This is a genomic window from Microbacterium sp. Y356 (genome assembly GCF_059445355.1).
Map to the genome: position 1 here is coordinate 167,897 of NZ_JCAIUE010000004.1, position 51,990 is coordinate 219,886.

A 51,990-nucleotide genomic window follows, 5' to 3' on the forward strand; every position below is an offset into this window, starting at 1 on the left:
CGATGCCCCGGATCGGCGGGGTGTGGAACGTGCCCTTGAAGACGCGCTCTGATGCTCCTTCACGATCGAGGTACGCCGAGGCGCCGCCATCGATGAACGGCCATCCTGCCCCGAGGATCAGGCAGAGGTCGATGTCCTCGACCTCAGGTACCACGTCCTCGTCGAGCATGAGCTTGATCTCCTGTGTGAGGCCGTCCTGCACTCGACGCAGAATCGTGTCGGCGGATGCTGGTGAGGATCCGACAGCGCCCTTGAGAGCCTTCTCAGCGGCCTTCGTCCATCCGGTTACCCGACCGCCCTTGTCCTTCTCGACGACGCGGTCAAGCTCAGCCAGGACATGGAAGTTCTCATTCGCGTAAAAGCGCTCAGGGAAGTGCCGAACCATGGTGTCCTGTACGTGCGCGGCAACCTTCCAGCCCACGAGATCGATGAGCTGGAACGGCCCCATCGGCAGCCCCAGCGGACCGAAAGCCTTCTCGACGTCGGCGATGGGTGTGCCTTCGTAGACGGCGCGTGCGGCCTCACCCATGACCTTCGCGAGGAGTCGGTTGACGACGAAGCCCGGTGCGTCGGCCGTCAGAACACCGTTCTTCCCGAGTCCACGTGCCACAACGAAGGCAGTAGACAGAGTCTGTTCGTTCGTGCCCGGTGTCTTCACAATCTCGATCAGCGGCATGACCGCGACCGGGTTGAAGAAGTGGAATCCGACAAGACGCTCGGGGTGAGCGAGCTTCGCTCCGATCTCCTCGACTGACAGCGAGGAGGTGTTGGTCGCGAGGATGGCGTCGTCAGCGATGAACTGCTCGATCTCGCCGAACACCTGCTGCTTGACGCCGATCTCCTCGAACACCGCCTCGATGACGAAGTCGCAGTCCGCGTACTCACTCTTGTCGACGGTGCCGTGGATAAGACCGCGCAGCTTGTTGGCGCTGTCGGCGTCAAGACGGCCCTTGGCCTCGAGCTTGCCGATCTCCTCGTTGATGTAGGCAACACCCTTGTCGACGCGCGCCTGGTCGATGTCGGTGATGAGAACCGGCACCTGGAGCCTGCGCACGAACAGCAGCGCGAACTGGCTGGCCATGAGGCCGGCGCCGATGATGCCGACCTTTGTGACCTTCTTCGCCAGCGCCTTGTCGGGCGCACCGACGGGACGCTTGGCGCGCTTCTGCACGAGATCGAACGCATACATGGATGCTGCGAACTGATCGCCAGTGACGAGCTCGGCCAGCGCCGCGTCTTCACGCGCGAACCCCTCGGCCTTCGTGCCACTCTTTGCCTTGTCGAGCAGGTCGAGCGCGGCATACGGCGACTTGGGGACGGTGCCGATCTTCGATTCCAGCATCCCTCGTGCCATCTTGATGGCGATGGGCCACTTGGTGAGGCGTTCGAGCTTGCCCGGCTCGTTCTTACGCTCGACCTTCTTGCCTCCGAGCACACCATCGGCCCAAGCCAGCGACTTCTCGAGGTAGGTCGATGCCGGGAAGATCGCGTCGAAGATCCCGAAGTCGAACGCCTGCTGCGGCCTTAGCACCCGGTTCTGCTTCAGCGGGTTCGAAATTACGACCTCGAGGGCATTCTCGATGCCGATAAGGTTCGGCAGCAGATACGCGCCACCCCAGCCGGGGATGAGGCCCAAGAACACCTCTGGCAGCGCGATGGCGGCCGCCGAGGCATCCACGGTGCGGTAGGTCGAGTTCAGTGCGATCTCGAGCCCACCGCCGAGCGCGAGGCCGTTGACGAATGCGAACGAGGGAACACCGAGCTCGCTGAGCGAACCGATGACCTTGTGCCCGAGCTGCGCGATGAGCAGGGACTGTTCCTTCGAACCAACCTTGGAGATGTCGGAGAGATCGGCGCCGGCGGCGAGGATGTACTGCTTGCCGGTGATGCCGACGGCCTGGATCTCGCCAGCTGCTGCGCGAGCCTTGAGCGTCGTTAGAGTCTCGCCGAGTTCAGTGAGGGTGGCAGGTCCCAGCGTGTTGGGCCTGTTGTGATCACGGCCGTTGTCGAGCGTGATCAGCGCCAGCACCTTGCCGGATGCGAGGCGGACATCGCGCACGACCGAGTGCGTGATGACCTCATCATCGGCGAGCGCGAAGATGGGGGAGAAGTCGATCGCTTCGTAGTCGGTCACGTGTGTCACTTCCGCTTCTTGCCGTCGTAGTGGGGGTTCTCCCAGATGACGGAGCCGCCCTGGCCAAGACCCACGCACATGGCGGTGAGGCCGTAGCGCACGTCAGGTCGCTCAGCGAACTGCGCCGCGAGCTGGATCATCAGACGCACCCCGGAGGCTGCGAGCGGATGCCCGAGCGCAATCGCGCCGCCCCACTGGTTGACCCGAGGATCGTCATCGGCGATGCCAAAGTGGTCGAGCAATGAGATGACCTGAATGGCGAACGCCTCGTTGAGCTCGAACAGCCCGATGTCGGCGATCGAGAGACCGGCCTTCTTCAAAGCCTTCTCTGTCGAGGGGATCGGACCGATACCCATGATCTCCGGCTGAACGCCGGCGAAGGCGAACGACACCATCTTCATCTTGGGTGCGAGTCCGAACTCCTTGACGGCGCCGCCACCGGCCAGCAGCGACATGGTCGCACCGTCAGTCAGAGGTGACGAGGTGCCAGCGGTCACGCGACCGTGTGGGCGGAACGGCGTCTTGAGAGATGCCAGATCTTCCATCGTGGTCTGCGGGCGGCGGCCCTCGTCCTCGGTGGCGAGCCCCCAGGCGCCGTCGGCGCCCTTGGTGGCCACTGTCACGAGGTCGGGCTGGATCTTGCCCGCGTCGTATGCAGCCTGCACTTTCTGCTGGCTCCGCATCCCGAAGCGGTCGGAGCGTTCCTTCGTGAGATGCGGGAAACGGTCGAAGATGCGCTCGGCGGTGACGCCCATATTCAGCGCACCGGGGTCGACCATCTTCTCCGACACGAATCGCGGGTTCGGATCGGCGTTGGCACCAATCGGGTGATGCCCCATGTGCTCGACGCCGCCGGCGAGGGCGAAGTCGTACATGCCGATTCCGATGGATGCGCCCATCGTGGTGACGCTGGTCATCGCCCCGGCGCACATGCGCTCGACGGCGAGGCCGGGCACAGTGTTGGGAAGTCCGGCGAGGATGGCCACAGAACGACCAAGGGTCAGCCCCTGGTCACCGGTTTGGGATGTTGCCGCGATCGCGACGTCATCGATGCGGTCAGCGGGAACGCTTGTGTTGCGTTCCATCAGAGCGATCGTCGCCTTCACAGCGAGATCGTCTGCGCGGGTGTTCCAGTACATGCCTTTTTCGCCGGCGCGCCCGAACGGGGTGCGCACTCCATCGACGAAGAAGACGTCCGAGATCTCGGCCACTCTGCCTCCAAGGTTGGGTATGACCTCAGCCTAGGAGGCTGGACGAGACGGCGGGCATCGGTTGGTTCGAACCTACGACTCGGAGGCGACAGCCTCATCAGGCGATTGCGCTGCTTCTACAAAGGCATCCACGATCTTCTGTGCAGTCTGCTCAATCTGCCACGGTCGAGCGCCGAGTTCCGTCAGAGTACTGGCCATGGCATCCGTCGTCAGTTCCGGGGGAGTCCAGGCCAGGCGGCGCAGTATGTCCGGCTTGAGCAGATTCTCCGTTGGCATCGCCAACTCTTCCGCCTGAGCCTCGACGGCAGGCCGCGCAAGCTTGAGCCTGGCATCAGCTTCTGGGTTACGGTCTGCCCATGCGCGAGCCGGCGGCAGCGCATCGCTGGAGACGCGCACGCGGGGGAGAATTTCAGCTTCGCGACCACGCACGATCGCCTGCCACCACAGATCCAGCTGCGAACGGCTGGCCCGGCCGGTGAATGCCTGCACACTGGCGAGTGCCTGCTTGCTCTGGGGATTCGCCAGCACGGCGCCGACCAGCGAGCGATCGGGGACGAGGCGCCCTGGAGAGGTGTCCTGCTGCTGGGCGTACTCTTCGCGTGCTTCCCACAGCGAGCGAGCGATGGCGAGGCCCCGTGCGCCCTTGACCTGGTGTAGTCCGCTGAGGCGACGCCAGGGGTCTTCGCGCGGCGGCCGCGGGGGCTGAGCCAGCGTCGCTGCGAACTCCTGTCGCGCGAACTCGGTCTTGTTCTGCTCCTCGAGCTCAGCGGCGATGGCATCGCGGACGTCGATCAGGTGAAGTACGTCGAGGGCCGCATAGTCCAGCCAGGTCTTCGGCAGTGGCCTTGTTGACCAGTCAGCGGCGGAGTGTTCCTTCTTGAGCGTGATGCCGAGGGTCTCCTCGACGACGGCCGCGAGACCGACGTGATCGTGGCCGAGCAGACGGGAAGCGAGTTCGGTGTCGAAGATGCTCGCCGGTTCCAGATCGAGCTCACGCAGAGAGGGGAGATCCTGACTGGCGGCATGGAAAACCCATTCGACGTCGCCGATGGCAGCCTGTAGTGGCGAGAAATCACCGATCGCTGGGGGATCGAACAGGAATACGCCCGCGTCACGACGGAACACCTGCACGAGGTATGCGCGTTGCGAATAGCGGAACCCGGATGCCCGTTCGACGTCGACAGCAACCGGTCCGGTTCCTGCCGCGAGCAGCTCACACGCTGCTCTGAACTCGGTCGGATCCTCGATGACGGTGTACTCAGCCACGACCTGCCTTTCGCGCGCCGAACACGGCGATGTTCTCTGACCCGGGCGGAAGCCCGGCGAGCATGCCGACGAGTTCGGCCCATGCTTCTACGTGTGGCCGGAATGGTCCTTCCGGCGTCCAAGACGAGCGTAGTTCTATCTGCGCGCCGTCGCCTTCATCGGACAATCCGCCGAATCCCTTTGACAGGGTCTTCGTTGAGGTTCCGGATGCTGCGTGATAGACGGCATCCCGAGATTCCAGAGCATCGACGAGCCATGACCAGGTCACGTCTGCCAGCAGCGGGTCGGTGCCGATCTCAGGCTCCAGCGGTGCTTGCGCGAAAGTGATAACACGCCACGCACCGCCCCATGCATTGGGCTCGTCTGGATCGTGCAGAAGCACGAAGCGTCCGGTGCCATAGATCGAATCGCCATGGTCGTCTGGGCGCACGTCAGCGGCGAGCGCGAAGGCGAAGGGTGCGAGCCCCTGCGGCGCCGGAATCTCACGCACCACGATGTCATCACGGAACACCGTGTCGCGCAGTTCTGCTGCGGCACGTTCGAAGTGCGCTCCGGCATCGGGGTGTGCGGTCACGGCAACAGGCTAGAGTCAGGAAGCGATGAAAAGTCTCAGGCACGCCGTTGCACTCTTGGTACCCGCGCTGCTCGCTCTGGGCGCCGCAGTGATGTTCCTCGTGTTTTCGATCGCCCGAAAGGTGGTCAGACCGGGTGTTCGTGTCGCTGACACCGAGATTCTGGCGGTCGACACCGGCGCGCAGACGATCGAGCTCACGCGCACGCCCGATACCGAGCTACCGGGGCGATACGGACTGTTCACTACCGGCACGATGGGCTATGTGAAGCTCGGTGCGGTGCTGAGTGCGGATTCGAAGCGGGTGCGACGAAAGCTGCTGACACACGTCGAGACGGGGGCGAAGCTCGATCGTGCCGCGTCGTTCAGCGGCTGGTACTACTCGACGCCGAGCGAGTTGCATCTGCCGTGGGAGTCCGTGCTGATCGGATCGCCCGCCGGTCCGTGCCCTGCGTGGCTGTTTCCGGCCGAGTCATCGACCTGGGTCATCCAGGTGCACGGTCGTGGTGTGACGCGCGCCGAGTGCCTGCGCGCAGTGCCGGTGTTCCACGCTATGGGGCTGCCGAATCTTGTCGTCTCGTACCGCAACGACGGCGAGGCCCCGCGCAGTCGTGGTGGGTCGTACGCACTGGGCGCGTCGGAATGGCGCGATGTGGATGCCGCGATCGGGTACGCGCTTCGCCACGGCGCCGAGCGTGTGCTGCTGATGGGCTGGTCGATGGGTGGTGCAATAGCGCTGCAGACGGCTGTATCGTCCGCGCACCGCGAGAAGATCGCTGGCCTCGTGCTTGACTCGCCCGTCGTCGAATGGCGCACCGTGCTGCGATTCCAGGCGCGAGAATCCGGCATCCGAGATCCGTTCCCCGTACTGGCGATGAACGCACTGTCGTCGCCGCTGACGGCGCGTCTCAGCGGCTCAGCGGAGGCGATCCCGTTCGACAAGCTCGACATGGTCGCGCGAGCTGATGAGCTCACTGTGCCGATTCTGGTGCTGCACAGTGACGATGACGGCTTCGTGCCGGCAGATGCCTCGCATGCTCTTGCGGAAGCTCGACCCGACCTCGTGACGATGCCACGATTCACCGTGGCACGGCACACGAAGCTCTGGAACTATGACCAGATGGGCTGGACCGCGGCGATCACCGACTGGGTCAGTGCCAACGGTTTCAGCGCTTCTGAGTGACCTGTCGCTTCACGCGCATCAACATCCCGGTCATCCCACCGATCCGTAGCGGTGACACAGCGCGGGTGAGCCCGATCGACTGCGGATAGTCGTCCGGGATCGCGAGCACCTCGTCGACGCTGAGGCCAGAGATTCCTTGCACGAGGATGCTGGCGAATCCGCGCGTTGTCGGCGCCTCGGGCGGCGCGGTCGCATGCATGGTGACGACGCCGTCTGTGACCTCGACATAGATGTAGACGGGGGACTGACACTCTGCGACCCGTTCGCCCATCTCGGGGTGGTTCGCGACCTCCTCCGAGACCGCCGGAAGCTCGTAGGAGAACTCCAGCAACAGCTGAAGACGATCGGACTCGGGGAGTTCGAGGAAGTCGTCGCGGATCTCCGCGAGGGTGTCGGGAACGTGCGTGGTGCTCATCCCAGCAATTGTCACACGCTCAGAGCGTGCCAGGCTCGGAGCCGATGACGATCGGCACCCGTACGGCGCTGCCCCACTCGGTCCAAGAACCGTCATAGTTGCGCACCTTTTCGAAGCCGAGGAGGTGCTTGAGGACGAACCAGGTGTGGCTGGAGCGCTCTCCGATACGGCAGTAGGCGACTACATCGTCGCCGTCGCTGAGGCCGGCACCGTCGCGGTAGATGGCATCCAGCTCAGCACGGGTGCGGAATCCGCCGTCCTCTGCGACAGCTTTGCCCCACGGCACGCTCTGTGCGGTGGGGATGTGGCCGGCGCGCAGCGCACCCTCGTCGGGATACGCAGGCGCGGTCGTGCGCTCACCGTTGTACTCCTCGGGGGAGCGGACATCGATCAGCGGGTTGCCGAGGTGAGCGAGCACATCATCCTTGTAGGCACGCAGCAGTGAGTCATCACGCTCGACGACGGGGTAATCCGTCGTGGTCACAGCGGGGGCGTCCGTAGTGACTTCGCGGCCCTCGGCGATCCATCGGTCACGACCACCGTCGAGTAGGCGCACGTCTTCATGGCCGAACAGCGAGAACACCCAGAGCGCGTAGGCAGCCCACCAGTTGTTCTTGTCGCCGTAGATGACGACGGTGTCGTCACGAGAGATGCCCTTGCGGCTCATCAGCCGGGCGAAGCCCTCGCCATCGACGTAGTCGCGAACCACAGGGTCGTTCAGCTCGGTGTGCCAGTCGACTTTGACTGCGCTTGGAATGTGTCCGGTTTCATACAGCAACACGTCTTCATCGGATTCGACGACGACGAGCCCAGGATCACCCAGATGGGCTGCCAGCCACTCGGTAGTGACAAGACGGCCAGGTTCGGAGTACTCGGCGAACTTTGCAGAAGAAGAATCGAACTCGATCGTCACGTGGCGCTCCTCGATGGGTATGCGAGCGAAGGCTCTGGCTGCGACGGCGTAGTGTTGAGCCGTCCCCTCGACGATAGATCGGTTTGGTCTGTTCCGGACCCGTTCTGTAAGACTTCGACACAGGAAACGCATGCCCGATAACCTCAGCCCGACCGCCGTGCACCTCACTGACCGACAGCCAGTGGTCACCGGCGCCGAGATGCTCGCGAGCATGGTGCCACCACCGCAGTTCGACTCCGCGACGTTCGAGAGCTATCGATCAGATGATGCGTACCCGTCGCAGGCGGATGCCAAGGGCCTTCTGGAGCGGTTCGCCGGTCGTGGCGCGCCGGCCAAACGGGGCGGATTCTTCAGTCGAGCAAAGAAAGAGCCAGCGCTGAAGCCCGGTGTCTACCTCGATGGCGGTTTCGGCGTGGGCAAGACCCACCTCCTCGCATCGATCTACCACGCGATGCCCGCACGGCGGAAGTACTTCGGCTCGTTCATTGAGTACACCGCGCTGGTCGGGGCACTGGGATACAAGAACACCGTCGACCTTCTGCGTGGCGCTGATCTGATCTGCATCGATGAGTTCGAGCTGGATGATCCGGGCGACACCATGGTGATGACCCGGTTGCTGGGCGAGCTGGTTCCGACCGGCACACGGTTGGCCGCGACATCGAACACCCCACCGAACGCACTCGGCGAAGGACGTTTCGCCGCACAAGACTTCCTGCGCGAGATCCACGCGATGTCGGACAGCTTCGAAACCATCCGTATCGACGGCGTCGACTTCCGCCAGCGTGCACTGGACGGTCACGCGGTCGTCTTCGAGGATGTCGAGTACCAGTCACGGATCGCATCCGCTCTGGCAGCGGGCGCAGCATCCGACGATCTGTTCGACGATGTCATCCGTCATCTCGCCAAGGTTCACCCCTCGCGATACATCCGATTGATTGATGACCTGTCGCTGGTCGGTCTTCGTGATGTGCGTGTACTGACTGACCAGTCCGAGGCGCTACGGTTCGTGGCATTCGTTGACCGGGTCTATGACGCGCAGCTTCCGATCATTGCCACCGGCGTCAGTCTGGATCAGGTTTTCTCGGAAGAGATGCTGGGCGGTGGATACCGCAAGAAGTACCTGCGCGCTATCTCCCGGCTGAACGCACTCACACATTCTGCGAAAGCACCGAGCAGCGCGTAACGCGATGGTTACACACCGGCCCCGCGTGTAACACCGAGGAAACACGCAACGCGCGTCCTGGTAATCGGAACTCGGCACACTGAAGCTCTCAATTACTTCGGATGTGAGGATTTCCTATGGATGCTCCCGGCAACATCTCGTGGGGTATTACCGCCACGGCACTTGTCTTACTGATGACGCCTGGCGTCGCTTTCTTCTACGGCGGACTCGTCAAGGCGAAGAGCGTCGTCAGCATGATGATGATGAGCTTCGGCTCCATCGGACTGGTGGCGGTGCTCTGGATCCTGTTCGGCTTCTCGATGAGCGCGGTCGACAGCCCGACGGCGTTCGCGGGCAATCCGTTCGCTGACTTCGGGCTGAGCGGTCTTGCCGAAGGGGAAGGCTCGAACGTCGCTCTTCTCGGCGTCGCGTACGGCGCGACGTTCGCGATCATCACGATCGCGCTGATCTCCGGCGCGATCGCTGACCGCGCGAAGTTCGGCAGCTGGCTGATCTTCGCCGGTATCTTCGCCACGGTCGGCTACTTCCCGATCGCCGCGTGGGTCTGGGGTGGTGGCTGGATCATGAACCTGGGCACGACGCTCTTCGGCGAAGATAGTGGCATCTCCGTCATCGACTACGCCGGTGGTACCGCCGTGCACATCAACGCCGGCGCAGCGGCGCTGGCACTCGCACTGGTGCTCGGCAAGCGCATCGGCTTCCAGAAGGGCATCCTCAAGCCGCACAACGTGCCACTGACCCTGCTCGGTGCTGCACTGCTGTGGTTCGGATGGTTCGGCTTCAACGCCGGCGCCGAATGGTTGTCGGAGGACATGGGCGGTGTCGGCCTCATCGGTCTGAACACGCTCGGCGCCACGGCAGCCGCGATCCTCGGCTGGATTCTCGTTGAGCGCATCAAGGACGGCAAGCCCACCTCGGTCGGAGCCGCATCCGGTGCCGTTGCCGGTCTCGTCGCCATCACCCCCGCGTGCGCAAACCTCACGCCTGGTTGGTCGTTGCTGCTCGGCGCTCTCGCCGGTGTCGTCTGCGCTCTCGCGGTCGAGCTGAAGTTCCGTCTCGGTTTCGATGACTCGCTCGACGTCGTCGGCATCCACCTCGTCGGTGGTCTGCTCGGCACGATCTACCTGGGCTTCTTCGCCACGGAGACCGGCCTGTTCGTCGGCGGCGACGCGAGCCAGCTTGCCGTCCAGGTGATCGCCGCACTCGGTGTGCTGATTTACTCCTTCGTCGTCGCGTTCATCATCGGCTTCGCGATCGAGAAGACCATTGGCTTCCGGATCACCAACGAAGACGAGATCGCCGGTGTCGACTCGGTCGTGCACGGCGAGGAGGGCTACGCGCTCATCGACGCGTGAGAGCAGCCTGTCTCGATAGGGTGACGGGGTGAGTTCTTCCCAGAGCATCCTCTCCAAAATCGCGCAGATCGTCATCAATGCATTGACCAGCAGGACGTCCCGGTCTCCCCAGAAGGAGTCGGGACGTCCTGCTGCGTCCGAGGACGCAGGCGCATCGGCTGGCACGCTGACGATCCAGATCGATCCGGATCGCATCGGTAGCCTCACGGTCTCGTATGCGCCAGACCGCGACGGCGCACCGGATGCCGGCGAGGTGATCTGGACCTGGGTGCCCTACGAGGAGAACGACGGGCGGGGGAAAGATCGCCCCGTACTCGTCATCGGGCGGCAGTCGTCCGACCGCGCCTACGCCGTGCGTATGACCAGTAAGGCGCATGAGCGCGACCGGGACTACCTGTCGATCGGGTCCGGCTCATGGGACGCGCAAGGACGCGAGTCCTGGGTGGATGTGGACCAGCTGTACAGCGTGCACGTCGACGGAATGCGTCGCGAAGCTGCAGTGCTGGACCGCGCGCGCTTCGCGCAAGTGGCTGTGGCGCTGAAGCAGCGCTACGGCTGGAAGAGCACCGCGTAGAAACCCCGGCTCTCGGCATCCAATCCGTCAGACGCGTCGCACCGAACAACCGGTGCGGCCCGAATGACGTGGCCCAGAGCACCTGGAGGAATCATGCGCTTCATCCCTACTAAAGTCCACGGAGTCCTCGACTACCTGGTCGGCATCGCACTCATCGTCGCCCCCTGGCTGTTCGGCTTCTCCAGTGTCGGCGGCGCCGCCGTCGTGATTCCGATCGTCCTCGGCATTGGACTGATCGTCTACAGCCTGTTCACCAAGTACGAGTGGGGTCCCTTCGGGCTTATCCCGATGCCTGTTCACCTGGTGTTCGATATCGTCGCGAGCCTATTCCTCGCGCTGTCGCCATGGCTCTTTGGCTTCGCCGATGAGGCGCTGAACGTGTGGCTGCCGCACGTCGTGGTCGGCTTGACCGTCATCATCGTGGTGCTGTTCTCGAAGACGCAGCCGGCGAATTCCGGGAATCGCGCCTAAGAACGAAACGGCCACGCGCATCCTCCTCGTTATCGAGGAGTGATGCGCGTAGCCGTGTTGTGGCGCCGGTGTGAGACGTCAGGGTCTCTCGCGTCAGTGTCTGTCGCGTCAGAGTTTCTCGCGTCAGTGGGCGCCGGAAGCGAGTGTCGGGGTCAGCTCAGGGAACGCGCGAAGCACCATGTCGACCAGTGCGTCCAGCGGGCGGGTCAACGGATCTGTCGCTGGCACACCGAGCTCCAGTTCGATCTCGTCGATCGCTTCGCCGATCTGCGCGTCGGTGAGATTCTCGTGGTTCACGGTGACACCGATCACGCTGGTGTCCGCAAACGCCTCGATCAGAGCGACCTCACTCGCGACGGTCGGCATCGGCATCATCGGGAAATCCCCGAGCACACGTCGTGCAGGGGCGTGCTGCACGATGACGCCAGCCGGGCGGCTGCCGCGGAGGATGTGAGCGGAAGTCAGATACGCCGGATGGCTCAGCGCGCCCTGGCCCTCGACGATGATGATGTCCGGGTTCTCGCCCTCGAACGCGGCGACCACCTGGTTCTCGACTTCTCCAGAGCAGAACTGGGGGACAAGCGCGTCGAGAGCGACACCGTATCGGCCGCCCTGGATGATCGTGGTCTGTCCGGTACCGACCATGACGGCACGGATGCCGTGATCGTTGAGGGCCTGAACCAGGAGCGTCGCTGTCGTACGCTTGCCGATCGCGCCGTCTGTGCCGAGGATCGCGATCCGCGGGCAGGTCACGTCGAAGATGCGGCCGGAGAAGAGATGCAGGTCCTTCTTATCGCGGGGACGACGCACGTCGGTGATGGTGACTCCGGCGAGCAGGCTCGCGGCTGCGAACTCCGCGTCGTCGTTGAGGAACTCGTGAAGGCCGTTGATGATGTGCATGCCTCGCGCGATGCCGTCGAGCAGCACGATGCGCTGGGCCGCCGAGAGCAAGCCATCCGCCGGGGCAACGCCGCAGATTAAGTAGTCGGGCACGACGCCCGCGTGCGCGATGGCGAGAGCGAGGTTACCCAATACGGGGATGCCGTTGGGTGCGTTGTCAAGAAAAGCGCCGGCATCCATACCCTCATGGCGACTGTCGATGACGCTGAGGATTTCGTACTTCTCAGAGTGGCGCACGAGTCCGTTGGCGGTCTTGCCGTCTTGCTCGCCGAACTGGCCTTCGCAGTAGACAACGGCCGTTGTGCCTACCGGCAGGGGAATGGGCTCGGCCCAAATCTGCGCTGAGGGGTCGATGGAACGGGGAAGGGACGGGGTAGACATGGGTCTCCTCAAGCTCTCACAGAGGAGGCGACGGAGAACGAAATGGCCAAAGAGCACCCGTTGGTCGACAAGAAGTCTTCCCTGGTGCCGACAAGATGCCGGCGCGGTCACCGTATCAGCGGCGGCTGGGAGTACGTCGGTGATGCGTGCTCCATAGGGCCCAGGCGATCAGGACCGGTTGCATGAATAACCGAACGAACCGTTTCCTGTCTGTGTCCAGACCAGGCGTCGATCGCTGTGTTCGCCACTGGTGCACGTTGCCGGGAAAGACGGCGACAAAGAGTGCAGCTGTTGCCCAGCCGACGCGTCGATGCTCTCTCGGTAAGGCCACGAGCCCGATAGCGAGGGCAACTTCGGCGGCACCGGAGGCGATCACGATGGCATCCTCGTCGAGCCCTGTCGCCCGCGTTGCCCAATCCGGAATGAGAGGGCGGAATCCTCTCGACTGTACGAAGTGGGCGACGCCCATGATTCCAAGACCGAGGGCCAGTGCCCAGCGCGCGATTTCACGGATCATCCGTTCACGGTACAGCGCCAGCGAATATCTGGAAGTGGTGGGCGATGCGGGACTTGAACCCACGACCTCTTCCGTGTGAACGGACAAGTACTTTCGCGGAACTGCGCGCCACAACCGGGCTTCTGTCACCGACTATGCGCTCATTGGATGTCCCACGATATCACCGGCGAACAGAGGTCTTGGGCATATCGTGGGCAGTGATTGATGCGCGTTTACTGTTGTACTCGGCCTCGGCCTCGGCCTCGGCCTCGGCGTCAGCGCGGTTCGGTACTTTGAATGGGATGGCAGCATCTGCTGCGCAGCCGATCCTCATGCTCGAATAGGACCATGGACGGAGCCGAATATGACTAAGGACTATCCGCTCGAGGAACTTAGCCCACGCGCGTTCGAGCAAATGGCTGTCGCCCTTTGCCTGGAGTTGTTCGGGCCCGGTCTCGAGGCCTTTGGCTCGGGGCCGGACGGCGGCCGCGAGGCCACCTTCCACGGACGGTTTCGATGGTCGAACGAACCCGAAGATTCGAACCTGTGGGATGGCTATACCGTAATCCAAGCCAAACAACGAGAACATCATTCTTCCGACCCTGCGAATAATCTCGCTTGGCTGATCAAGCAGATCGATGCAGAAGTTGATGCGTGGCTGGACACGTCAAGTAAGCGAACACCGTTTCCCGAGTATCTCCTGTTCGTCACCAACGCGCGCATTTCCAGCGTCCCAGGCGCCGGCATCGACTACCTGAAAAAGTACCTCGCGAGATTGATGGACAAACCCGCGCCGGGCGCTCCCAAAGTCACCCTCCGTAAGCGCGGACTTCGCGAGATACGGGTGTGGCATCGCAACCAGGTCAACGGCCTCTTGACTACGCACGGATCGGTCCGCAACGCGTTCAAAGCGCTCCTCACGGTCGGTGACTTGCTCGAGCGGCTCAACCAGATGTCCGACACGTTGAAGCCAGACGAACTCCACCCAGTCCTCCACGCTCACGCGAGAGCCGCGCTCTCCGCAGAGCGATGGGTCAACTTCCAGGAAGCTGGTGGAAGCGATCGCGAGTCAGTCGAACAAATCGTTATCGACCTGAAGACCAGCGACGAGGATGGCAACGAATCGACCATTCTCGCGGAGATCTTTAAACGATCCGATGCAGTACTGAAGCCATCCATGGCCGATCGAGAGCACCGCCCACACGTGGTACTCACGGGTCGAGCAGGAAGCGGCAAAAGCACGATCACGAAGTTCATCACCCAGGTGTTTCGAGCGCAATTCTCCGCGGACGAGTTAATGTCTCCCACGCCACTGGAAGTTCGCGAGGCGACCACGGCAGCTCTCCATGGGCTACCTTCGGATGGGCCAATGGGGCGGCGCTGGCCGGTCCTCGTGCGACTCACCGATTTCGCGGCCGCGATAGGCCCGAGCGGCGACCTCACCTTGTTGCGATTCCTTGCTGACACGATCTCCCGCCGGGCTGAAATCGACATCAAACCGAACGTGCTCAAAAAGTGGTTCATCTTTTGGCCCTCGATCGTCATCCTGGACGGGCTGGATGAAGTCACCGCACTCGAGGTTCGCCCCCGCGTGCTAGATGCGATCACAGATTTTGTCGAGGAACTCGAAAGCAACAACGCCGACCTTCTCTGCATCGTGACCACCCGGCCGACTAGTGACGCGGAGCGCCTCATGCCGGAACGATTCCGTCAACTCAATCTCACCTCACTCGACCTTGAAACCGCCGAGCGCTATGGGCGCATCGTGACAAGTCGACGCCTGTCCGACGACCCCGATCGGCGAGACGCGCTCCTCGCGTCCCTGGAACGCCAACTGGCGCAAAGCACCATGCAGCGACTCATGAAGACCCCGCTCCAAGTGTTGATCATGACGATCATCCTGGAGCGAGTCGGCACTCTGCCCGCTGATCGCTACCAGCTCTACTCGCAGTACTTCAACACCATGTACACGCGCGAATCAGGAAAGCCCACCACCCTAGCCCCGTTGCTCGCGACCCAAAACCAGGCCATCATCTACTTGCACGAGACCGTGGGCCGAGTCCTCCATATGAAAGCGGAGACCTCGGAAGGGGCGAAGTCCGTCATGCCTCGTCTTCAATTACGCGAGCTACTGGACGCCCGTCTAGCCGAACTTGAACACGACGCTGACCATCTCCGAACCCGAATCGGCGATCGCATCATGCAGGCTGCGACCGAACGGCTCGTTCTCCTGGTCCCGGCTGAGGATGACGGGTTCGCTTTCGAGATCCGAAGTTTGCAAGAACTCATGGCCGCCCGGTCTCTGGTTAAAACGAGTGACGATTCCCTGCGCAGACGCCTCATTGCCCTCGCTCCCAGTCCGCACTGGAGAGCAACATGGGTATTCATGGCCGGGTACGTGTTCTCAAATGGGACTGATGAGCAACGAGAGATGGTCGTTCAGACCGTCGAAAACTTCGACACCGGTGAAACATGGCCGGGCTGGTTGAGTCCCATCGGCCCGGAGCTCGCCGCAGCCCTCCTCGACGATGGGCTCGCGGCCCAAACTCCTAAATGGCTCCGACGACTGGTTTACGTCGCCCTGCGTGCACTAACAGGGCCTGCCCCGCGCAACATGGGCGCGTTCGCCGATGGTCTCGCCGCAGCCGCCAGCGCAGATCCCACAACGAGCAGCCTTATCCGCAACACGCTGAAGCAGGCGCTTTCAGGGAACCCCCGGGCAAGCTCCATCGCCCGATTACTGCTCGCGATGACAAAGTTGGACTCCGGAATCAACCAGTCGGCGATGCAGGAGGCCACGGAACCGATCCTGTCGAGGTCCACAGAACTGTTCGATTGCGTCGGCACGGTCCTTGAAGCACACGTCTCGGCGCTACCCGACCCAGACGCCGCAATGATGACGCTTCGACCGCTGCTCGATGCCCTGGAGGTTCATCATGTCCCTCAATTCGGCAGCGGAGAAATCGGCAGCCTGACCGTCCAAAGCGACACATTCACAGACACTTCGACTGCCCGGCTGATCGACGAACCACAGACAGCCGCTCTCCTCGAAATACTCATCGCTTGTCTACCGCCGGAGTCATGGCGCGTTGCCCATGCTGTGTCGATTGTGTACGAGCGAGGCGCCGGACGCCGCCCCGTGTCGAACGAGCTCGATTGATCGCCGCCGTGCGCTCAAGATCAATAGGTGCACCCGGAGGCGTTCGTCCCCAGCTGAGACTTCGTTCTCCCGAGCACATACCTGGTTTGTCGGGGTCGCATGGGAGATATGGTCGCCCATCTACATCTTGTCCCACGCGCAAGGACCGGGCGCTCTCGCCTGTCCGGCATCTGCGGACGATCTCGAGTTCGGTCCGCCTCGACCGCGACTGAGTGCGATGCGATACCCCGTGCTGCAGGCTAAGGAGCCGAGAGCACGCAGACGTTCGCGCGTACATAGCGCCGCGAGAAGGCGGTTTGGCGGCTAATTTTAGTGTGCTCGCGCCCTACTCGCCCTCCGGCGTCTGTCGCTGCGCCGCTGCATGAAGTCTTTCTGCGACATCGTCCAAGTCGGAGTCAAAGAGGTCTGCATAGGTGTCGAGCGTCATTGAGGCGCTCTCATGCCCCAGCATGCGCTGGATGGCTTTGACATTCGCGCCGGCCTGGACGGCGAGAGATGCGGCCGTATGGCGAAGGTCTTGGGGAGTGATCGCAGGGAAGGGGTGAAGGCCCTTCTCGCGCCGCTTTGCGTTGATTTCCTTGATGGTGGCGTACAAGTAGCGGTTACGCCACGTGTTGAGCCTGAGTGGTCCGCCGGCGGGGGCGGTGAGGATGAGGACGTCGGGCCCGAGCCCGAGCGTCGCGTTCCTGAGTGGGGCGTCGAGGAACTCGGGGTACGCGACGGTGCGGTTCTTGCCATTCTTGGTGTTGCCCCAGACAAGTTCGCCTTGGACCTCGGCTACTGCGCGTGTGATATTTAGACGCTTGCGCGTGAGGTTGAGTGATGCTGTGGTGAGGGCAGCGGCTTCTCCGAACCGAATCCCGGTGTAGGCCAGGACTTGGATGAGGAGGCGGAACCGTGGCCCGATCGCGTCGACGAGTTCGGCAACCTCGGCATGCGTAAGATAGGCGCGCGGTTGGTTGTTCTGCTTGACCTGAGAAAGCGTTGGCGTGGGGTTGGTGTGCAGGTGTCGCTTGGCGACGGCGATGTCCAGGGCGCCTTTCAGGATGCGGTGGGATTTCGCGACTGTGTCCCGTCCGGCGCCGTGGGCACGCATGGCTTCGACCCATTCGTCGATCATGTCCGCGTTGATGTTGCCGATTCGCTTACCCTCCCAGTAGGGCGTAACCCAGTTCGCGGCTTGGCTTTCGCGCGCGACGAGGGTGTTGCGGGCGCGGGTTCCGTGACGGTTGATGAACTCGGTGATGAAATCATCAATTGGGGTCCGAGAACGTGCCGGGTCGATGAACGTGCCCATGTGGCGGTCGATGATGTGCTGGGACCTCCAGAGTTCCGCTTGCTTCCGGGTATGAAACCCGCGTCTGTCGGTTGGACGGCCGTTGTCTTGTATGTAGCGGACCCGGTAGCGTTTCCCGGCCTTGGTTTCGTACGAATTGATTGTTGCCATGATTAACGCTTCCTTCCGAATGTGTTCTTTGCCTTAGTGGGTCTGGTTGTGACGGTGCGAGAAGTGCTCGTTTCGTCGCTGGAGACGTGGGCGTTGAGCCATGCGTCGATGTCGGCGAGTCGATAGCGGATATATCGCCCGTGTTTGATATACGCGGGGCCCCAATACCTCGCTCGCTTAGCTACAAGCGCGGTCTTGGTGATGCCCAGGTAGTCAGCGGTCTGTTCTTGGGTAAGTAAGGCGGGGATGGACGTGGGCAGTGGCTGGCGTGTGACACGCGGTTCGTGGTTCATGAGTCCTCTATGCGCGGTCGTCGGAACTTCGTGAACCGCATGTTGTTACCGTCGGTCGGCTATTAGGTCGCGCCTAAGTCGAGTCGTGCGGTGCGCCCAACGGACATGTGTCGTGATGGACGGCTACCGTCGCTTTGCGGGAGGCTTGTTTGCGGGGAATCGCGGGGCGTGAGGTCGCGCAGCCACAACGTCGGTATCAGTTGGGTCGGGCGTTTCGCGGTTCTCGTCGAGCCAGCGGATGATGTCGTCGTGATGGAAGCCGAGTTTTCGTTTACCCACTCGCACGGCCAGCGGTCCTTCGCCACGCTGTCGCATTTGAAGGAGGGCGTCCTTAGATATCTGGAGCCAGTCGGCAACCTGCTCAACCGTGTACATCCGAGGCAGACTGTCGGAGTGGGTGGGAATGGGATTCTCAACTGGCATACGAGGGTCCATTGGAGCGCGGCATCAACACGGTGAGGTGTTTGAAAGTCCTGGAGAATTTCACAATGACAAGGGCGTGGTAGACGTTTCGAGTCACATCACTCGCCTTTGGGACGAGGCGGGCTCGTCCCGAGGAGCACGTCAATGAACTTGGTGAACGCGTGGGGTTGTTCGAGAGCAAGCGCGGCGCGTAGCGACTCGGCGAGCATGTCGGGAGTCGTGTCCGTGTCATCGGTATCGTCGAGGCGGAGGATGATCAGGACGTGACTTGTGGTGCGGATGGTTCCGACGTAGGGCAGGTCGGGCCGGTCGTAGTCTGCGGGCTTGTCTTTCCACCAGCGGATCTCGCCGTGCCCGGTGAGGGTGTCGAAGTAGAACGCTTCAACACCGGGCAATGGCGTGCCATCTTTGTTGAGAGCCGCGTCCTTCGGATATCTGATGATGGTGGGTACCGTGTCGTGGTCGACAAGTTCGACGCAGTAGATGGTCCCGGACTGGGTGACGACGAGATATCTGCCGGGGGTGGACTGCTCGGTCAGGGGGCCGTTCTGATGGGGCTGTCCGTCGGGTGCGCTCAATTCGCGTGTCATTATTCTCTCCCTGTTCGGGGGCGGTATTCGCGGAGGATGCGGGCAATGTTCTCGATGTGCACGTCCTTGGCTTCACACCATTCGGCCATGAGGTCCGCGACCTCTGTGGTGTCGATGCTCTCCGAGTGACTGCGGGCGTATGCCGCGAGCATGTCGATGTCGTCGGTGCCCAGGCCGAGCTCGGTGTTGAGGCGTGATTGCACGGGCTGCCAGGCACGGTAGTTGGCGTCGCTTCCCCAGATGGAGCGGCGGTGCGCTTGCGCCGCGTGTACGCGGTCGCGTCGCCGGCGACGGCGGAGCTCGTGCTGGCCGTGCCGGGTGCGGGTCAGTTCGACCCACTCGTCCATCTCGGCGACGTCGTAGATGGTGATCCCGATGTGTGGTTTGCGGACCCAGTGGAAGTGGGTGAGGACGCGGTCTTCCCGGCGGCGGAGTTCTTCGAGCGTCGTTTCTCTGAGTACGTTGTCGTCGACCCACAGCAATGGTCTGCCATCGAATTGCCGGGCGAGGCGGTGTGCCTTCCACGACGGGGACGACTCGGTAAACCGGCCCGGTCCCTGCACGGCGACGGGCAACTCCGGCAACCCGAGGACCTGTGCAAAGTAGGTATGTACATACTGCTGCCAGGTCGTGGCCCACACGACGTCGATCCCACGATCCAGCAGACTCTGTACCCAGGCTGCACCGATACCGGAAAACCAGTGCTCCTCGGTCCACTCGCCGTGCTCGTCCCAGTCGGGCTCCCGGTGCAGGTACGTCGAGTACTGCGTCTTGCGCATCGTGATCATCGCGCCGAAGACCGCGGGGGCTATTGTCGCGCCGAGGCCCGGGGGATTCACGCGTAGGACGCCGTCGACGTCGATGGCGACGACGGGTCGGAATCGGGAGTCGGTCACAGGTGCACCGCCACGTCTGTCACGGACAGGTCATCCAGGCGCAGGAGTACGAGGTTCCCGTCCTGGTCGTCGATGCCCAGCGCCTCCACCCGTGGGAGTCCTTCGCGTTCGATGGTGGCGGTGTCGCGGACGTGGTAACGGCCGAACACATGGAGCAGGGGAGTGGTCCCGGTGACGACCTTGCCGATGAGTGCCGGGCTGGCGTCCGAGTAGCTGCGAGCGGCCGGCCACCAGTCGGTGGGGCTATCCACAATCGCCGTCACACGAGGGGACGTCAGCTGCCCGGCGTCATGGGTGAGCAGTACCTCGGTGATGCCACCGGTGACCGCCGCTTCAACGTCATCGAGGGAGGGGAGCTCGGCGGGCCACCAGGATTGGCCCAGGACCCGGTAGTTGGCATCGATGCTGGCGGCACCGCCGAAGCTGACGAATGACCGGTTCCCAATGGTAAAACGGAACCCGCGGGGGAGCACCCACACGGACTCACTGACCCGGACCGCATGACCCGGGGACGCCGCGAACAGTGCCTCGAGGTCGTCCCAGTCCTCGTGATTCCCGGGCGTGACCAGGACACGTTCAATCCCTGGCGTTGTCGGCTGTTCCCAGGTTTTTGCTACCCAATACTCGACGGTCGTCAGCAGGTCGGCGCTGCCGCCTGGCCAGAATCCGATGTCCCCGGCGTGCAGCAGGGTAGGGGCGCCTGTGCGGGCGGCGGCGGGGATTGCGCGGCCGATCCACGAGCGGTTGGCGTGCCAGTCGCCGGCTACGACGACCTCGTTCTCGGGAAGGTCGAATGTTGCCGCTGTCTCCTGTGCGGTCATCGTCATCTGTGCTCCTGTCAGTCCGATCTCAGGCGCCATAAGGACGCACGGGACGACACGCTATGCGAACTGTCCGGCCGAATTTGGGCGAATCTACTGACCTGACGGACCGACTGCGCTGGCGCACCGCGCATGGAAGGGGGTATGAGCAATGAAGACCAAAACACACCCGTCCCTGGCGACCAGATTGATGAGTCGGCCGGGCCCCGAGAGGTTGCATGGACCCGCCGTGCTGATGATGTCGACCGGTTAGTTCGGGCGCTGGGGCGTATGCCTCGCGCCGGCGACGAGGGTGTGGACAGCACGCTGCTGCGCTGGATACGACGACAGCAATGGGCCAAGCGTCAAGACGTCCAGCACCCGCCCGAAGACCACCGGCCACGCCTCAGCGCACTGCGTGAGAATCGCCTCAATAGAATCCCGGGTTGGATCTGGGACCCGCGCATCGATAGCTGGTGCGCGAACTTCGACAAACTCGAACAGTTCCTCGTACTGTACGGGCGTCCCCCGAGCGCTTCCAGGAAGGGGGCGAACAAGGAAGAGCGCGAGCTCGCGTATTGGATCGCGAATGAACGGCGGAAACCAAATTCCCGGTTCACCCAGGGCCAAGTTGAGCGAATCATGAGCCTTCTTGGTCGGGACCTCAGACACGGCCCGGGGAAGACGTGCGAGCCGTTCCAAGAAGCACGCGGCGACTTCATGAGTGTGTGTGGAATCACCACCAGCTGTAGTTGACGCCTGCTTCCAGTTCTTCACGTGTAAAGACGCCCACGGACGCGCTGTATCCCTGCTGCATGAGTTCGATCTCGTAAAGGTCGTCGGCCTGTACCGACAATTGTTTTATTGCCGCGGGAACAAGGCAGTAGATTTCTTCGCCCACGTTTCCGACAACGCCTTTGTCCGCGAATGACCCTGTCGCCAGGACTTTGCCGTCCGAGTTGGAAATCGTCAAGCGACTGTCGCTGGGCATCACTCCGCCGGAGTATCCCGTCGCCGTACAGGTGTCACCAGTTTCGGCTTCCGGTTCGGTCTGCATTCCCGGGATCGACATGGTCGCATCGAACGCGTCCGCGGAACAGCCCGCGAGAGCAAACAATGCCACTCCCGCGAGCACCCCGATCATCCGACGCCGTGCTGAAGATTTTTCCCACATGCGCTCCACCGTAGTTCCACATTGGTCGCGATGTTTTGCTATCGCTGCTGGCGTCATGTTGTCGAACCCGACGCGGACGAGCCACCGATCTCTGGACTAGCGTGGCCAGGACCCTTCTAGGTCACGTCACAGAATCCCGTGTTCGGGGCGCACATCTATCGCTGGGACTCGGTCGTTGTCGAGATTGAGGGGCATCGCACAGCGAAGTCAGGCGCACTGCGTGTGTAATCGCCGCCACTGCCAGCTGATCCGGCGCACGCAGTTCCGAAACGCGAGCAATATGTCGATCTCATTGAAAATGAGGACAAGTCCTGACTGTCGGAGACGGGACGAGATGACACTGAGTGTCACACCGCAGGGTTACTACCAGCGCCTCCGAGCTCACTTTGTCGTGACACGTTCCTGGTCGGCGCGCCTGCTGGCCGGTGTCGATCAGGACAGCGGTTTTCTAGAGGTGGTAGTGGCATCGTGCCCGCGACCATGGATATCGCTTCAGCAAAGTCGGAGGCGGGCGATACAGTCGGCACAACAGGAGACGAGTTCGGCTGCGCGGCAACGCTTCGGCAAGTTAAGGCGGGGGTCTGTTTCCCCGCCGAACCTATGGGGGTGAACGTGGGGGATGGTCTGCACAGTGCAGTGGCGCGTATCAAGGCTGCATTGGACACTCCGACGCTGAAGCTGTTGGACCGTCGGTCCGCCGTCGTCGCCATGCCGATCTTCGATCAGGTCTTCAGCGAAGGCGCGAAGCCGATCGTGGTCGAACGATTTCATACTCGCGTCGAAGCGCTGCTCGATGATATGCGCGCCGTCGGCTACGAAACTCCAAGAGGCAACGGCAAATCGCTCTCGATGCAGTGGGTCCGTGACGGCTGGCTGTACCGCGACCCTGGCGAGGGACAGGAAACATATCAACTCACCGGTGATGCCAAGCAGGCCATGGACTACGTTGCCAGAGCGACCCGCACACAGCTCAACGTCTCTGCGTCACGGATTGAGACCATGCGGCGCGTGGTCTCTGAGGCGGCGCTGGCCGCGAATCCTGATGTGCGGGAGCGAAAGCGACGTCTAACCGAGGAGATCGCACGTCTCCAGGCTGAGTACGACAGGCTTGATCAGGGCGGAGAGCTTCCGGAAGCCTCGGAGGCAGAGTTGACTGAGCAGTTCGCGAATGTCTTGCGCGAACTGGACGGACTCCCATCGGACTTCCGTCGCGTCGAAGAAGCGATGCGCGAGATGCATCGCGGGATTACCAAGCGCTTCCGTGAGGAAGACCGACCCGTCGCTGAGGTGCTCGACGACTATCTTGAGCAGGCCTCAGGGTTGCTTGTCTCGACGCAAGAGGGACGCGCGTTTGCGGGAGCGCTGGAACTGCTCCGCAAGCCCGACTGGTTGAGCAGACTGCGGGACGACTTGAACACTGTGCTCGCGCATCCCTGGTCGGGAACCTTGCTGCGAGAGGAGCAGCGTCAGCTGCGGACCGCTGTCGAGGTCATTCGCCACGGCATCGACAACGTGCTGAACCAGCGCCGGCGCCTGACCTCGACGCTTCGAGAGCACATCGAGAACTACGACCACGTCAAGAACCGCGAACTGGACCAGGTCCTGCGCGGGATCGACCACGAGATACGGATATGGATGCGGTCCGCACGCGCACGCGATCACGTGGGTGTGGAGTTGATTCCGCCACCGTTGGGTATCACAGGCTTACGCCTACGGGTATTCGACCCGGACAGTGCAAGGCCGCCCGAGCCCTTGCGCGATGTCTCCGCAGCGGCTCCCGAGGCGCTCTCGCTGGAGGATCTCCGCAAGCAGGGCGGCCCTTCGCTCGCTCATCTGCGCGAGCGTATCGAGGGGAAGCTCCAGGCAGGTGATCTGGATACGGCGGCCGAGCTGTTCAACGCGCTGCCAGTCGACCTGCGGCGGCCGGTGGAGATCCTCGGGCTGTTGCACCTATTCACCGGCATGGGTGCGACGTTCGAAGTCGGGCGCGAGCTCGTGACGGCGATTCGCCCAGACGGGAGCACGCGGCAGTTCCTGATGCCCACGGCAGCGATCGAGGGTTCAGTGCCTGTAGCGCCAGATCCGGTCGGCGCGCTTGGCGACTCCACACAGGAAGGCGATGCGCGATGACGCAGACCCCGTTCGACGAGACCGAAGCTGAGACCGTGGCTGAGCCCGCTGACGAGTTCGATGTCGACGAGCTGTTCGGGGAATCGAACTCGTCCGGCAGCGAAGACCTAGAGGCTGACGTTCAGAGCGTGGCGATGTTCGAAGGCGACACCGGCGAGTTGTACCCCGAACAGCGGCGCTGCCTGCACGCGCTGCTGAAGCTCCGCTACATCTCTGCCGAGCGCCATCCGGAGCACTGGGCCGTGCTGATGAGAAACCCACCGCTCATCAAGAGCCGGCTCAACGACCTGTTCCTTGACCTAGAAGTGAACAGGGGCTACAAGGTCGCCTTCAAACGTCAGGCCAGCGCCGACACAGGGGATCCGTTGCCGTCACTGCTTCGTGATCTCAGTCACACGAAGGAGGAGACCATCGTGATGATGTACCTCCGACGTCGGTTCTTCACTCAGCAACAAGAAGGTGAGGACTATGTGTTCGTCGACCGAGTCGCCATGCTCGAAGAAGTCGCCGACATGCGACCGGAGCACAGCACTCATCGGGCTATGGACCGAAAGCGCGCCGATAAGGCGATCGAGTCGCTCACCGCGGCCGGCGTGCTCTTGAAGACGGGCGACGCCGACCGATTCCGCATCTCGCCCATCATCGATGTGTTGTTGCCTATCGGGCGTCAGCGCGCGTTGTGGACATGGATGATGATGCAGAACGGCACTGTGCAGTCGGCAAGCGAGAGCGACGTTGTCGAGGATTTCGATGACGACTTCGACCAGGAGCTGTCTCTCGAGGACGAGGAAGAGCGACCATGACTCTCGAGCAGGTTATGCCGGACGAGGCCCTAGTGCCGATGCCGGCTTTGGATCAGGCTCAGTGGCGGATCGAGTCCGTGCAGATGGTCAACTGGGGCGGCTTTGAAGGCTGCCACGAAGTGACATTCGCCAGCGGTTCGACGTTGCTCTCCGGCGCATCGGGCACCGGCAAATCTACCCTGCTGGATGCCTACATTGCTCTAATGATGCCGTCGGACACTCCTTTCAACGGTGCGTCCAACGACGCCGGAGGGCGCGCGCGCTCGTCCGAGCAGCGCAACCTGCTGACGTACCTGCGCGGAAAGATGGACGACGGCCGCGCAGACGGATCGAAGGCGCTGCGCGATCAGGTCCTGCGCGGAGTGAATGGTGAGCCGGTCTGGGGTGCGCTGGGCGCGACCTTTGTCGGTAGCGACGACCGTCGCTACACGGTCCTGCGCGCATTCTTCGCCAAAGGCGGCGCGATTCTCGGGGGTGACGTCACGACGACTTTTGCGACGTTCGATGGCTATCTTGACTTGGCCAGGCTGGAGCCGGTGGCGGCACAGCGGTTCGAGAAGCGTGCACTGAAGACCGCGATCGCGGGGCTCGTGACCTTCAACACCTTCTGGGAGTTTGAAGAGATGGTCCACACCCGCATCGGTATCGGCGGAGGCGACGGCGGCCGCAAAGCGATGAGGCTGCTCGCCCGCGTCCAAGCGGGGATGCAGGTCAAGCGGGTCGACGACCTGTACAAGAACATGGTTCTCGAACGACCCATCACCTACGACGTTGCCGACGCCGCGCTCGAGCACTTCGCGGACCTTGAGGCGTCCTACAAGAAGATGCTCGACGAAGCGGGCAAAGTGAGAGCGCTGCAGCGCCTTCCTCAACTGCAGCATGACCTCGCAGAAGCAGAAGCCCGGGAGATGCAGATCCGTCAGTTCGGTGCAGACGACGAGGGACCAACACCATTCAAGCTGTGGCGATCCTGCACCGAGCGTGCGCTCCTTGATGTCGCTGTCGACGAGAACCGTCGCGATCATGCGGCGACGGGCGCTGCGGTTGCAAAGGCCAAGAATGAAGAGGTCGACTTCGAAGCTCGACTCGTTCAGATTAGTGAGGATAAGCGCGCTAACGGCGGCGATGCGATCGATGAGCGCAACCGGGAGATCGCGCGGCTTCGCGCGAACCGAGACGACGTGTACGCCCGGAATGTGAAGTTCCAGACCCGCACCGAAGCCATCGGCCTAGTCGTTCCCGAAACCGCCGAACAGTTCGCACAGGCGCAGGCGGAAGCCGCGGGGTTTCTCGGCCGATATGAGTCTCGCAAGGATCAGTTGCAGCGGGAGCAAGACGACCTCCGCGACCAGCTCGGGCCACTCGCATCCAGGCAGCGCGATCTGCTGACGGAGAAACGTTCGCTAGAGGCGCGCAGGCACGGCATGGTTCCGGAACGGCTTCATCGAGCACGGGTCACAATGGCGGAGGCTGCTGGTTTGGATCCGATGGAGGATCTGCCTTTCGTCGCGGAGCTCATTGACGTGCAGCCAGGCGAGGAACATTGGCGCACAGCCATCGAGAACACCCTCGGCGGCATCGCTCGTACTCTGCTTGTCGACCGTCGGATCCGTGGGAAGCTTGCCGATGCCATCGACGGAGTGCGCATCAGTCCTCGGCTGCGTTTCCAGGCAGTGACGCTCGAAGCCCACGAGGACTGGCGGGGGGATTCCGACTACGTCTCGGGGAAGCTCCGCTTCAAAGACTCGCCGTTCTCGCGATGGGTTCAGGACCGCGTTTCAGAGCGCGGTGTCGACCATCTGTGTGTTCCGAATTCGGGGGCACTCGAAGGATCGGGTCCTCGCGTCACGCCGTCAGGGCAGACCCGCGACGGTGATCGCGGTGCCCACGGTGAATCCGGTGACGGCAACATCATCGGATTTTCCAGCGGTCGAAGGCTCGCCGATATCGAGGTCTTGCTCGAACAGCTTCAGCCGCAGATCGACCATCTGCAGGACCAGAACAAGCAACTGACGGTGCGACTGGGTGACCTCCAACAACAGCGGGACTCTCACCTTTACGTCCAGGACGCTGTGTGGGCCTTGATTGATCACCTCGGTCTTGACAGAGCGATCGAGGCCCTCGCGGAGGACGTCGTGCGTCTGCGTCGTGCCAGCTCTGTGCTGGACGAGCTTCAGGCCGAGGAAGAGCGAATCAAGCCGCTAAAGGAGCAGGCCACGCGAGCAAAGGTGCTGGCCGAGGACAGGCTCAAGAAGCTGGCCGAAGAGCACAGCAGACTCGCCACAGAGCAGGACGTCACGCAGGACGCGATTGACCGGATCGAGGATGCCCAAACAGCCACGGTCAGCGACGCGCAGCAGCAATTCCTCGACGCCCTGTTCACGGGCAGCTGGGACTCGACGGACCTGCGCGGCTTCACCGCCAATATGCGAGCGCTTCGCGGCAGGCTTCGAGAAGAGGTCATCGCCGCTCAGCGCGGCGCGAGGACCGCGACCGGCGCGATGGAGAACATGTTCGAGTCCTTCCAGCGACAGTGGACTGAACTGAATCTGGGGACGACGGTCGCCTCGGCGGACGGCTATCGCGAGATCTTCGACCGGATCCAGGGCGAGGGTCTGCACGAGCGTCGAGAGAAGTGGCGGCGCGAGTTCGCGGCGTGGTCCAGCGATGACCTCCTGCGCCTGAATGACGCGTTCGACACGGCACTGGATGACATCGTGAGCCGGCTCGATCCGATCAACCGGATCCTGGAGACGTTGCCGTTCGGCGGGAAAGGCGTTCTCCAGATCAACCCGCGCAAACTCCACAGCGATGACCTCACGAAGTTTCGTCGTGGCCTGCGGGAGCTCTCTGCCGGTCTTGCCGTGGAGCTCACCGAGCAGCAGGTGGAGATCCGCTTCACGAAACTTCGCGCATTCATGTCGGCGTTGCGCGTCCCGGAGGGTCACACGAAGTCCTCGACGTCGCACCGAGATCGCTTCCTCGACGTCAGACAGCATGTGATGATCACCGCGACCTGCGTCGACGAGAACCGTCGCGAGATTGCCACCTACGACTCCCTCGGTGGGAAGTCTGGCGGCGAGACCCAGGAACTGGTCGCGTTCATTGTCGGTTCAGCACTTCGGTACCAGCTCGGCGACGAGACGCGTTCCAAGCCACGGTTCGCGCCGGTGTTCCTTGACGAGGGGTTCGTGAAGTCCGACAGTGAGTTCGCCGGTCGAAGCGTCAAGGCCTGGCAGGACCTCGGGTTCCAGCTGATCATCGGTGCGCCGCTTGACAAAGCCACGGCGCTGGAGCCGCACATGGATCTGATGCTGTCTGCGACCAAGAGCGCAGAGGGCTACTCGTATGTTCGCGAAGTGCTCGATGCGAACGGCGCAGGCTTGCGCAACACGGACGTACAGGGCGCCCCCATTGAGGAGACCGTCGCATGAAGGCACCGGAGCAGATCACGGCCGATGTCGAGAGGCGCCTGGCAGGGCGCTGGCACGCCCACCTGACGGGGCAGGAGCAGTCGTTCCCGCACGGGTTCCCCCTCGGCAAGCCGTCCGCTGCATCGCTGCAGGCCGACTATTCGAAGACGTTCGAGCTGACCCGGCGGTGGCAGGAATGGGCTCGCGAGCACGATGTGGTCCTCGACTACGAGAACCGCAGAGCCGTCGGCGGAGTCACCCAGGTTGTGCCGGTCAGAGCGCGCGTCGGGTCGCTGGATCAGGCTGCGCGCGTCGTCGGCTCCGGATGGCCGAGCAGGCTCGCGCGTGCGCGCGCCTGTCTCGATGTCTTGCGTGCAGGATATCCGGCTATCGCAAAGGCTCCCGATCTTGCGAGGGCGCTCAGGCTGGTCGAGGGATACAGTGACGTGGATTTCCAGCTGCTACAGGTAGTTGCAGATTGGTATTCCGAAGATCCATCACGGGCCGTTCTGGGCGTCACGCCCCGGCAGGTCCCAATACCCGGCGTGCACGCGAAGTGGCTTCAATCGCACCAGGCCGGAGTGAAGGCGCTGACGGGGTTGGATGAACTCGGGCTTTTGCCGGCGCACCCGGCGCGCATCCACTTCACGTACCTCGACCCGGAGCATCGCGCAGCGGGAGGCCGTGTCCATGACTCGGCGACCGTCGGGGACTCATTCATGCCGGAGTACGTTCCTGAGATGGTGATCGTCTCCGAAAACAAAGACACCGCCATACACTTCCCCCTACTTGCCCGAGCGATCTCCGTCGAGGGCGTGGGCCGAGGAGGCAAGACACCCGCGGCCTTCCCGTGGATCAGAAACGCGCCGGTGCTCATCTACTGGGGGGATATGGATCGGGACGGATACGAGATACTCGCCGGCTACAGAGCAGATTTCGACCGAGACATCGACACAGTCCTCATGGACGAGGCGGCGTACCTCGAATATGAGCGGTACGGCACGGATCATGACCAGCACGGGAAGCCGCTGCAGCCGGGGGAGGTCCGCGTGACCGGATCACTCCGTGTCGGCGAGCGCGCCGTTTATGAGAAACTGCTCGCAGCCAGGCATACCGGACATCGCCGAATCGAACAGGAGCGGATCCCGCTTGAAGTCGCCCGCGACGCCGTCATCGCAATCCCCGGCAGCACAACAACGCGATGAAGCGTGGCACTTTCCTGCGCGCTTAGGTGGTGCTTGCCACTGTCACCTGTGCCTATGCAGAGATCTAGTCTCCTTTCGTCGCAACTGCATGCCTCTTGGCCATGCGTGACGGTGGCGCGGTCCGCGACCGCGTCACCGCTTCGCTGAGGTAGTCAGTCACCGAGCAGGATCCGACGCGCTCGCACTCGAAGCAGAGTTCGGTTCCCCCGCGACGTACGCCAAGGGATTCACGCAGCAGCGGCACCTCACGCTTGGTGAGAAGGTGCAAATCGCGGCTGGGATCGTGCTCGTGGTGATGATAGCTTGGACTCTCTCACCGCTTCCTGTACGGGATGAAATGGGTCCGCCCTTGGCTCCCGTTCTCCTGTCGGCGGTCCTAGCGGTGGCGGTCGTAATCGCTGCTCGCTATTACGATCTTCGCGTTCCGAAGGGTGAACGTTTAACGGACTGAGGAGTCTCGTCGCCGCAAGTAGCCTGCACGAACATCGGCCTGCGCAACAGCAATCCGTCAGGTGCTGGTCTGTGCGGTGCGCGCGTCCGATCGCTAGTCCGTGTTATGGCGAGGTGTGAATATGTCTCGGAACCTCGGTGCCTCGAAACCTATAAGTGTCTGAGGCACTGTCTACTCGCTGTCGAGGAAGACGCCGACGCGATCACCGTCAAGCGCGAACTGCAACGCTCTACCCGCTGGAAAGCGCGCACTCAGTTCGTCCGGCACCTCGTCGCCAAAGGGCACTTCGACGACAGCAGGGAATGCGCCGACGCTGCAACCCGAGTACTGCGCGCCGCTGAAGGTCCATGAGGATGGATCGAAGCCTTCTTCGGCCGGAACTTGGTCCGTCTTCACGATGGTAAGACACATTGAGTCGGGCGCTGAGTCCAAGTAACTTTCGACTGTGAAGAGCGTGAATCCATAGAAGTTGAACACCGATGTAGTTTCGTCTGCGCCGAACCAACCAGCCGGAACCGCGACTGCGGTGCTTGGTTCCAGGGTGGCGACCTGGGGAGCGCCCGAGGACGCGGAGACCGGAGAAATCGCAGTCAGCGCGTAGGCGGCACTCGCCGCCAACGCGCTCGAAGCGACGACAGACGCGATCCATAACTTCCTTGTTCGAGGTCGAATGCGCGCAGTCGGCACTTCCGCAGACGGTCGGGTAGCTGCGGGGGCGTGTGGCTCCGGATCTCCGTCGATGCTTGGAAGGTCAGTCGCTTCGTCCCTCGCCCCCGGAGGTATCGACTCAACGGACGTGGCTTCCGTCACTGATCTCAGTGTGTCGTCGTTGGGAGACTCGAACTCTCTCCTCGCGTGGCGAGTTTCCAACTCCTGAAGGCGTTGAAGCGCCGCATGGTCTTCCGCAATATCTGCGTTTGGACCGTATGCGCGAGCTTGGAGCTTACGAAGTTCTTCATCAGCTGTGGTATCCATCTCCGGGATCGTCTCACGATGTTGAACTGCTACATTCCGACGCCCACGGGTGTCTCCCAAATCATCGTCGCAAAAGTCATGGAATGCGAGCTGCATTTCGGGTGTGACGCCGAGAGGGAACCACCGTAGAGCGGAGCAAAGCACATTGCGGCAGGCGCGGAGGCTTCCGCAAGGTGTGTGTCGGATCGCCATCTCTGCTGGCTGGCCTGCAATACATCGCGGGGAGGTTGTGACTATTCGGGCGGCTGCGGACATTATGAAGTGTGGCGGATGATTCGGATGAGATGGTGTGGGTGCTCGTGCTGGCGGGCGATATGCGTCGTTACGGCGTGATTTGGGACCGGCACCGTGACCGTGTCTTCCGTCATCTGATTGCGAGCGGCAATACCGCGAGTGACTCCGAGGACCTGACTGCGGCCACGTTTCTGGAGTTGTGGCGACGCCGGGGATCGGTGAGGTTCGTTGACGGGTCACTGCTGCCATGGTTGATCGTCACGGCGCAGAACGTGTCGCGGAACGCGGCCCGCGCGAGACGTCGTTATGACCGGTTCCTTGCGGCGTTGCCTGCCCCGCCCGTCGTGCCCGATCCTGCAGATCGGATCGCGGATCGCGCAGACGAAAAACTGGTCGCGCTGCGGGAAGCGATCGCGGCTGCACGCCCGGCGGACGCGAAGCTTCTCGCGATGACGGCCCTGGAGGGTTTTACAATCCGTGAGGCTGCGACCGTGTTGGGGCTGTCCGAGTCAGCTGCCAAGATGCGACTCTCTCGAATCCGCACACGACTGCGATCCGCGGTCGCTCCGCATCTGCTCACTGAAGGAGGGTCATGATGACAGGTTTCACCCCGGAACGCTCAGACATCATCAGAGCGAACCTCATCAACCACGTCGCCGAGAACCCGCCCTCCCGCCGGAAGCGGAGGCTGTGGGCTGCGGGCTTTGTTCTGGTTGGCGCACTGGCAGGTGCCGGAGTATCTGCGGGAGCGTTCGCCGCCACCGGGATATTCACCGTGGCGCCGGCGCAACCGTCAGGGGAGCCCACACCCCGCTACTCGGATGCTGTCACGGCGCCCGCAGGCGTGATACCGGGCGCGCCCATCATCTCTCTGCTCGGCGAACCGATCAGCCGAAACGTCGAGACTGCGACGCAGATCTCGCTGCAAGACCGACCGGACGCGGCGACTCACGCCCGCGTCACGATCACCGCGTCGACCGCGGGATCCCTCAACTGGGGCACCGATCCGGGCGGGAACAATCCTTCCGCTTCGTGGAGCGTCGAGGACCTTTCCGCGGGCCCGAACTCCGGCACCTGGTACGACTTCCCCCTAGATAGCTCCATCGACACCCTGTACTTGACGCCCTCCGCGTTCACCGGGATCGTGACTGTTCAATACGTCACCCACGTACCCACCAGCCTCGGCATCAACGCGAACGGGCAGACATACGGCATCATGGGCTCAACCCAAGGCGACCCAGACCTGGTCAGCGTGGTCGGTATCGCCCCAGACGGCGCAGCCGTCGAGGGATATGCGTTCGCAAGCGAACTGTACGCGACCAGTCCTGACCATGAGGGACTGCCGACGAATCCAGATGATGCACTGCGCTGGCAGGAAGAAGCCGCCGAGAAGTACCCGAACGGCTGGACGATTCCCGTCTACACTTTCGACGGTGAAACCGAGATCGGGGTCGTCCGTATCGCTGGGTAGCGATCAGTGCTGTTCCCCGAGAGCTCCGGCCGATGTGTCTCGAAACCCGGGTGTATCGACACTCATGGGATGAGACAGATCGGCTATGAATCGCGTCCGAGCCAGGCGTTCGGTGAGAGCGCGGATCCTTCAGCAGCCCAAGTTCGTGGTCAGAATGCGCTTGCAAACCAGCGTTTAGCAGCGATGTCAGTAGCCCCTCGTAGTGTGCTGCTATGAATCACCGTGATGACCACGAGCCGTCCTTCGTCGAGATCCAGGAAGCAATCCTTCAGAAGGAGGAAGATCTAAAGACATGGTGCCCATCGAGCGGAGAAAATATCGGCCGAATGATCGAGATCCGCGGATCCGATGACTGGAACATCTCGTGCCCGACGTGCGGCAGGAGATGGGCAGGTGGGAGCACCGTCCTCGATGATCATGACCGCCCATGGGGTCGAACTCACGACGCCGGCTGGAGTGAGCGCGCATGACGTCAGCTGATGACGAGATCCGCATACACAAGGAAGGCTGGCGACTGCTGGGTCGCGACGTCCAGGCAGAGCTGGTCGCCCGCGGCTGGGCGGTCGCGGACCTGAACGTCGCCGACGATGCGCCACTGGAGTTCTACTGGCCGCCGACCGCGCCGCTCGGGTACGGCGGACTGCCGGAGCGGGGCAACCCCGCTATACAAAAGCCCCCGGAAACGTACGGCGCTCGGCACACGCCCTGGATCAGGCCGACGCGGATCACCCGCGTCGGATCTTCCTGGCGCATCGACTTCGGCGAGGCGATAGCGCAAGCACCCGACGCCCCGGTTGAACACACTGACGACAAGTCGCTCCTCGACGACCTTCCGCGCGTCGAGTGGTGGCCTATGTCCGTCGAGGAGGCCCGCAGGATTGAGCACGAACGCGTGCTCCACAGGACCTATGCCGATGCCTATGATCAGCACAGCCTCGGTTATTTCATCAGGACTGATCCATACGAGGGCCGGCTGCAGGAAGTGTATGACCGGATCCGGTCGAAGACGCCGATCATGATGGGAGACCCGGAGGCGTGGAAGTGGGCCGGCGACCTTCGGGCTCGGGCGCGCATAGTCGACGGAGAGATGTGGGCCTCCGCCGTCCGCACTGCCCGAGCGGGCGGCGAGCACTGGGACACCAGCGGCCCGAAGAACGCCCCAGACGAGCAATGATGTCTCCGCCAAAGTGCGTGTCGCGCTCGATTCGCCGATCAAGAAGATTGACTCGCGGGTACCCAGAACCAGAGATCGGCACAGCAATCCGTCGCATTGAGGGGTAGCAAGTCTAGAACGACTGTTCTATCCCCTCGACGCATGAGCATGAGCATGATCCTTGAGTGCCTGGGGCACACGCGCACGCACGACCGGCGACGGGCCGCGCTTCGCGCCAACTATCGGTAACCCCACCGCCGACTGCACCGCCTCCTGCGGAGTCTCTGCGCCGGTCGCCGCCATGAGAGCGCTTCGCGCTTCGGCAGCGGCCTCGTCACCGCGTCGGATGGTGCTGGGCTTCACGGTCAGCTCGCCGCGCTCAGCGCGAGCTGCCAGCTCGTACTTGTCGGTAGCCATTGTGCTTCTCCTTCGTACAGCAAGTAGCGGAACATATCGGTCAAGGGCATGACATGGAAGATCTAGATCCTGCGCCGCAGGTGGTGCGCGGCGATCCCTTCGAGGTAACGGCCAGCCTGCCCGTGCGGGTGGCCGACGTATGCGATGACATGCTCCCGGCTCACCGTCGACCTCGGAGAACGTCAGCACAGGTGGGACAGGCAGCCGCGTCAACTATTGAGTCACCGAGGTGAATCTCGATGGCAACTGCGCACGCCCTCAGCGTACTTCCAATGCCACTATCCGTTGTATCAACCTGGTCCCAGCTTCACCATTCGTCGTCCTCAAGAAGTGACAGAACTTCGGCATGTCAGTGCGGCATGGTAGATGTGTAATTGCGGGTGGCGGTACTCACTCGCGCTTCGGTTGTATCGCGGCTCGACAGAACAGGGAGATGCAAATGGGGAAGGCTAGCCGGCGGAAGAGAGAAACTCGTCAGGGTTCTGAATCGAGTGGTCTCGCTGATCAGAAGCGGCATGACCGACTTGTCCGTATCATCGACTCTCCTACGGTATCGAAGGAAGTGAAGCTCCGTGAGCTGTCGCTGAACGGTGCTTATTCGTACCGCGAATTGTCGCGCTTGCACGAAGTTCTTCTGTCTCGAGGATGGGAACTCCTGGATGCCTCATGGAGTGGGATCGAGTGGGACTTTCCTCGCGTCGACATCGCTGATTGGGAGCAGGTTCAGGACGAGGGAGGAAACACAGTCATGTCGATCGACGTCGACGTGACATATGAGGATGCTGCTTTCGAGGTAACCGTGCCGTATAGGGGCTCGGATAGTGAGACCGCGCCCGACAGCGCCTACCTTATGGACGTGGATGCGCTGATATCCGGGCTGGATCAGATCGAAGCGCACACAATTGACGAGGATCGGGTCGCGCTATTCGACGCTATCGGGGCGAGCACAGCGCCTCCGGCTCGTGGAGTCCAGATCATCGAAGTTTCTCGCAGTTTACTGATGCCCCCGTGGTAGTCGCGCTCGCACTCCCCGCCCCGGAAACACTGACCAGGCGCAGTTGCTGACAACTCTCGTGAGACAGACCCCCTCATCGTGAAGATCAGGTCGCTACGCTGACCGCGCGGTCTCGTCTCGCCGCTCGCAGCACTATGCAACGACGTAGTGGCGTGTCACTTGTCCCATGGATTATGAGACTCCGTCACGCTCAAGCGACAGTGCTTCTTTGAGATCCGCTCGCGCCCTTTGGTATCGGGTACGTGCTGTCGATGCAGGAACACCGAGGATTGCGCCGGCATCGGCGACACTGAACCCCTCCCAATGGACCAACCGCACGAGTTCGGCCTGCTCCCCAGAAAGTCGAGCAATCGCGTCTCTCACTTCGAGACCGCGATCTGCTGGGTGTCCATGAACGCGCGCCGACGAGAGCGCTCCTCGGAGGCGCTCTGCGAGCCGCCCGCGTCGATGAACGCTCCGTGTGGCGTTTGCGACAACGTTTCGGGCAATCCCGAATAGCCACATTCGTGCTTGCTCACTCTCGCGCGGCATCGAATCAACGCGACGCCATGCCGTCAGCATCACTTCGGCAAGGGCGTCAGCGGCATCCTCTCTGCCGATACGGCGTTCGGCGTACCTCAGGACGTCAGCGGAGTCCCGGGCGAGGACAACTGTCAACGCTGCAGCGTCGACCTCTTTGCGTGTCACCAGTCCGCGCCCGGACAATTCGCTTCGCCTTGGAATGACAGGTCCGTGTCGATTCCGTCGATACCCGCTCGCTTGAGGTCATCGTCAAGCGCTGTCGTGACCACATCCCAAACCGCCGTCCAGTACTCCTTATCGGCGTTGTAGTGCTCGGTTCCCAAACCGCCAGGTTCGGTCGATCCGTCCGGGTTCCTGTAGATAATCTCGCCGGTGCGGCGCTGAATGATGGTCGCATTGATCGCATCATCCGTGAGAAGTGCTTCGAGATCGGTGCTGCGGTAAAAGTTCTCCACGGCAGCAATCTCGTCAGGTGCAAGCCCCGTCACGTTGCCGATGCGCTGCTCACACACGGCACCACTCGGGAGAGTGAAATCAAACGAAGCCACAGGATCATCAGCCCACGGCATGGTCCAGATCCCGGTTGCAGCAGCTGCGGCCGTTGCACCACCCAGAACGAGGACGGACGCCAGTGCCGCGACCGCTGGCCGTCGCCACCGGCGCACGCGCGTTGACATACCTACTTCTGCTTGCGTCACTCCACGAAGGCGTGTGATCTCGTTCGCAACGCTCGCAGTGATCGGTGCGGTCTCCGGAACCGACTCCCCAAGAAGTCGATCCAGTTGGTCGTCGTCGGGTGTCAAACTCATGATGATCTCCTAGAAATAGGGTTACACCATGGACATGTCCGGCCGCGCCCAAAACGTCTGCCGACGCGTCAGACAGCCGAAATGACTGTCTCAAAACCCTAGGGATGCGACACCATCGCGGCACAGCCCGGCGTAGCACCACATCGCTGAGGGCACCCGCCCTCTCATCGGTCCCGCGCTGGCGAGTGACTAGCGGATCAAGCAGCGGCGTAGCCGCGGTGCCCGCGTGATTGTGGAATGGTGGAATAAGGGAGGGACTTTCCCCATGGTCACAAAGAGCAACACGGCCAAACGCGCTAGGGACACCACCATCTGGGGACCGTTCTTCCGGCGATGGCCAGCGGCCGCAGGATTCGCGGGCATGGTCGCTCTGGTCCCGGCGAGCATTGTCAGTCTCACCGTTCCGGGCCGGTTCGAGCTCCTGAGCATCGCGGGAACGTTGGGTTTATCGTTCTTCGGCGCAGGATCGTTCGGAGGCACCGCAATTGCAATCCAGCACACCTTCCGCCAACAGCGAGTAGTTGCGCCGCTCTTCGCCGCTGGAATCGTGCTACTCGTCGGCGGCATCCTGTGGGTCTCGATTGGCCTGCTCGATCCCAGGGCATACGCTCTTTACACCCTTGCGGTGATCGCACCATTCGTCCTTGTGCTCGTCTTCATTGTGACGTTGATAGCAGTTCTGATACCGACCCGATACCGCAAATGGGTAAGCATCACAGCCGCGGCCGTCAGTGCTGCGATCACGATATTGAGCCTTCTTACGTAGCCGAAGGTGCACCGAGTGGGTGTCTTGCAACCGCGATGTCTCTCGTAGCCCATGGGATACGAGATAGATCGGCTGTGAAACAGGTCCGTGAGAGGCCTTCGGTGAGAGCGCGGATCCTTCAGCGACCCCAGTTCCTGCTTTGACTATGCCTCCCGACTGGTCGTGAACGAGCCCCTGCCCGCAGCCCCGCGTCGAGAAATAATCCTTTGTATCAAACAGCGGGTAGCGCGCTCCTTAACTGAAGAGAGCTCTACGAACGGGAAGAAAATCTTCGCATACGAACCCGCAAATGATCCGATGTCACCCGACCTCACAAACCGGATGGTCCGCATTATAGATGCTGCGATCGCCGCTGCTTGTGGTGCTCAGGATATGGTCAACCCTCGACGCGAGACGTTACTCGTAGCGAGGGCCCGGTCAGTGACCCGGCTCGCTCCAGGACGAACTGCTGCGACTGATGTTCTGGGGCCGCTGCTCTTGGTGGAGACACAGAAGGATCCGCTATGAGAAACGCACTGGTGTCTCATAACCTCGCTCTCTCATGTCCCATCGGATAGGCGACACCAAGGTTTGGGATCGTCGGGTCGGCGCCGCTCTACGCCAGTCGCTCAGGATCACAGGCGTGGGTGGTCGGGCGAGTCGAGAACTCGAGACGCACACGGAAGAGTTCGTCTCGCGTGACGACAGCGGTGAGGAAAGTGGAGTCGTCGACGAGTGCTCCGATCGCGAAGACGTGCGGGTCGGTGTCGATCCGTGCCGCGGGGTGGTCTGCTCCGTCGATGCTGAGGAGCGCGTCGTGTTGGACGGCGGCCGTCGTGAGGTCAGGCGCGGGCGGGAGGCCGCCGAGCTTGCCTTCGAGTCCGCGCTCGCGTCGAAAGCTCGTCCTGAGCACGTCCGTCGCGTGTTCGACAAGCGCTTCGTCGAGAGAGGGCCGGTTGTCGATGTCGCGATACCAGCTTGTGTGCACCGCGTTATGCAGCATCGGGAATCGTTGTCGCTCAATCTGCTCGGTCAGCCATCGCGGATACGGCGTCGGCGGAACCAAGTCGAGCTGGCGCTGGACGTCTTCATCGAGTCGCGCAAAGTTCGCAGGGTCAGCCCGATCTCCCGGATTGCGAATGACGACATAACTGATCCCGACGTGGCCGTCGCGAACACCAGCGCCGTCCGATCCGCTTCCGTGGGAGCCGAGCCCAAACTCCTCGACAGTGGGCTGCGGAACGAACCCGAAGACACAGAACGGCATGCGCGCGACGCGGGCCCACCGCTCGTCCGCCGGATCCGCCGCATCCTCCGCCAAGCGCTCTCCAAACTCCATGTATCCCAGTCTCGTCCACCACTGCAAAAAGGTGAAGCAGAAAGCCAGCCCTCGGTTCCGACTGCCCCGGAGCCTCGGCAACAGTGAGTGTCTCGCAACCTCGGTGTCGCTTACCCCATGGGTTTCGAGACAGTCAGGTTACGAGACACTTCGACCAGCTGAAGAAACGGATCGATTGAGGAAGTCCGCAACGAGGGACGGAGAGCTCGAAATGGCTGGGTTTGGATCACGTACGTGCAGACCAGATTGCTTGTAGTGCGCTCTGCAAATCGTCTGCGGAGACGTGCGCGGATTGTGCCATCTCTACGAGTTCACGAATCTTGATGACCAAGGGTCCGGGCAGCGGGGATGCGCCCTCGGCAACTCGCGTTCCAGCACCTTTTCGTGTGTCGATGAGTCGGTCTTGTTCGAGTTGCTTGAATGCGCGCGCGGCAGTACCAGGCGACACACCGAAGTCCACAGCCGTTTGCCGAACCGTGGGAAGCCGCTCCCCGTTCCCAAGATAGCCGCTGGCAATGAGCCCCCGGAATCGTTCATAGATAGCCGACGACGACGCAGCGTCGTCCTCACGCGGAGTCATCGTGTCTGCGCTTCCTTGACTGCTACGTCACCCACGCCTGAAGTGGCAGATCTGAGCGGGACGAATCCGAGGACCAAAACAATCAGCATCACGAACGACGCAACTTGCATGACCCAACCGCTCCAGGTGAAGAACTCCGCGAACGACGAGTAACCAGGGCTCCACACAAAATCTCCGACTCCTGGGATGCCTACGCCGGCGGAGCCCGATCCTGATCCGCCGATCATCGTCAGTATCCCGCCCAGCGTCAGAGTGAGGGCAGACCCGGTGAGATACACCACTGCGTTGGAGACAGTGCGGCGCGAGACGGTTTCATTCTGCGCTGCAAGCGGGCTCGAGAATGGTGGGGTGGTGATCCTGGAAAGGGCCGCCAAGGTGGCCATGATGAGCAGCAGCAGGCCGATCAGGACAGGGACACCGAACATCCATCCGTAGAAGGTCGCAACGCCGGCGTCACCAAAATTGATGAGGACATATCTGCCGTACTCATCTGGCGACGACACAACCCCGCAGATTAACGTGACCACAAGGATGAGCGCACCTGCAGTTCCCGTCGCCATCAACGGAAGCCGATCCGTGAAGCTCGACCAAGTGCGTCGGATGCCAATCAGAGTTGGCTCGCCCGTGCGTCGTACGAGTCTGGGGATGGAGAGTCCTACGGCCAGAGCGCCCGCCGCGGTGATCACGAGCGGCAGGGCAAAGTTCCACCACAGAATCGTTGGGAACGCCACCCAAAGCGATTGCGCGACGACGTCCAGGGCCCAAGCTGCAATTACCGCTCCCGAAGTGACCCGAACTACCATCGGCACTCGTCGTCGGCCAGAGGCAGCGCCCCTCATCTGCCTATGACGAAGAATCATCGCCACACCCACTACCAGAACCGCAACAACCAGTTCCGCACCAGGCGCAAGCGGCAACAGAAACCAGCTATCCAGCAGCTTTTCAATCATCGCTCACCCTCCCGGTAGTTTGTACCTGGACGCTAGCACAATTTTGTACCCGCCCAAGGATACAATTACCCGAGTCGCCTCCAAACGCAGTTTCTGCCACGCCGAGGGCAGCAGTCGCATATCTCATGGGTTACAAGACAGGTAAGTTACGAGATACCGACTCGCCTGAGGGTATGTGACGGACAGCCCGCGACGTACTCTGTTCTCATGCGCGGAGAGTATGTCGATGAGCGGGACTCCACATGGGAGCGTGACGACCCTCGCTTCCGCATCCTGGTGTTCAAGGGCCCTGACAACGATGTGACAGCCGTGGACCTCGTTGACGCCACCCTCGACGAAGCCATGGATTCCGCGCGTGCGCTTTCGGACGGCGACCAATACCTCTGGTCGTTGGCGATCGTGGATGACGAGCCGCATGGTGCACGCGGGTTGATTTGGCTTTCTGGGATGGATTACAACGACACTCCTGTCACTGCACGTCAATGGCTGCTCCGCCGACAGATGCAGAGCCGCTACCTGTTGGCCAGGACTCAACGCGGGCTACAACCGCTCCTACCCAATGGCCTGCGACTGCTTCGCGTGTTCCCCGAGTGGATCAGCGGCTGGCCGCTATGGGAGGACTTCTCCGACGAATACCGCCTCGGCGTCAGCTCCATCGATATCTCACCTGATTTGGGCTCTGCATTGTTTGATTGGAACGAGGAGTGGTTGTCGAGGCAAGTGGATGAACCGCTCGCCGATCCCAGCGACTGGCGCGACCGGGGCTCGCTACTTGTCGATCAGCTCCAGCACGAGTTGAATGCTGTGGCAGAAGTTCGTCCCGAGTTCTTATAGTGAGCTGAACCTCCCTTCGCCGCTCGCGGGGAGAGGGGGCGACCAGATCGTCGGTCAGGCGGCGGGCGGTGTCGCCGAAAGTGTTCAGGCAAGCTTCCCGGTGAACCTGCTCCACGCGGGTGCCTCTTATGCGGCATGCCAGACCGTCTCAAAGCCCTAGAGATACGAGCCGTCTCATCGACGCCGCCTGGGCCGTGACGTCAGCCGAATCGCAGCCGGTGTCTTGAAACCAATGGGATGTAAGAGGGCTAGGCCACGTCGTCCGATGCCCTTATGGGCTAGGAAGATCCATCGTTTAGGGACGTGGGCGGGCCCTCGGCTCTTGGTTGGAATGAGTCAAAGACGCCATACGCGACGATGCGCTCGGCGAGCGAGCCCAACGGAGAGCACGCAGTGAGGGTGATGTAGCGATCCTCGGTTTGCATCTCGGGCATTTGGGGTACGTCGAGGAGTACGTCGACCTCGGATGGCTTGACGTACTCCAGGTTGCGGAAGCGGTACGTGTACCAGCCGCCTAGAGTCTGGACAACGATCGCGTCATTCAGCTTCAGCTGGTCGATGTATCTGAAGGGCATGCCCCAAGTTGTGCGGTGTCCGGCCAGTGAGAAGTTACCGACCTCTCCCGGCATCTTTGACTGTGTGTACACGCCGATGCCGATGTGGTCGAGGGTTCGCGAACGTGTCGTGCCGCCGGCAACCTTCACGTTGTACTCCGGACCGAACCGCGGAATGAGCATTTGTGCGAACTCTTCAGCGTCGGCAGGGTGAGGGAGGATCGGAGGCTCGTAATACATCTCGCCATCATCGGACTCGATGAGAGGCGGCGGCTCAGGGACCGGCGCTCGCTCCCAAGCTTCGGAGATCTCCGCACCTTCCCGATTGTGCTGAGCGCTGATAATGATGTCGCCGATCCATACCTGCCACGACACAAACAGCAGAACCAGCACCCCCGCAGTCAGCAGCAATTCCCCGAGCATGCTGGTGAATGTCGCACGAGGGCGTCTATGACGGCGCTGGCGTCTGGTCTTGGACACAGCACGCGCGGTCATGGGGAGATCCTACCCACCCACCTCCCAAACATGACATGTCTCATAGCCTTACTGTCTCGAATCCCATAGGTTTCGAGACACCGAGGTTACGAGACAGTCTGAACACTCATGCTCACGCGTTCGGAATCCACATTTGCGTGGGCTATTGGGTGGAGTCCACCACACTGGCGGGGTGGTGGCCCTGTTTGCGAACGAATATGTGCCCATCGGATTGGAGGGTGGCTTCGAGACGCCGAAGCGCACGCACATGACGAGTGCGTGCGGTTGATTCGTTGATAGATAGAAGCCGAGCAGCATTGGCAATGCTGAATCCGTCCCAATAGATGAGCATGAGGAGCTCCCGCGCCCGTTCGTCGAGGTGCGTGATCGCTCGACGGACGTCGCCAGCCCTCATCGCAGTCTCCGTAGCGACATCTGCGGAATTGTCCTGCTGAGTCGTGTCGCGGATATGGTCTCGCAACTCATTCGCAAGTTCGATCGCCCTGAACGTCTTCCGGCGGTGCTCACGCAGCACGTTGCGTGCGATCTCGAAGCACCACATTCTTGCGCCCTCATCGGTGGTGGGCACCCGCGCGCCTTGTTGCCAAAGAACGAGGAACACGTTCCCGAGGAGATCTGCTGCATCCTCTGGCGGAGTCACGCGTCGTTGAAAATAGCGGAGAAGGTCGCCAGCGTTCTCTTCGACGACGATCTCAACCCAATCGCGAAGTTCCGGGGGGAGCGGTCGCCGGCGCATCAACGGAGCTGACCCTTGCAATCTGATGGACTGCCCGAAGACTGCCCTTCCTGCACCAATTCCTCCGGAATCTCTTCCCAGATCACTGTCGACGTTGCGTTATTGAACGAGAACTGGTCCCGGATCTCCTGGGTGTCAACTTCCCAATCATCGTTCGGACCGGGGACAAACGGATTCGCAATTGCCTCGTCGTAGATGCGTTGTCCGATACCGGTCCAGTCGTGAGTCTGCACGAAGTCGGCGAGCTTTTCGTCCGCGTCCGTTCGGTCGGCTGGATCACCAAAGTAGAAGCCGTAGCGACAGCTCACGTCGACGCCGGTGTCCGTCGTGTAGATGATCGGAATTTCCGCGTCGAGATCGACGAGAGTGTCGTTCACGCGAAGTTGCAGCGGGATCAGAACTGCTGCACCGGTTATGGCCACAAGAGTCCCGAGACCAATCGGGATCAGGGCGCGTCGACGCTTCCACCAAGGAACACGTCCGCCTGTGGCCGGACGTCGTCGGCCTGCATCCGTTACGGCCCGAGCATCCGCTGCTGCTCGGCGTACAAGGGCACGAAGTTTCACGTCTTCGCTGTCGACCACCGGATCGGCAGACGCGAGATCCGACTTCACTTGTTCATTCATAGTGCGCTCCTCATCATCGTCCCTTACCTAGGACATGACTGGATCGCTCAAACCGTCTCACATCGGCTCGCCTTGTGTCTCAAAACCCTAGCGACACGAGACGTCTCGTGGGTGCTGGGTGCTGGACCTAGCGCAGTGACAGCTGCCTCGCATCCCATGGGTTACAAGACAGGGAGGTTAGACAGTCCGGAAAATCCTCACCACGCGTAAACGTTCTCGGAGACTTGGGTTGCTCCTTCTGGTGCTACTGCGCCGTCTGGTAAAACTTCGAAGGTGCCAGCTCCACCATGTGCTCCTATCGGCGCGCCGCCGCAAGCCACGATCCAGCCGTCGTCCCCGGGATCTGCAATAAGGCACACTGTTGACGGCTCAAGGCCCCGAGCGAGCCAGAGCGATGTCCCATCGTGCTCGCCGACAAACCGGCTGGAGGAGACGTCAACAGGGTCGTAGGAATAGTCTTCTAGTTGCGGCAACTCGTCGTGCGTCTCGCGCTCGCTTTGGAGTTCCGCGAATGGTTCCTGAGCGGTGCAGCCAGCAAGGAGCACGATAGATGCCACGGCGATAACAGACGCGGCGATTTGGCGTACGTGAGACATAGTTTCATCCTGTACCACCTAAGTTCCGACCGCCAGAGTTCACATCCGGATCTTTCATCTGAGGTTACTCGCGACACCCGAGATGTCCGTACGTGGTTCCCATATTGTGCGTGACTAGAACCGTCACCTAACCGTGCAGCAGTCCCCCTTGGATGGGCTGCCATTGAGGGCAGAGCAAGGTCTCGTGGCAGGCATCGTGTGGCGGGAATACAGAGCCCCTTTGGCGAAGAGCCTCGTTCGTCGTCCTGAACCTGGGCAGCCGCAGCTACCCGGCCGGCGTGGTAGCAGGCGGCGACGCCGCGCTTGAGCGATCGAGCCCGATCACCACAGCGACCTGCTTGCCCTCACCGCCGCTCAGCACCGGGTACTCCGGATCCTGTTGAACCTCAGCGCCGCCGATCACTTCAGCAATTCCCAGCGCAGCTGCCCTGTCATCGTCGTTCACATAGATGACCGTTGTTGCAGGGAAGTCGCTCGCTGCACCACTGCTGAGCAGAGAGCTATCTGCCCAACCGGCGTCTATCAACACAGCCCGCATCTCTGCGTCCAAGCCCTCTTCTGGGGTTGCGTTGAGAATGAGCACCTCATAAGAGGTGTCGACGATACCTGTCTCAGATGGCGTTGGGGATGGCGCCGGCTCACTGCCGAACGTGATGCGGCCCATCAACACGAACGAGACGAATATCCCAGCGACGATCAGAATTAGGGCAGCGACAAATGCCCACAGAAGGACAGCCCAGCGGTTCAGCCGAGGCTGTTCGGCGCGGTGAGCACCGACACGTCCTACTTCACGCGGGACATCGTCGAACCGATCGCGCTGCTGTGTGGCCATTCCATCATGCTAGTGACGTCAAGGGATTTTCCTGGAACACCGCCTATGCTGTCGCGCAGCGCTTCCCGCGGAGGAAGCGAACACTGACGAGGGATCTACGTGGCACGTAATAGGACTTATAGCCGGACGACGACCGCCCGACACGGGCAGCAGCATACACCGAGTGCGCTCAGCCTGCTGCTCAAGCTGGTTGGCATTGCGGTAGCCGTTGTACTCGTGAGCGGTGTAAGTGTCGCCGCGGTTGTGGTTTCGGATCTCTACGGGACGGCGACCGCTGATGCGGTGGAACTCGAGGGCCAGCGTCCTGTGCCGCCGGACATCAGTGAGTTCGAGGGCGGGTTCAATCTGCTGCTGATGGGCTTGGATGTGTGCGAGCCTGACTACGCGCATTTGTTCCCTGGCCGGTGCGATGGGCCTGACGCCGAAGGTGACTTGAATGACGTCAACCTCCTTGTGCATGTCTCTGACGAGCCGCGACGGATCACGGCCGTGAGCTTGCCCCGCGATCTCATGATCGGGATTCCGGAATGCACCCGCGAGGACGGCAGCACGATTTCTGCAATGGAGAAGCGGCCGTTGAACAGCGCCTATATGGATGGCGGTATCAACTGCGTGGCTGCAACGGTCCAGCAACTCACAGGCCAGGGCATAGATTTTGCCGCGTCGGTCACCTTCGGAGGGGTGATCGAAATCACCAACGCCATCGGCGGAGTGGACGTCTGTCTTGCCTCACCGATCAGGGATTACCACACGCAGCTCAACCTACCTGCGGGCAACCATACGCTTCAGGGATATGACGCTTTGCAGTTCCTCCGCACCCGCCATGGCGTTGGTGATGGGGGCGACCTCAGCCGTATCGGCAACCAGCAGCAGTACATGTCTAATCTCGCCAAGAAGTTGATCAGCGGCGAAGTACTCGGTGACATTCCGACGATGCTGCGCCTGGCAAACGCCGCGCTGAGCAACGTACAGCCAAGCAGCACCTTGACGAATCCAATGACCCTTGTTCAGATCGGACTCGCGGTCAAAGACGTGTCGTTCGAAGACATCGTTTTCCTGCAGTATCCGACGTTCACCGATCCGGACGACGTCAACAAGGTCGTACCGAACTACGATTCGGCGCAGATCATGTGGGACGCGATCGCCGCAAATCAGCGCCTCGAAGTCACCCACCAGAACACAGACCACGATGGAGTCGTTGTCCAAGAACCGGCGACGCCGACTGAGGAAACGCCGACTGAGGAAACGCCTATCGCCCTCCCCGACGACATCAGGGGCAACTCTGCTGCACAGCCGACCTGCTCGAACGGGAAGACCGACTGAATCGACGTGCTGCCAGACCTGCCTGGCTGTTTAGTGAGTCGCAGAGGGGTGTCTCGGAACGCATGGGTTGAAAGACACCGAGGTTACGAGACAGGTGTGCTGTCTTCAGAGCGAGATCAGATTTGCAGATCGTTGCTTCGAGCACGCGAGACGGCAAGGATGAGTGGAACTGAGAGTGGGACTATGAGAGACAGTGCACCAATACCGGGCAACCCGTGGCCGCACGACATGTCGATCACCGTTGAGGATCGACCTCACACCCTCCTGGAGTTACTCTGGATCCGGGAGGCGTATGAGTTGCGGCCTCCAAGTGAAGACCTTCCTCCGTTGCTGTTGGACACGCCCGTGACCGTTCAGGATTCTGCGGTCAGCGCCGAAACTCGCGACGAGTGGGAGGCCGCGTGGCCCGGCATCTGGCATGCCGCCGTGGCGGACGTGGGTCAGGACAGTGACCCAGGACTGTTCGAGGAGCTTCAGCACACCGCGGACGGTTCGACTGAACGCGCCAATCTTCTCCACCGAATCGTCGGACGCAGCTGGCGCGACAGCTTCGGAGACAGCGCGTTCGACGACTCGCACAGTACCTGGTCCCAACGCGGAATGGATGCTCACCTGGCGGGGATGCCGACGCAACTCGAAGACCACCCCGAGCGGCGTGATCTGCCGGCACTGATCCCGGCGTGGCGTGCCGGCCTGACGAAAATCGTGACCATTCCTTGTTCGGGTGAATTCATCCGCAGAGTCGGCGAGAACGCCCTTCTCACCACCGCCGCAACGCGTGAGAACAGTGACAGCTACCGGCGCGCGTTGAGCACGTTCATCTGAGTGTCTCGCAGCTTCGACGTCTCGTAACTCATGGGTGGCGAATATGAGACAGCCAGGTTACGAGACAGGTGCTCGATCGGCTTCGAAGCCTTCCAAAAAGGTTCTCAAGACTAGGCGCGTGCGCCACGACGGGCAGTATCGGCTATCCGACGATTAAGGCTTCATTGATCATGAAACTTGCGGCGATGAAAGTTGCGAGCGTGACGGCGATTCCGGTTGCTGGAGCGAGCCAGGCATGTCGAACCCGTGACCTAAGCAGAAAATATGTGGCGGCCGCAACGATCAAGACGATCCAGTTGAGCGGCCAGAATACTCGGGTTACGTCCTCAAGGACCGGGTAGTTGCATCGGTCCACGCAGCCCGGGACTCTCAAAATATTCGTGACAACTAAGAACGCAGCCACCACTGCAGCCAGCACATGCGCGCCGACCAGGGCATCGCCCAACGCCGATCGAGAGTCCCGCTCCTCGTCCACTACTGATCCTTGCTCGCGATTGATCGCACTCTACCGCTGGCGGGGCACTCGGTCATGCCGGATACTCTAGTGGCCACCTCGCGATCATCGGAGACCGCACGACGCTTGTGCCCTGCTGAACTCGCACCTTTCAATTCAGTCAGAGGCGTGTCTGACGCCTAGACGTTCTGGTCTCTCTCGAGGGCGGCGACAGTCCCGGCAGTCCCGCCTGGAGTGAGCCGGGTCACTGACCGGGCCCCGCTACGGGTAGCATCGCGCGTCGAGGGTTGACCGTCCTGAGCACCACAAGCAGCGGCGATCGCAGCACCTACAATGCGGACCATCCGGTTTGTGAGGTCGGGTGACATCGGATCATTTGCGGGTTCGTATGCGAAGATTTTCTTCCTGTTCGTAGAGTTCTCTTCAGTTAAGGAGCGAGCTGTCCGCTGTTTGATACAAAGGCTTTTTCTCGACGCTGGGCTGCGGGCAGGGGCTCTCGTTCGCTTACGGGTTTCTCTTGTGGGTTGCCTCAGCGCTGGCTAGTGTGTGGATTAATTTCACGCAGTCCTGGAGCTCGGAGGCGAAAGTGCGCTACATGCGGATTGTCCTTGCAGGGACTGGTGTTCTCGCACTGGTCACTGTCGCCTTGTTGCCGCTAACGGTGCAACGTGCCAAGGCCGCGCCCTCCCAGGAACCAGTTCGTGCGGCTCAAACTTCCGAGATGCCTAGTTATGAGGAGCTGGTGGCGCTCGAGCGGGCTGCGGCCGCGAGCGGTGAGGACACATGGGGGGTTTCGTTCTCTCACACCGTGGATCGCGTCAAAGAAGCCTTCCCCGACGATTATGGAGCCGCGGAGGTGAATGCGGACCAGAGTTCTGGGTGGATTGCCTTCAAGGGCGCGATTCCCCACGGCGCGGAGGACGCGGTCAGAGAGCTGTCAGGCATCGAACTGCGCGGAGATCTTGGGCTGAGTGAGAAAGAGATTTCTGCGTTGGTTGATCTGCTGTTCCAGTCGCTTCTAGACACGCACGGTAATGACATTGCGGTGACTGTGGTGCCGGTGCCGCGGGACCGTGAGATCGTGGTGGAGTACTCGCCGTCGGTGACCGCGAGCATCTCTGCGGAAGCCATAGCGGAGTCAATACGATCGGCGACTCTGGCAACCGACCTCGGGGGATTCTCTGTCCGTGCTGAAGCTACCGATGGTGGCATTGTCACGGAGATCCTTTAGCGCGACGCACGCGTTCTTGCCCAAAGGTGCATCGGCGTATTCCCGGTGAAGCACAAGTATGGTCCCGAACTCGGGATCCTTACCCTACGTGGCTCATCACCTCGGTGTCTGACGCGTAGATGTGCTGGTGAGTGGGCGCGGTGAGAGCTCCGCCGTCACGGCCTTGATCTGTCTCGTATCCCTACGGAATCGAGGCGTCTCACCGACGCCGAGAGCTGGCCGCCGTTCAAGACGCCACGATAGGTGTCGCGTATCCCATGGGTTTTGAGACGCCGAGGTTACGAGACACATGCCGGGCATTGGCTCACGAAGCTGGCGAGTCTCGTTCGACGTCGTCCACTGCGCGTCTTCAACTCAACGTCTACGATGAGCGGGTGGAACCTACCGCGCCCGAAAGGTCGAGTCCTGCAATGAAGCCCTCGGGAATGCGACCTCGTACGGGCAAACGAGCGCTCTTCTTCGTCCGCGACGTGATCATAATCGTCATCATCGCTGCTCTCGTCTCATGGGCAGTGAAGACCTACCTGGTGCGATCCTTCTTCATCCCATCAGCATCGATGGAAAATACGCTGCAAGTGGACGATCGCATTCTTGTCGACGAGTTGAGCGCCAACGAATCTGCGCTCGGACGGGGGGACGTAATTGTGTTCCGCGACCCCGGCGGCTGGCTTCGGGAATACACAACATCGCCCACCCCTATTGATCACGTGCTCGGGTTCATTGGCCTTGCCCCAGCCGATGGTAACGACCACCTCATCAAACGCATTATCGGCCTGCCCGGCGACCACGTGATTTGTTGTGATGCGCTCGGCCAGCTCGTCATCAACGACACCTCGATCGAAGAGCCCTACCTAGCTGACCCCAGCCGTCCAAGCTCCGCCATCGCGTTCGATGTCACCGTCCCGCCCGGGGCTCTTTGGGTCATGGGTGACAACCGGAACTCATCTGCCGACTCTCGAGCACACCAGGAGCAACCGACCCACGGTTTTGTTCCCATCGAGAACGTCGAGGGACGCGCGTTTCTTGTGACCTGGCCCCTCGATCGCCTCGGGTGGATCGACGCCTACAAGGACCAATTCAGGCACGTTCCCGACCCACGCTAGCGTCCCCGTCCGAACCGCACGGGGCTGCCTCTTATCGCATGGGTTACGAGACACTTAGGTTAGGAGACATCGCCGTTCGGTGGTGCATCGTGCGGAACGACCACGATCTGGACGTCGTCCTCGTAGATGATTCGTCCTGGGGCGTCGGAATCGACGCGTTGGCATTCCACGCCGTGCGCTTGCAGGATCTCTAAATACTCTGGGATGCGCTCGAGCAAATGTGTCGCAGTGCTCTTGAACCAGGCAGTGGCCTGCGGATTGATGGACTGGTCGTACACGCTCGGATCAGAGGTGGTCGGATCAGGATAGGCGTCGTTGTACCAGTCGTTCCCCGCGCGCCATGTGGCATGTTCTTCAGCAGTCAGAGCACCACCTCTGCCGAGGCCATTCGCCAACCCGAACACGCCAGTATGTACGCCGCGCTTGCCTGGATGCGGCGATTGGAAGCGGATGTACATGTGCCTATCTCAGCACACGGGACACACGCACATGCAGGTCACGGACCGTACATGCGCGTCCAGGCGGTGCGATCAAGCGCGCGACGTGCCGCTTCGTCGCCGTCGAGGTCTCCCGCCGTGTCCGTCCTGATCCCGTCATCGCGGTTCATGCTTCGCTCCCAGCGGTTCTTGCGCACACGCCAGATGATGGCGCCGACAAAGAAAGCCATCACTGCGATTGCCCCGAACGCCTCGATCATGCGTCCACCCTACGTCCCGCCGAAACGCAATGAGTGAACAGTGGATGAACGGTCTCGCGGTGACGTTTGATGATCTCGGGACAGTCCAAGGCGCCTCGCATCCCATGGGTTGCGAGACACCGGAGTTACGAGACAGTCAGTTGATTCTGCGAAACTCATCGGATGACATCCGACGATCGCGTAACTCTCGTTGCGAGCGAGCACGAAGATTGGGCGCGAAACGCCGCGGAGATGGCGGTCGGACTCTTAGAGCACTTACCTAGCGCCAAGATCGAGCACATTGGATCCACGTCTGTTCCAGGGTTACCGGCGAAACCCGTCGTCGATCTGGCGGTTGGCGTGGCTGCGGGTGAGATCGTTCTTTCTGGTCGCGAGTTGGCGCAGTGCGGGTTCGACCTTGAGGGATAACGATCCGATCATGTGTGGCTGAGCTATCCGGATCGTTCAGCTCGCGCGTTCATAATCCACATTCTCGAGTTTCAAGGTGAGGAGTGGAACAAGCGGCTGCGCTTCCGAGACATCCTGCTGACGGATAAGAAGAGCCGGGAGAAGTACCTCGCCGCCAAACGGGAAGCAGCAGCGTTGGCCATTGGATGGGGCGAGTACACCAGGGCGAAATCTTCTGTTGTGTCCGAGATCCTCACGAATGCGACTCGTTCGACCGAATCCGCTGAGGACTGAGCGTCTCGAAACCCATGGAATATGCGACAGGCTGCAGCATTTCGAGACTGCCGCCTGGTTCGCTCGCCGCCAATCGACTGACGTAGCGTGTAATACATGCCCGCCAGCTCTAGTGACGAAGAACTCAACGCGCTATTGGCCCTCGCATACTCTCCTGAAGCGCGCGGCCTTTCGCTCGACGAGCAAGCCCGCTTGAAAGAGCTGCAAACGCCTCGCGCGACGGACGATCCGCAGAGCTCCGAGGACGAAATCGACGAGATGCCCGAGGCGGAGGCACACCCTCACCCAGTGGACTCGGCGTCCACGTCCAGGGTGTTCGGGTGGCGCGGGCTGCTGTCTGCCGCCGCCGCTTGTCTAGTGCTGGGCGGGCTGGTCGGTGGGTTCGTGGGGGCGCTGAACTCGTCTTCGCCATATCTAAGCCCGGACGAGATATTGGCCACTTACGGCAGTCAGTTCACCAGTGAATTGGAGATCGAACCCCCCTCGGACGTCGATTATGATTCGGGGTCCCTGTTCCTCTCGACTGTCATTAACGACAGGCCCGTCTGGATCGGAACGCAGGATGAGGGCAAAAGTACCTGCATGTACGTCGACTTCGGGGTCCCCGGTGCCAATGCTGGAGCCTGTCTCGAAACTGCAACTGTGGGCAGTATCGGGGCCACCTCAAACAATCCCAAGCTATCCCCCGAAGATCGCGGAACCTACACACTCATGATCTTCGAGGATGCTTTGCCCTTTGTAACGTATGCACCGCCCACGCCGTAGATCAGGCGGATTGGTCCTGTGCAGTTTCACGAGTCGCTGCGTGCGTATTCCGAGAGCGAAGGGCACCGAAGCCTCGCGGAGAGTGTCTCGTAACCCAGATGTCTCATAACCGGCGAGTTCAAGCGGTGTCTGCAACACCGATTTGATTTGTTGGATTTGAGAGTAGCGCGGCAAGGACTTCTGCGGGCGT

The 51,990-nt window shown here is 61.7% G+C and carries 50 protein-coding genes and 1 pseudogene (1 of these 51 running past the window's edge); 22 read left to right on the forward strand and 29 right to left on the reverse strand.

The window, feature by feature from the left end; translation table 11 throughout:
- The 4 genes from AC1C2Q_RS18020 to AC1C2Q_RS18035 form a co-directional block, all read right to left on the reverse strand.
- Nucleotides 1-2,134: the 5' portion of a 3-hydroxyacyl-CoA dehydrogenase NAD-binding domain-containing protein gene (locus AC1C2Q_RS18020; protein ID WP_495451291.1), read on the reverse strand. Its footprint begins 11 nt before the window's first position; only the first 2,134 of its 2,145 coding nucleotides appear in the window; the start codon lies at nucleotides 2,132-2,134; its stop codon lies off the left edge, out of view.
- Nucleotides 2,135-2,139: 5 nt separating this feature from the next.
- Nucleotides 2,140-3,345 carry a thiolase family protein gene (locus AC1C2Q_RS18025; RefSeq protein ID WP_495428845.1) on the reverse strand — a complete coding sequence of 402 codons (1,206 nt, stop codon included), beginning with the start codon at nucleotides 3,343-3,345 and terminating at the stop codon, nucleotides 2,140-2,142.
- 72 nt (nucleotides 3,346-3,417) lie between these two features.
- Nucleotides 3,418-4,611 (reverse strand): ribonuclease D, encoded by a 1,194-nt coding sequence (locus AC1C2Q_RS18030; RefSeq protein WP_495428846.1) that lies wholly within the window; start codon nucleotides 4,609-4,611, stop codon nucleotides 3,418-3,420.
- On the reverse strand, nucleotides 4,604-5,185 hold the full coding sequence (locus AC1C2Q_RS18035) for a DUF3000 domain-containing protein (protein WP_495428847.1): 582 nt from the start codon (nucleotides 5,183-5,185) through the stop codon (nucleotides 4,604-4,606). Before AC1C2Q_RS18035 ends, AC1C2Q_RS18030 begins: the two co-directional genes overlap by 8 nt.
- Before the next feature lie 25 nt (nucleotides 5,186-5,210).
- On the opposite strand from AC1C2Q_RS18035, the gene AC1C2Q_RS18040 reads away from it, so the two are divergent.
- Entirely contained in the window at nucleotides 5,211-6,365 is a 1,155-nt protein-coding gene (locus AC1C2Q_RS18040; RefSeq protein ID WP_495451238.1) for an alpha/beta hydrolase family protein, read from the forward strand.
- On the opposite strand, the gene AC1C2Q_RS18045 is transcribed toward AC1C2Q_RS18040, so the two are convergent.
- Complete coding sequence (locus AC1C2Q_RS18045) at nucleotides 6,349-6,780, reverse strand: SufE family protein (protein WP_495451239.1); 432 nt, start codon at nucleotides 6,778-6,780, stop codon at nucleotides 6,349-6,351. The genes AC1C2Q_RS18040 and AC1C2Q_RS18045 overlap by 17 nt on opposite strands.
- 19 nt (nucleotides 6,781-6,799) lie before the next feature.
- Nucleotides 6,800-7,693: a sulfurtransferase gene (locus tag AC1C2Q_RS18050; RefSeq protein ID WP_495451240.1), complete on the reverse strand. Its 894-nt coding sequence runs from the start codon at nucleotides 7,691-7,693 to the stop codon at nucleotides 6,800-6,802.
- Between the two features lie 130 nt (nucleotides 7,694-7,823).
- Between AC1C2Q_RS18050 and zapE the strand changes: the two genes are divergently transcribed.
- The 4 genes from zapE to AC1C2Q_RS18070 all read left to right on the forward strand — a co-directional run bounded on the left by zapE (nucleotide 7,824) and on the right by AC1C2Q_RS18070 (nucleotide 11,276).
- Nucleotides 7,824-8,876, forward strand: coding sequence for a cell division protein ZapE (zapE, locus tag AC1C2Q_RS18055; protein ID WP_495451241.1), 1,053 nt, complete (start codon nucleotides 7,824-7,826; stop codon nucleotides 8,874-8,876).
- Nucleotides 8,877-8,992: 116 nt separating this feature from the next.
- The gene (locus AC1C2Q_RS18060; RefSeq protein WP_495428852.1) at nucleotides 8,993-10,231 is read left to right on the forward strand and encodes an ammonium transporter; all 1,239 of its coding nucleotides are present in this window, start codon (nucleotides 8,993-8,995) and stop codon (nucleotides 10,229-10,231) included.
- A gap of 28 nt (nucleotides 10,232-10,259) precedes the next feature.
- On the forward strand, nucleotides 10,260-10,805 hold the full coding sequence (locus tag AC1C2Q_RS18065) for a type II toxin-antitoxin system PemK/MazF family toxin (protein ID WP_495451242.1): 546 nt from the start codon (nucleotides 10,260-10,262) through the stop codon (nucleotides 10,803-10,805).
- A gap of 93 nt (nucleotides 10,806-10,898) precedes the next feature.
- On the forward strand, nucleotides 10,899-11,276 hold the full coding sequence (locus AC1C2Q_RS18070) for an SPW repeat domain-containing protein (RefSeq protein WP_495451244.1): 378 nt from the start codon (nucleotides 10,899-10,901) through the stop codon (nucleotides 11,274-11,276).
- A gap of 123 nt (nucleotides 11,277-11,399) precedes the next feature.
- Here the strand turns inward: AC1C2Q_RS18070 and AC1C2Q_RS18075 are convergent, their stop codons facing one another.
- Entirely contained in the window at nucleotides 11,400-12,557 is a 1,158-nt protein-coding gene (locus AC1C2Q_RS18075) for an N-acetyltransferase DgcN family protein (protein ID WP_495428855.1), read from the reverse strand.
- A gap of 115 nt (nucleotides 12,558-12,672) precedes the next feature.
- On the reverse strand, nucleotides 12,673-13,074 hold the full coding sequence (locus tag AC1C2Q_RS18080) for a DoxX family protein (RefSeq protein ID WP_495451246.1): 402 nt from the start codon (nucleotides 13,072-13,074) through the stop codon (nucleotides 12,673-12,675).
- Nucleotides 13,075-13,417: 343 nt separating this feature from the next.
- Here AC1C2Q_RS18080 and AC1C2Q_RS18085 point away from each other — a divergent pair, with 343 nt between their 5' ends.
- Nucleotides 13,418-16,213, forward strand: coding sequence for an NACHT domain-containing protein (locus AC1C2Q_RS18085; protein ID WP_495451248.1), 2,796 nt, complete (start codon nucleotides 13,418-13,420; stop codon nucleotides 16,211-16,213).
- 325 nt (nucleotides 16,214-16,538) lie between these two features.
- Here the strand turns inward: AC1C2Q_RS18085 and AC1C2Q_RS18090 are convergent, their stop codons facing one another.
- The 7 genes from AC1C2Q_RS18090 to AC1C2Q_RS18120 form a co-directional block, all read right to left on the reverse strand.
- Nucleotides 16,539-17,660, reverse strand: coding sequence for a tyrosine-type recombinase/integrase (locus AC1C2Q_RS18090; RefSeq protein ID WP_495451249.1), 1,122 nt, complete (start codon nucleotides 17,658-17,660; stop codon nucleotides 16,539-16,541).
- A 2-nt stretch (nucleotides 17,661-17,662) separates the two neighbouring features.
- Nucleotides 17,663-17,953 carry a helix-turn-helix transcriptional regulator gene (locus tag AC1C2Q_RS18095; RefSeq protein ID WP_495451250.1) on the reverse strand — a complete coding sequence of 97 codons (291 nt, stop codon included), beginning with the start codon at nucleotides 17,951-17,953 and terminating at the stop codon, nucleotides 17,663-17,665.
- A gap of 123 nt (nucleotides 17,954-18,076) precedes the next feature.
- Nucleotides 18,077-18,388 carry a helix-turn-helix transcriptional regulator gene (locus AC1C2Q_RS18100; RefSeq protein ID WP_495451251.1) on the reverse strand — a complete coding sequence of 104 codons (312 nt, stop codon included), beginning with the start codon at nucleotides 18,386-18,388 and terminating at the stop codon, nucleotides 18,077-18,079.
- An 86-nt stretch (nucleotides 18,389-18,474) separates the two neighbouring features.
- Entirely contained in the window at nucleotides 18,475-18,966 is a 492-nt protein-coding gene (locus AC1C2Q_RS18105) for a hypothetical protein (RefSeq protein WP_495451252.1), read from the reverse strand.
- A complete protein-coding gene (locus tag AC1C2Q_RS18110; protein WP_495451253.1) occupies nucleotides 18,966-19,862 on the reverse strand; it encodes a hypothetical protein in 897 nt (298 codons plus the stop codon). Before AC1C2Q_RS18110 ends, AC1C2Q_RS18105 begins: the two co-directional genes overlap by 1 nt.
- A complete protein-coding gene (locus AC1C2Q_RS18115) occupies nucleotides 19,859-20,689 on the reverse strand; it encodes a metallophosphoesterase (protein ID WP_495451254.1) in 831 nt (276 codons plus the stop codon). Before AC1C2Q_RS18115 ends, AC1C2Q_RS18110 begins: the two co-directional genes overlap by 4 nt.
- 709 nt (nucleotides 20,690-21,398) lie before the next feature.
- Entirely contained in the window at nucleotides 21,399-21,845 is a 447-nt protein-coding gene (locus AC1C2Q_RS18120) for a hypothetical protein (RefSeq protein ID WP_495451255.1), read from the reverse strand.
- 597 nt (nucleotides 21,846-22,442) lie between these two features.
- Between AC1C2Q_RS18120 and AC1C2Q_RS18125 the strand changes: the two genes are divergently transcribed.
- The 4 genes from AC1C2Q_RS18125 to AC1C2Q_RS18140 are packed head-to-tail and all read left to right on the forward strand — an operon-like array spanning nucleotide 22,443 to nucleotide 29,387.
- Complete coding sequence (locus tag AC1C2Q_RS18125) at nucleotides 22,443-23,966, forward strand: DUF3375 family protein (RefSeq protein ID WP_495451256.1); 1,524 nt, start codon at nucleotides 22,443-22,445, stop codon at nucleotides 23,964-23,966.
- Nucleotides 23,963-24,769, forward strand: coding sequence for a DUF4194 domain-containing protein (locus AC1C2Q_RS18130; RefSeq protein WP_495451257.1), 807 nt, complete (start codon nucleotides 23,963-23,965; stop codon nucleotides 24,767-24,769). Before AC1C2Q_RS18125 ends, AC1C2Q_RS18130 begins: the two co-directional genes overlap by 4 nt.
- On the forward strand, nucleotides 24,766-28,203 hold the full coding sequence (locus AC1C2Q_RS18135) for an ATP-binding protein (protein ID WP_495451258.1): 3,438 nt from the start codon (nucleotides 24,766-24,768) through the stop codon (nucleotides 28,201-28,203). The genes AC1C2Q_RS18130 and AC1C2Q_RS18135 overlap by 4 nt, the downstream gene beginning before the upstream one ends.
- Nucleotides 28,200-29,387 (forward strand): Wadjet anti-phage system protein JetD domain-containing protein, encoded by a 1,188-nt coding sequence (locus AC1C2Q_RS18140; RefSeq protein ID WP_495451259.1) that lies wholly within the window; start codon nucleotides 28,200-28,202, stop codon nucleotides 29,385-29,387. Before AC1C2Q_RS18135 ends, AC1C2Q_RS18140 begins: the two co-directional genes overlap by 4 nt.
- A gap of 622 nt (nucleotides 29,388-30,009) precedes the next feature.
- On the opposite strand, the gene AC1C2Q_RS18145 is transcribed toward AC1C2Q_RS18140, so the two are convergent.
- A complete protein-coding gene (locus AC1C2Q_RS18145) occupies nucleotides 30,010-30,234 on the reverse strand; it encodes a hypothetical protein (RefSeq protein WP_495451260.1) in 225 nt (74 codons plus the stop codon).
- Between the two features lie 842 nt (nucleotides 30,235-31,076).
- Here AC1C2Q_RS18145 and AC1C2Q_RS18150 point away from each other — a divergent pair.
- From AC1C2Q_RS18150 to AC1C2Q_RS18160, 3 genes are all read left to right on the forward strand, one after another.
- Nucleotides 31,077-31,643 carry an RNA polymerase sigma factor gene (locus AC1C2Q_RS18150; RefSeq protein ID WP_495451261.1) on the forward strand — a complete coding sequence of 189 codons (567 nt, stop codon included), beginning with the start codon at nucleotides 31,077-31,079 and terminating at the stop codon, nucleotides 31,641-31,643.
- Nucleotides 31,643-32,518, forward strand: a complete 876-nt coding sequence (locus tag AC1C2Q_RS18155; RefSeq protein ID WP_495451262.1) for a hypothetical protein — start codon at nucleotides 31,643-31,645, stop codon at nucleotides 32,516-32,518. Before AC1C2Q_RS18150 ends, AC1C2Q_RS18155 begins: the two co-directional genes overlap by 1 nt.
- Nucleotides 32,519-32,984: 466 nt before the next feature.
- Nucleotides 32,985-33,692, forward strand: coding sequence for a hypothetical protein (locus AC1C2Q_RS18160; RefSeq protein WP_495451263.1), 708 nt, complete (start codon nucleotides 32,985-32,987; stop codon nucleotides 33,690-33,692).
- Nucleotides 33,693-33,818: 126 nt separating this feature from the next.
- On the opposite strand, the gene AC1C2Q_RS18165 is transcribed toward AC1C2Q_RS18160, so the two are convergent.
- Entirely contained in the window at nucleotides 33,819-34,088 is a 270-nt protein-coding gene (locus AC1C2Q_RS18165) for a ribbon-helix-helix protein, CopG family (protein WP_495451265.1), read from the reverse strand.
- 562 nt (nucleotides 34,089-34,650) lie between these two features.
- Between AC1C2Q_RS18165 and AC1C2Q_RS18170 the strand changes: the two genes are divergently transcribed.
- Nucleotides 34,651-35,103, forward strand: coding sequence for a hypothetical protein (locus tag AC1C2Q_RS18170; RefSeq protein ID WP_495451266.1), 453 nt, complete (start codon nucleotides 34,651-34,653; stop codon nucleotides 35,101-35,103).
- Nucleotides 35,104-35,274: 171 nt separating this feature from the next.
- On the opposite strand, the gene AC1C2Q_RS18175 is transcribed toward AC1C2Q_RS18170, so the two are convergent.
- Nucleotides 35,275-35,790 (reverse strand): RNA polymerase sigma factor, encoded by a 516-nt coding sequence (locus AC1C2Q_RS18175; protein WP_495451267.1) that lies wholly within the window; start codon nucleotides 35,788-35,790, stop codon nucleotides 35,275-35,277.
- Nucleotides 35,787-36,434 carry a hypothetical protein gene (locus AC1C2Q_RS18180; protein ID WP_495451268.1) on the reverse strand — a complete coding sequence of 216 codons (648 nt, stop codon included), beginning with the start codon at nucleotides 36,432-36,434 and terminating at the stop codon, nucleotides 35,787-35,789. The genes AC1C2Q_RS18175 and AC1C2Q_RS18180 overlap by 4 nt, the downstream gene beginning before the upstream one ends.
- 265 nt (nucleotides 36,435-36,699) lie before the next feature.
- Between AC1C2Q_RS18180 and AC1C2Q_RS18185 the strand changes: the two genes are divergently transcribed.
- Complete coding sequence (locus AC1C2Q_RS18185) at nucleotides 36,700-37,200, forward strand: hypothetical protein (RefSeq protein WP_495451269.1); 501 nt, start codon at nucleotides 36,700-36,702, stop codon at nucleotides 37,198-37,200.
- Between the two features lie 595 nt (nucleotides 37,201-37,795).
- Here the strand turns inward: AC1C2Q_RS18185 and AC1C2Q_RS18190 are convergent.
- From AC1C2Q_RS18190 to AC1C2Q_RS18200, 3 genes are all read right to left on the reverse strand, one after another.
- Nucleotides 37,796-38,518, reverse strand: coding sequence for a hypothetical protein (locus tag AC1C2Q_RS18190; RefSeq protein ID WP_495451270.1), 723 nt, complete (start codon nucleotides 38,516-38,518; stop codon nucleotides 37,796-37,798).
- Nucleotides 38,519-38,744: 226 nt separating this feature from the next.
- Nucleotides 38,745-39,098 carry a GntR family transcriptional regulator gene (locus tag AC1C2Q_RS18195; protein ID WP_495451272.1) on the reverse strand — a complete coding sequence of 118 codons (354 nt, stop codon included), beginning with the start codon at nucleotides 39,096-39,098 and terminating at the stop codon, nucleotides 38,745-38,747.
- Entirely contained in the window at nucleotides 39,095-39,901 is an 807-nt protein-coding gene (locus AC1C2Q_RS18200) for a hypothetical protein (RefSeq protein WP_495451273.1), read from the reverse strand. Before AC1C2Q_RS18200 ends, AC1C2Q_RS18195 begins: the two co-directional genes overlap by 4 nt.
- A 354-nt stretch (nucleotides 39,902-40,255) precedes the next feature.
- On the opposite strand from AC1C2Q_RS18200, the gene AC1C2Q_RS18205 reads away from it, so the two are divergent.
- Complete coding sequence (locus AC1C2Q_RS18205) at nucleotides 40,256-40,882, forward strand: hypothetical protein (protein WP_495451274.1); 627 nt, start codon at nucleotides 40,256-40,258, stop codon at nucleotides 40,880-40,882.
- Between the two features lie 278 nt (nucleotides 40,883-41,160).
- Here AC1C2Q_RS18205 and AC1C2Q_RS18210 read toward each other — a convergent pair whose 3' ends face one another.
- From AC1C2Q_RS18210 to AC1C2Q_RS18225, 4 genes are all read right to left on the reverse strand, one after another.
- Complete coding sequence (locus AC1C2Q_RS18210; protein ID WP_495451275.1) at nucleotides 41,161-41,931, reverse strand: class E sortase; 771 nt, start codon at nucleotides 41,929-41,931, stop codon at nucleotides 41,161-41,163.
- A gap of 142 nt (nucleotides 41,932-42,073) precedes the next feature.
- Nucleotides 42,074-42,667 (reverse strand): RNA polymerase sigma factor, encoded by a 594-nt coding sequence (locus AC1C2Q_RS18215; protein WP_495451276.1) that lies wholly within the window; start codon nucleotides 42,665-42,667, stop codon nucleotides 42,074-42,076.
- Nucleotides 42,667-43,293, reverse strand: coding sequence for a hypothetical protein (locus tag AC1C2Q_RS18220; RefSeq protein ID WP_495451277.1), 627 nt, complete (start codon nucleotides 43,291-43,293; stop codon nucleotides 42,667-42,669). Before AC1C2Q_RS18220 ends, AC1C2Q_RS18215 begins: the two co-directional genes overlap by 1 nt.
- Nucleotides 43,294-44,154: 861 nt before the next feature.
- Nucleotides 44,155-44,721 (reverse strand): LytR C-terminal domain-containing protein, encoded by a 567-nt coding sequence (locus AC1C2Q_RS18225; protein ID WP_495451278.1) that lies wholly within the window; start codon nucleotides 44,719-44,721, stop codon nucleotides 44,155-44,157.
- Between the two features lie 99 nt (nucleotides 44,722-44,820).
- On the opposite strand from AC1C2Q_RS18225, the gene AC1C2Q_RS18230 reads away from it, so the two are divergent.
- Both AC1C2Q_RS18230 and AC1C2Q_RS18235 read left to right on the forward strand, forming a co-directional pair.
- Nucleotides 44,821-46,044: an LCP family protein gene (locus tag AC1C2Q_RS18230; protein WP_495451279.1), complete on the forward strand. Its 1,224-nt coding sequence runs from the start codon at nucleotides 44,821-44,823 to the stop codon at nucleotides 46,042-46,044.
- Nucleotides 46,045-46,389: 345 nt separating this feature from the next.
- Complete coding sequence (locus AC1C2Q_RS18235) at nucleotides 46,390-46,869, forward strand: hypothetical protein (RefSeq protein WP_495451280.1); 480 nt, start codon at nucleotides 46,390-46,392, stop codon at nucleotides 46,867-46,869.
- Nucleotides 46,870-47,011: 142 nt separating this feature from the next.
- Here the strand turns inward: AC1C2Q_RS18235 and AC1C2Q_RS18240 are convergent, their stop codons facing one another.
- Nucleotides 47,012-47,344 (reverse strand): hypothetical protein, encoded by a 333-nt coding sequence (locus AC1C2Q_RS18240; RefSeq protein ID WP_495451281.1) that lies wholly within the window; start codon nucleotides 47,342-47,344, stop codon nucleotides 47,012-47,014.
- A gap of 574 nt (nucleotides 47,345-47,918) precedes the next feature.
- Between AC1C2Q_RS18240 and AC1C2Q_RS18245 the strand changes: the two genes are divergently transcribed.
- Entirely contained in the window at nucleotides 47,919-48,554 is a 636-nt protein-coding gene (locus tag AC1C2Q_RS18245) for a hypothetical protein (protein WP_495451283.1), read from the forward strand.
- A gap of 257 nt (nucleotides 48,555-48,811) precedes the next feature.
- The gene (lepB, locus tag AC1C2Q_RS18250) at nucleotides 48,812-49,657 is read left to right on the forward strand and encodes a signal peptidase I (RefSeq protein WP_495451285.1); all 846 of its coding nucleotides are present in this window, start codon (nucleotides 48,812-48,814) and stop codon (nucleotides 49,655-49,657) included.
- A 59-nt stretch (nucleotides 49,658-49,716) separates the two neighbouring features.
- Here the strand turns inward: lepB and AC1C2Q_RS18255 are convergent, their stop codons facing one another.
- Both AC1C2Q_RS18255 and AC1C2Q_RS18260 read right to left on the reverse strand, forming a co-directional pair.
- Nucleotides 49,717-50,115 carry a hypothetical protein gene (locus AC1C2Q_RS18255; protein WP_495451286.1) on the reverse strand — a complete coding sequence of 133 codons (399 nt, stop codon included), beginning with the start codon at nucleotides 50,113-50,115 and terminating at the stop codon, nucleotides 49,717-49,719.
- A gap of 38 nt (nucleotides 50,116-50,153) precedes the next feature.
- Complete coding sequence (locus tag AC1C2Q_RS18260; protein ID WP_495451287.1) at nucleotides 50,154-50,354, reverse strand: hypothetical protein; 201 nt, start codon at nucleotides 50,352-50,354, stop codon at nucleotides 50,154-50,156.
- 162 nt (nucleotides 50,355-50,516) lie between these two features.
- On the opposite strand from AC1C2Q_RS18260, the pseudogene AC1C2Q_RS18265 reads away from it, so the two are divergent.
- Both AC1C2Q_RS18265 and AC1C2Q_RS18270 read left to right on the forward strand, forming a co-directional pair.
- Nucleotides 50,517-51,035: pseudogene (locus tag AC1C2Q_RS18265) on the forward strand (GrpB family protein).
- 96 nt (nucleotides 51,036-51,131) lie between these two features.
- Nucleotides 51,132-51,800 carry a hypothetical protein gene (locus AC1C2Q_RS18270; protein ID WP_495451288.1) on the forward strand — a complete coding sequence of 223 codons (669 nt, stop codon included), beginning with the start codon at nucleotides 51,132-51,134 and terminating at the stop codon, nucleotides 51,798-51,800.
- Nucleotides 51,801-51,990 lie beyond the last annotated feature (190 nt).

What these genes read in the sequence shown, in the direction of transcription:
- AC1C2Q_RS18135 (WP_495451258.1), top strand. Translation starts at nt 24,766, where the DNA reads ATGACTCTCGAGCAGGTTATGCCGGACGAGGCCCTAGTGCCGATGCCG.
- AC1C2Q_RS18220 (WP_495451277.1), bottom strand. Translation starts at nt 43,293, where the DNA reads ATGAATGAACAAGTGAAGTCGGATCTCGCGTCTGCCGATCCGGTGGTC.
- lepB (WP_495451285.1), top strand. Translation starts at nt 48,812, where the DNA reads ATGGGTTTTGAGACGCCGAGGTTACGAGACACATGCCGGGCATTGGCT.
- AC1C2Q_RS18045 (WP_495451239.1), bottom strand. Translation starts at nt 6,780, where the DNA reads ATGAGCACCACGCACGTTCCCGACACCCTCGCGGAGATCCGCGACGAC.
- AC1C2Q_RS18085 (WP_495451248.1), top strand. Translation starts at nt 13,418, where the DNA reads ATGACTAAGGACTATCCGCTCGAGGAACTTAGCCCACGCGCGTTCGAG.
- AC1C2Q_RS18205 (WP_495451274.1), top strand. Translation starts at nt 40,256, where the DNA reads ATGCGCGGAGAGTATGTCGATGAGCGGGACTCCACATGGGAGCGTGAC.
- AC1C2Q_RS18105 (WP_495451252.1), bottom strand. Translation starts at nt 18,966, where the DNA reads ATGACACGCGAATTGAGCGCACCCGACGGACAGCCCCATCAGAACGGC.
- AC1C2Q_RS18190 (WP_495451270.1), bottom strand. Translation starts at nt 38,518, where the DNA reads ATGGAGTTTGGAGAGCGCTTGGCGGAGGATGCGGCGGATCCGGCGGAC.
- AC1C2Q_RS18225 (WP_495451278.1), bottom strand. Translation starts at nt 44,721, where the DNA reads ATGGCCACACAGCAGCGCGATCGGTTCGACGATGTCCCGCGTGAAGTA.
- AC1C2Q_RS18075 (WP_495428855.1), bottom strand. Translation starts at nt 12,557, where the DNA reads ATGTCTACCCCGTCCCTTCCCCGTTCCATCGACCCCTCAGCGCAGATT.
- AC1C2Q_RS18060 (WP_495428852.1), top strand. Translation starts at nt 8,993, where the DNA reads ATGGATGCTCCCGGCAACATCTCGTGGGGTATTACCGCCACGGCACTT.
- AC1C2Q_RS18095 (WP_495451250.1), bottom strand. Translation starts at nt 17,953, where the DNA reads ATGAACCACGAACCGCGTGTCACACGCCAGCCACTGCCCACGTCCATC.
- AC1C2Q_RS18195 (WP_495451272.1), bottom strand. Translation starts at nt 39,098, where the DNA reads ATGACTCCGCGTGAGGACGACGCTGCGTCGTCGTCGGCTATCTATGAA.
- AC1C2Q_RS18160 (WP_495451263.1), top strand. Translation starts at nt 32,985, where the DNA reads ATGACGTCAGCTGATGACGAGATCCGCATACACAAGGAAGGCTGGCGA.
- AC1C2Q_RS18180 (WP_495451268.1), bottom strand. Translation starts at nt 36,434, where the DNA reads ATGAGTTTGACACCCGACGACGACCAACTGGATCGACTTCTTGGGGAG.
- AC1C2Q_RS18070 (WP_495451244.1), top strand. Translation starts at nt 10,899, where the DNA reads ATGCGCTTCATCCCTACTAAAGTCCACGGAGTCCTCGACTACCTGGTC.
- AC1C2Q_RS18270 (WP_495451288.1), top strand. Translation starts at nt 51,132, where the DNA reads ATGCCCGCCAGCTCTAGTGACGAAGAACTCAACGCGCTATTGGCCCTC.
- AC1C2Q_RS18200 (WP_495451273.1), bottom strand. Translation starts at nt 39,901, where the DNA reads ATGGTAGTTCGGGTCACTTCGGGAGCGGTAATTGCAGCTTGGGCCCTG.
- AC1C2Q_RS18100 (WP_495451251.1), bottom strand. Translation starts at nt 18,388, where the DNA reads ATGGACCCTCGTATGCCAGTTGAGAATCCCATTCCCACCCACTCCGAC.
- AC1C2Q_RS18245 (WP_495451283.1), top strand. Translation starts at nt 47,919, where the DNA reads ATGCGGATTGTCCTTGCAGGGACTGGTGTTCTCGCACTGGTCACTGTC.
- AC1C2Q_RS18260 (WP_495451287.1), bottom strand. Translation starts at nt 50,354, where the DNA reads ATGATCGAGGCGTTCGGGGCAATCGCAGTGATGGCTTTCTTTGTCGGC.
- AC1C2Q_RS18090 (WP_495451249.1), bottom strand. Translation starts at nt 17,660, where the DNA reads ATGGCAACAATCAATTCGTACGAAACCAAGGCCGGGAAACGCTACCGG.
- AC1C2Q_RS18080 (WP_495451246.1), bottom strand. Translation starts at nt 13,074, where the DNA reads ATGATCCGTGAAATCGCGCGCTGGGCACTGGCCCTCGGTCTTGGAATC.
- AC1C2Q_RS18155 (WP_495451262.1), top strand. Translation starts at nt 31,643, where the DNA reads ATGACAGGTTTCACCCCGGAACGCTCAGACATCATCAGAGCGAACCTC.
- zapE (WP_495451241.1), top strand. Translation starts at nt 7,824, where the DNA reads ATGCCCGATAACCTCAGCCCGACCGCCGTGCACCTCACTGACCGACAG.
- AC1C2Q_RS18215 (WP_495451276.1), bottom strand. Translation starts at nt 42,667, where the DNA reads ATGCGCCGGCGACCGCTCCCCCCGGAACTTCGCGATTGGGTTGAGATC.
- AC1C2Q_RS18165 (WP_495451265.1), bottom strand. Translation starts at nt 34,088, where the DNA reads ATGGCTACCGACAAGTACGAGCTGGCAGCTCGCGCTGAGCGCGGCGAG.
- AC1C2Q_RS18140 (WP_495451259.1), top strand. Translation starts at nt 28,200, where the DNA reads ATGAAGGCACCGGAGCAGATCACGGCCGATGTCGAGAGGCGCCTGGCA.
- AC1C2Q_RS18130 (WP_495451257.1), top strand. Translation starts at nt 23,963, where the DNA reads ATGACGCAGACCCCGTTCGACGAGACCGAAGCTGAGACCGTGGCTGAG.
- AC1C2Q_RS18185 (WP_495451269.1), top strand. Translation starts at nt 36,700, where the DNA reads ATGGTCACAAAGAGCAACACGGCCAAACGCGCTAGGGACACCACCATC.
- AC1C2Q_RS18115 (WP_495451254.1), bottom strand. Translation starts at nt 20,689, where the DNA reads ATGACGATGACCGCACAGGAGACAGCGGCAACATTCGACCTTCCCGAG.
- AC1C2Q_RS18255 (WP_495451286.1), bottom strand. Translation starts at nt 50,115, where the DNA reads ATGTACATCCGCTTCCAATCGCCGCATCCAGGCAAGCGCGGCGTACAT.
- AC1C2Q_RS18210 (WP_495451275.1), bottom strand. Translation starts at nt 41,931, where the DNA reads ATGACCGCGCGTGCTGTGTCCAAGACCAGACGCCAGCGCCGTCATAGA.
- AC1C2Q_RS18040 (WP_495451238.1), top strand. Translation starts at nt 5,211, where the DNA reads ATGAAAAGTCTCAGGCACGCCGTTGCACTCTTGGTACCCGCGCTGCTC.